This is a genomic window from Stieleria sedimenti, assembly GCF_025060895.1.
GTDB classification, from domain to species: domain Bacteria; phylum Planctomycetota; class Planctomycetia; order Pirellulales; family Pirellulaceae; genus Stieleria; species Stieleria sedimenti.
The window spans coordinates 1-44,614 of record NZ_JANZKV010000098.1 but is presented as its reverse complement, the minus strand read 5'-3'; the positions used below and the strand labels follow the sequence as shown (position 1 = coordinate 44,614).

Below are 44,614 nucleotides of genomic sequence, written 5' to 3'. Positions count from 1 at the left end.
GCAGCAAAAGAATCGACGTCCCGAGCCGCGCGGACATGGCGTCGCGAGACGGAGCCTCGCAACGAGGGCGAACGGAAGAGACGTTCGATGCCCGGCCGCTTTCGCGCCGCGGCTCAGTTTATCGACTGGTCGTTTCTTGAATCTCTGTCGCTTGATCGCCGGTGTTTGCAGATGTATTTTGCGAAGGAACCGAGGCCGGCGAATTTGTAGGTCGGGTCGACGTAGTGCTGGATCACGTAGAACGCGAAGTAGTAGGCTCGGCAGAACGCCCAGATGCAAATGCACAGCAGCGTGATCTCGGTCAGCCCCGGCATTCGGGAGACCAAAATCGTGGCGGAGAGCATGCCCAACGCAAGGAAGAGCGTGCCCTTGGCCCAAATCAGTTTGGGGTTTTGAATGTCGCCGAGGAGCGAGGGGGCGTTCGGCGTTTGGATCGGAGGGTTGTGATCGGAAATTGACATAGCGACTTGCTACGCAGCCGGTCGCCGTTAGGGTCGCGCCAGACTCGCCATCGCCGGATCGCTTTGCCACAGGTACAGAAACGTCGGCATGGTGCTGCGGTCGAGCCCGGGGACGCGGAGCGGGATCAGCGAACTGAAGACGGGTTGGTTGGGCGAGACGTCGAGCGGCGTGTAGGCGGGATCGTTTTCGCGTCGATACATCACCACGCGGTCGTCGGGTTTCAGTCCGGCTTGCTGTTTGGCCAACTCGATCGCGGTGTCGATGTAGCCGACTCCATCGACCAACCCCATCGACTGGGCTTCGTTTCCCGTCATCACACTGCCGTCGGACCATTGGTCCTCTGACTCGGCCAGCTTGGGCCGTTTCGATTTGACTTGATCGATCAATCGCTGGTGGAACCCATCGGCGATCCGTTGCAACATCGCCAGCTCATCGGCTTCGATCGGACGTTCGGGTGTTCCGGCATCGATTTTTTCGCCACTCTTGATCGGAGACGCAAGGACGTTGAACTGGCCCATCGTGTCTTGCAGATTGTAGACGTTCAAGATCACACCGATGCCACCGACGATGCTGGTCGGGTGCGCGATGATGGCGTCGCAGTGATTGGCCAGATAGTAAGCTCCGCCGGTTCCGACGGTCATGATGTTGGCGATGATCGGCAGGTCGCGGTCTTGTTTCAGCCGTGCCAATTCATGGCACATCATGTCTGACGCCGTGACGCCGCCGCCGGGGGAGTTGATCCGCAGGACGACTGCTTTGACGTTTTTGTCGTTGCGAATCGCGTCGATTTTTTCGTGGAACAACGCGACCGGGTTTTCGCCCATCGATCCGATCCCGCCGACGTTGCGATCGACCAGGAAATCGTCGACGTCCAAGACGGCGAGTTTTTCGGTCCGCTTCGGCTGGCCGGAGACGACGATGGGAGTCAGCGGCGTCGCGCGGCTGTTGGGACTCAAGCTGACCGTCGTTTTTAACTCGCCCATGTCCATCTTGCCGTCGACGGTCATGTCGCCGGTCATGTTGAACCCGCCGGCCATGTTGACCGCGCCGTTGTGCCGAAACACCTTGCTGCCGCAGCCGCCGCAGAAGAACAGGGCGAGGAGCAGGAAGAGCAGCGTGGGATCGCCCCGCCGTCGGGAACGCGGTGAAGCATTCGTTAGCGGCAGGGCGCGAGCCCTCCGGTGTGTCATGCTGAGACCGGACGGCTCGCGGGCTGTCGATTTAGTCGGGATCTGCTGAGTCGATGGTGAGCCGCTGGCCGTACGGCCTCGGGCAACGCCGCAGTGACCGGCCGCTAACGCGTCGCAGCTCACAAAAACGACAGACCGCGCGCGCCGTTCCGCAAACATCTTCAGACGCCAGGGAAGTGGCATCGGGCGCGAGCCCACCGGTCTTTCACGCCGAAACCGGACGGCTCGCGCCGTTCCGCTAACAGCTTCAGAGCCAAAGGATGTGGCGTTGGGATCGACACCCGTTACGTTGAGACACACTGGCTCAGCTCGCCCCGCTTCGGGGAAAGGGAACGGGGGCTTCGGTTTGCCCACATTTTTGCATCCCGGATGGGATGGCAGACAATCGCCGGCGGTCGAGCGAAGCGAACACCGCCGAAAGGGTAAAAAACAGTTTAAACGACCCCGGAGGACGTCGATTCTTTTACTGCAGGATTCATGGCTCCCTTCTCCCCCGCAAATCGTAACAAGCTTGCTTGTCGATTTGTGGGGGAGAAGGGCTGGGGATGAGGGGGCTGGTGATCGGTTTTGCAGCCCACATCGATCGTCGCGGAAGTCGCTAAGCCTTTGGCAGCGCCGGCCCTCTCTGGCGTTTGCTTGCTGCGCAAACGCCGTCTCTCCCAGGGGGAGAGAATCTAAATCGGATGCCAAATCCTGCAATAAGAGAATCGACGTCCCAAGGGGCCGCAGGAATTCCGGTGGTGCGCTAAGGCGACCACCAGCTACTTGCTGTAACCCCTCTCGGGGTAAGACCTGCTCCGCAGGCAGATTGAGTCCGCGAGATGTGGGTAAATCCAAGGCCGGGGTTGAGGGGAGTCCTGGTAAGTTGTGTCGACACCGACGTCTGCCAGGACCGCGGCTTTCAAACCTGCACGCCGCGGTCGTTGACAGCGAAGATCTGTTTGGCGTTTCCGCGTTGTCGATCGGGTGCGGGGTCATGGTTTGGGTGAATCGACAGGCTGGTTGAAATCGGTGAAACTAGTGCTGTGTCAGCGTTAAATGTTCGGGTTGCGTTTGTCGAGCGNNTTCGCATTTTTGGTACCTGACCCCTTTCCCGCGGCACCCTCAGTTTAAAAGTTGACGCAGCACTGGGCTCGGCCGGCCAAACTTTGCTTTTGCCGGTTGCGGGGCGTCCGCTGCAACACCAATCTCCCGATTTTGCCTGACACGATGCGATTTAGCGCGTTAATCCTGAAAAACCTGACTCGCCGCCCGCTGCGGGCCGCATTGACATTGATCGCGTTGACGATGGCGGTCGCGTCGGTCGTCTCGCTGCGGGGGATCGCCAAGGGATTCAGCGAGTCGTTTGCGGACATCTACGAATCTCATTCGATCGACATCGTGGTTTCCCGCCAGGGCACCGCGGACCGATTGAGCAGCAGTGTGAGCGAAGAGGCGGTCGGGCAGATCGAACGACTCGACGGCGTAGCACGGGCCGCCGGCGTGCTGCTGGACACGCTTTCGCTGGAAGACCAGCAGATCTTCGGCGTCCCCACGATGGGCATCGCGGCGGACAGTTGGCTGCGTGATGATTTCCGCTGGCGCGCGCGACGCTCCGAAGTGACAGCCGGCTCGGCGGACGCTGCCCCGCAGCAGCTTTCTTTGGGGATCCACTTGGCCGATCGCGCGGGGATTTCGGTCGGCCAGAACGTGATGATTTTCGAAGAGCCGTACGTCGTGGACGGGATTTTCGAAAGTTCGAGCGTTTGGGAAAACGGTTCGATGATCATGCCGCTGGATCAGCTGCAGTCGATTTCCGACCGCAACGGGCAAGTCACGTACATCAACGTGGTGCTGGATCGGGCGGTCGACCGTGGCGACGCGCGATCGATTGTCGACCAAATTCACGCGATCGACAGTCGGCTTCACGCGATGACGACGGATGAATTCGTGGGGACCGACACCCGGATGCAACTCGCGTCGGCGATGGCCTGGATGACGTCGATCATCGCCCTGGCGATCGGGGCGATCGGGACGCTCAACACGATGATGACCAGTGTCTTGGAGCGGACGCGTGAGATCGGCGTGCTCCGCGCCGTCGGCTGGCCGCGGCGGCGTGTGATCCGCATGATCGTCTCCGAATCGATCATGCTGGCGTTGCTGGCCAGTTTTTTTGGCGGCGGCCTCGCAATCCTTGCCACCGATGCAATGAGCAGACATCCTGCGGTTCGCGGGGTGCTGGTGCCCGCAATCGACGCAGCGACCTTGTTGGAAGGTACGGTTTTGGCGGTCTTTATCGGGCTGCTCGGGGCGCTGTTGCCGGCCAAACGAGCCGCTTCGGTAATGCCGACCGAAGCACTGCGAAACTCCTGACGGGCGTCACCGGCGAATCGGTGACCTCGATTTCAGCCGAGTGGAACGGCACTTGCGGTTGCACGGGGAAGGGGAAGACACACAGGGAAAAAATGCTTCACAGCGTTAGCACGCGGGTTCACGGACCATCGTGTCGTCTCACGCTTCCCGAACGCTTAAATTTTGTCAGTACGACTTAAGCGTTGCCTCCACGTTTGACGCAGGGGCTGATGCAGACCGCACGCGATGCCCCCTCGGATGAAGGTGTTTTGTGCTCCGGACGACATGCCAGCCACGATTTTGGCCCCTTACGATTTCCAGACTCCGCACCCTTGATCAAACCTGTGACGAAAGACTTTCGCCCTATCGCCATCATCGGAATGGGATGCCGATTCCCAGGTGGCTGCGACTCCCCCGAGAGCTATTGGCGGTTGCTCGAAATGGGACGCGATGCCATCACATTGACTCCACAAGACCGCTGGAGCCTGGAGAAGTTCTATGCTCCGGGGCACGCCCGACCGGGAAAAACGCAGAGTCGTTGGGGGGGCTATGTCGACGGGATCGACCAATTTGATCCGCAACTGTTCGGGATTTCGCCGCGCGAAGCGGCATCGATGGATCCGCAGCAGCGGATGTTGCTGGAGACGGCGTATCGGGCGACCGAGGACGCCGGGGTGCCGCTCGAATCGATGGCGGGCCGACCGATTTCCGTCCACGTCGGGATCTCCAGTTTCGATTACGCCGTCGGTGCGATCAGCTATCGTGACCGCGGTGTGATCGGCCCGTACAGCAACACCGGCGGCAGCAGCAGCATTGCGGCCAATCGCATCTCGTATTGTTTCGACTTGCGTGGCGAAAGCGTCGCGATCGACACGGCGTGTTCCTCGTCGCTGATCGCGGTGCACATGGCTTGCCAGAATTTGCAGTCCGGTGCCAACCACATGGCACTGGCCGGCGGCGTCAACGCGTTGATTTTGCCGGACTTTTTCGTCGCCTTCAGCCAGCTCGGTGTGCTATCACCGGACGGACGCTGCAAGACCTTTGACGCCTCGGCCAATGGCTACGTGCGCAGCGAAGGTGCCGGGATGGTGCTGCTGAAACGACTCGATGACGCGGTCGCCGATGGTGATTCGATCTACGCGGTGATCCAGGGATCGTCGACCAATCAAGACGGCCGCACCGACGGCATGACCGTGCCCAGCCAAACGGCCCAGCAAGCGTTGATCGAATCGGCCCTGCAATCGGCGGGCTTGGCCGGCCACGACGTCAGCTACGTCGAAGCTCACGGGACCGGCACGCCGATCGGCGATCCGATCGAAGCCCGCGCGATCTCGCATTGTTACGGCCGCACCGGCTCGGGCGTCTGTCGCGTCGGCAGCGTGAAAACCAATATCGGTCACCTCGAGGCGGGGGCCGGGATTGCCAGTGTGATCAAGGTCGCCTTGTCCCTGAAGCATCAAACCATCCCCGCGCATCTGAATTTCGAGACCCCCAACCCGGACATACCATTCGACGCCAACGGATTGCGGGTGGTCCGTTCAACCGAACCGTGGAATTGCGACGGGCCACGGTTGGCGGGAGTCAATGGTTTCGGCTACGGCGGTGCGAACGCCCACGTGATTTTGGGAGAGCCGCCGCCAGAGATCCCGAAATCCTCTCTCCCCTCGGTCGACAATCTGCCGATGCTGTTGCCGATTTCGGCGCACGACAAGACCGCGTTGGCCGCAACCGCGTCACGTCTGGCCGATTGGCTGGACGAAGCTGACGTTGCCTGTGCCGACGTTGCCGCAACCGCGGCGCGGCGACGCAGCCATCACGATTGGCGGAGCGTGGTGGTGGGACGCGATCGTCGCGATTGGGCCCGCCGGCTTCGCGACATCGCCGGCGATTGTGACACGCATGCCCAACGAGTGCGTTTGAATGCCCCTGGCCAAGGCGACGCTTCTTCTTCGCCTCCGATCGCATTCGTTTGCAGCGGCCAAGGTCCGCAGTGGTGGGCGATGGGACGCGGCTTGCTGGAATCCAATTCGATCTTTCGAGAAACCATAGAACGTTGCGACCGAGAGTTTTCCAAGCACGTCGCGTGGTCGTTGATCGACGAACTGCGTCATCGTGAAGACGCATCGCGAATGAATGAAACCGCGATCGCTCAACCGAGTCTGTTTGCCTTGCAAGTCGCGCTGGCGGCGGTTTGGCAATCCGAAGGCATCCGCCCGTCGATCATCGTCGGGCACAGTGTGGGCGAGATCGCTGCGGCACACGTCGCCGGCGCCCTCGATTTTGCCGACGCCTGTTTGGTCGCCATTCATCGCGGCCGTACGATGGACGCCGCGACCAGCAAGGGGGCGATGATCGCCGTGGGACTCTCGCCACAGGAGATCGAGGCCTGGATTGCCCCACTCGGTGATCGCGTTTCCATCGCCGCGATCAACGGCCCGGCGTCGCTGACCGTGTCGGGATGCGCCGTCGAGATCGAGGCGCTGTTTCACCGCTTGGACCAGGCAGGAATCTTCTGTCGGCGTCTGGAAGTCGAATACGCGTTCCATAGCGCCCAGATGGATCCCGTCCGCGACGAACTGTTGCGATCGTTGGCGACGATTCAGCCGAAGCCGACGCACACGCCGTTTGTGTCCACGGTGACCGGCGACGTGATGGCGGGCACGGAAGTCGATGGGGAATACTGGTGGCAGAACGTTCGCAAAAGTGTCCTGTTCTCCGACGCGATGGACGTCTTGGCAACTCAAGGCATCGAGTTGGCGATCGAAATCGGACCGCACCCGGTTTTGCGTTACGCGATCGCCGAGTGCTTTGCCAAACGTCAACAATCGATCTTGGCGGTCGCGTCGCTGAATCGAAAGAAAGATGATGCGACCGTGATGGCCGAATCGCTGGGCCAACTGTACGCCTGGGGTTATCCGATCGATTGGAACTTGAACGCACCGGCGGATGCCGGGTACGTCAAACTGCCGGCCATGGCGATGAACCGGCAATCGCTCTGGTTCGAATCTCACGAATCAAAACTCAGTCGCCAGGCGAACCCGGGTGAACCGATCTTGGGACAAAAGCTCGATGGCCCCGCCCCCGGTTGGCAGACACGCATCGATCTTCGCTTGCAGGAATCCTTGGCCGATCACCGCGTTCGCAACGCGTGCATGATGCCGGCCGCGGCGATGCTAGAATGGGCCATCGCGGCAGGCGCAATTGTCGGCGACGACGATGCCGTCTCGCTGAAACGATTTCGATTGCAAAACCCGTGCCTGCTGGGCGAAGACGCTCCGGTGCGCATTCAAATCGACTATGCACCACAGCGTCGACAGATTTCGCTCACTTGCAGCGGGATCGATCAATCAAATTGGCAACCGTTGGCCGTGGCCGACTTGAGCAGTATCGCCAGCGCACGCCTGTCAGATCGCTCGGCGCTGGACGCGGCCCGCCGACGAGCCACCGAATCGGTTTCCGCCGATCGGCTTTACCGCTATTGCGATCAGCTGGGTCTGAACTACGGGCCACGTTTCCGCGGCGTCACCGCAGGCTGGCGTGGACGGTACGAAGCCATCGTCGCGGTCGCATTCCCTGACGCAGAGGACTTTAGCGACGCCGCGGATCCCCTCGGGTTCGGTCCGGCGCTCTTGGACAGTTGCTTTCACGGCATGATCATTGCCAGTCCGAATTTTGACGACGTCATCGACGGCTTGTACCTGCCCCAACAGATCGCATCGTTTGACGTGTTCCGCAAAGCGTGTTCGCCGTTGACGGCGCATGTGCGACTGCTCTCGAAAGACGACTATCGGATGATCGCCGACATTGACATTTACGACGCCGATCAAAACCACTGCGTCGCGATCCGCGGATTCGAATCGGTTTCGGTCACGCGAATGAACCTGGAAGGTTCCGTGGACGAATTGTTGTACCGATACGTTTGGAAGCCTGCGGCCCCGGCGCAGCCGAACGACGCCGACAGTGAAAATCGGAAATGGCTGGTGTTTTGCGACCAGAGCGGAGTTGCCGATGAACTGCTGGAGCGATTGCCCGCCGGCGAGAAAATCGTCACCGTCCAGCACGGCGCCAACTTCAAACGGTTGCGTGGTAAATCGTTTATTATCGATCCTGAGAACCGGGACGAGTTCGATCGCTTGTTGACAGACATCGGGGATGGCGTGACCGACGCGGTCTATCTGTGGGGTCTCGATTCGCCCGACAACGTTGAACTCTCGGGCGACACGCTGAACAAGTCGACCGTCTTAACGACGTTGGCGCCGCTGCACCTGGTCGCCGCGTGGCAATCGGCCGCAGATTCGAATCGGCAATCCAAGATCGCTCGATTGTCGTTCGTGACCCGCGGCGCTCAGCCACCGGATGAAACGATGCTGCCGATTTCGGTCGCGGCCGGTCCGCTGATCGGTTTCGGACGAGTGATCGCGAGTGAATGCAGTCGTTTCAAAACCAAGCTGATCGACCTGGCTCCCACGGAGTCACCGAATGTCGCGTCACCGATTGCCGACGACTTGCTGGCAGAGCTGGTGGGACGAATCGACGACGAAGACGAAGTGATGATTCGCGATTCAATCCGTTGGGTCCGACGGTTTGTCCCGGTGGAAGAACAACCGCTTCATCCCGAGAGCCGGCGTCGTACCCCGAGTGCACTGCGGCTGGGCGATTCTTCGTCGATCGACCAACTGCGATATGAATCGATTCCTTCGGTCCGTCCCGCCGACGGACAGGTGGAGATCGAGGTATTGGCCACGGGATTGAACTTCAGCGACGTGATGAAGTCGCTGGATTTGTATCCGGGGTTGCCCGATGGTCCCGTCCTGCTGGGCGCCGAATGCAGCGGGCGAATCAGACGTGTCGGCCCCGATGTCACCGCGTTCAAGGTCGGCGACGAAGTGATCGCCGTCGCACCGGGCTCGTTCGCGACCCACGTGATCGTCAACCAACACTTGGTCGCGCCGAAACCCCGGACGCTGTCACATCCGCAAGCCGCAACCATCCCGATCGCTTTTTTGACCGCCGAGTATGCACTGGGCGAGTGCGCCCGCATTCGGTCCGGAGAACGCGTTTTGATTCATTCGGCCAGCGGCGGCGTGGGCATCGCGGCGATGCAACTGGCCAAACTGGCTGGTGCGGTGACATTGGCAACTGCCGGCACAGATGAAAAGCGAGAGTTTGTTCGCCAGTTGGGCGCCGAAGTGGTGATGAATTCACGCGATCTACAATTTGCACGCGAGACGCTGGAGCAGACCGACGGTGAAGGTGTCGATGCGATCCTGAATTCGCTGCCGGGCGAAGCGATCACGAAAGGATTGTCGATTCTAAAAACGGGTGGCCGGTTTTTGGAAATCGGCAAACGCGACATCTATTCGGACGCATCGTTGGGGTTGGAGATCTTTAAAAACAACCTCGCGCTGTTTGCAATCGACCTGGACCAACTGTTTCGCGAACAGCCCGAACGGATGGGGCAGATGCTTCGCCGTCTGGTGACGCGTTTCGATACCGGTGAACTGTCACCGCTGCCGGTCACGACGTTTGATGCCGATGAGACACGCGATGCATTTCGGTTCATGCAACAGGGAAAACACATCGGCAAGGTCGTCGTGGATTACCGCCAGGCCCCGTCGGACGTGTTTGCCGGACAGTACGAACCTGTGCGATTGTCCGCCGAGCGGACGTACTGGATCGCCGGCGGGTTGGGCGGTTTCGGATTGCGCGTGGCGCAGTGGCTGGTCGATTGTGGTGCCAAGCACCTGGTGCTGGGCGGACGCAGCGCGGTCGTTGCGGCGGATACGCAATCGGTATTGGACGAGTGGACCACGGCCGGGGTTGATGTACGGGTGATGCCGGTGGACCTGACGTCGACGGCTTCGGTGCAATCGGTGGTCGATCAAATCGATCGCGATTGTCCACCGCTTGCCGGAGTCTTTCACACGGCGATGATTCTCGACGACCGCTTGTTGGTCGACCTGGACCGTGCGACGCTGGAACGGGTGCTCGGCCCGAAGGTCTTGGGCGGTTGGAACCTGCACGCGGCGACCTGCGATCATGACCTGGATCACTTCGTTCTGTTCTCGTCGCTTTCGAGTGTCTTCGGGCACGCCGGACAGGCAAACTATGCTGCGGCGAACGCGTTCCTGGATTCGCTGGCGCATTACCGGCGATCCCTCGGCATGCCCGGCTTGGCCCTCAATTGGGGACATGTCGGTCAGGTCGGCTATCTGGCTCAGCGCAGTGAACTGAGCGAGCGGCTGGAGCGGCAGGGCGTGTTGACGTTCTCCGCCGACGAAGCGATGCGTTGTTTGGAGCAAGCGATGCAAACCGACGCCGTCCAGCAGAGTGTGTTGAGGATGGATTGGACGCGTTGGCGGGGGCTGGGCATCACCGGTGGCGTGTCACCGCGTTTTGCCCATTTGTTGCGTGGGATGGCGGAAGAAACGACCGACGACGACCGCTTGGCCACCGCCGCGGAAGTCCGCGAGGCGACGGCCGCCGCAAAGAACGCGATGGTTGCTAAAATCATCGGATCCAAGGCAGCCTCGTTGCTGGGGATCGCCCGTGAAAAAATGCCCTGGGACCGGCCCCTGTTGTCGATGGGTCTGGATTCCCTGATGGCCGTGGAGATGCGAAACTGGATCGAAAGTCGACTGGAGATTGATTTGCCGATTTCCGAATTGATGCGGAGCGAAAGCCTGCGAGAGGTCTGTCGCAACGTCACCACCATCATCGACGCGGGCATTTCGCAGCCGATTGAAGCGGCGACGACCGACGCGGAGGCCGGTGACATGGAGACCGGTGGCGCGGAGACCGGTGGCGCGGAGACCAGCGGCGCGACGGCGGCGGAATTGCTGGAGCAATTGCCGGCGATGTCCGACGCCAACGTCGACGCGTTGTTGGCACAACTGCTCGATGGCACGGTCCCCGGACAGCCCCGTGAATGATGCGTTGGACAGTCTGTCAGGCCAACAAAAGCGCGAGTTGCTGGCCCGCTTGTTGAAGGAGAAGGCGGCCGCGCAGGGCGAACGGCAGCAGCATTCGTCCGACGAGTTTCCGCTTTCGGCCGGGCAACAAGCGTTGTGGTACGCGTACCAGCGGGCGCCACAGGTCACTGCGTACAACGTCTCGCTGCCGTCCCGGTTTCGCTCGGCGATCGACCTGGACGCGATGCGACGATCCGTCGAAACGTTGGTCGATCGGCACAGTGCACTGCGGACGGTGTTCGCCGCATCAGATTCAACCCATCAGCCTGTCCAGCGGATTCAGGCGACGTTGACGCCAGAGTTTCGTGTGGTGGAGACGCCGTCGGCAAGCCAAGCCGAACTGGCCGCACGGGTGACCGCAGAGATCAACCGCCCGTTCGATTTGACGCGTGGCCCGCTGCTTCGTCTGGCAGCCTTTCGGATCGCCGCCGATGATGTCGTGATGGTTGCGACCACGCATCACATCGTGGTCGATTTTTGGTCCTTGGTCTTGATCATGGACGAAATCCGCCAGCTGTATCCGGCGCTGGCGAGCGGCCGGCAACCGAATCTGCCACCTGCGCCGGGCAACTACGAACGTTTCGTGAGTTCCCAGGCCGATCTGGTGGCCAGCGACCGGGGAAAAAAGATCGCGGCGTATTGGCAACGTCAATTGGCCGATGTGCCACCGGTGATCCAGTGGCCGACAGATTTTGTGCGCCCCGCATCGTTCACGCACCGTGCGTCGGTGGTCCCGCTGAAGTTTCCGCCCGGAATGGGCGCCAAGGTCACGGCGCTTTCGCGTCGATTGGGGGTGACCGGAAACGTCGTGGTGATGGCGTTGCTGCAGGTTCTGGTCGGACGGTTCGCCGGCCAGGATTCGTTTTCGATCGGGACCCCGTTTTCGGGACGCAGCCAACGGGAGTTCGAAAAGACGGTCGGTTTTTTCGTCAATCTGCTTCCGATCACCGTTGATTTGTCAAACAACCCGACGCTGGAAGAACTGATCGCAACGGTGGGACGAAACATGATCGACGCCTTGGCGGGCGAAGTGCTGCCGCTGGCTGAAATCGTTCGTGAAAGTGGCGTCGGGCGTGACCCGCGTCGCCATCCGTTGTTTCAAGTCTCCTGCACGTTCGAAAAATCACAGATCGCCAGCGAGCAGGGCCGAGCGGGATTTGTCATCGGCAACGAGCACGTCTTTGACGACTTCGCCGGCATGCGACAAGAGAGTTTTCCGGTCCAGCACACGAGCTGTCATTACGACGTCGAGTTCGTCTTTGAACTGCATGGCGATGAACTCCGCGGCATGATCTGTTATTGCCGCGATCTATTTGCCGCTGACACGATCGATTCGATGGCCCGGCAATTCATCGCATTGTCCGATCAGTTGGTCGCCGATCCGCAATGTCCGGTGAAACATGCCCGCTGGGCCGATTGTCAGCGATCCGCCCCAGACGATTCGAACGTTCCGCGTGAGACGTTGATCGACTTGCTCGGCGATTCGGATCACGAAATCGTCGCCGATGCACAACGCTTCGCGACCTGTCTGCAACAACGCGGTGTCAAACCCGGCGCGATGATTCCGGTCTGTATGAAGCGCGGTCGCGATGCCTGGGTGGGAATCCTGGGCGTGATGTACTGCGGCGCGACGCCGATCCCGATCGACGCCGATCAACCGGCGGTCTCGCCCGAGATGCTGCGACGCGATGCGGCGATTGAATTCGTCGTTGCCGCGCCGAACGAACCATGGGCAAACGTTCTCGGCGTGGCCGTCGTGTCGGTGGACGAAGTGGACCACCGGGCTACACCGACTTGTCATCATTGTTCGCCCGACGACCTGGCCTACGTGATCTACACCTCGGGTTCGACCGGACGTCCGAAAGGCGTCATGGTTTCTCACGCCGCGATCACAAACGCGATGCGTTGGCAACAGCGTGCGACGCCGTTCTTACCGTCCGACCGTGCGCTCGTTCTGCTATCCCATCAGTTCGATGCGACGTTGCCGCTGGTCGTGACAACCGCCCAACAGAACGCGTCGCTGGTGTGGCCCGATGATCCGGCACGCCTGGATCTGGACCAGTTGATCGAACAGATCATTCGCGATCGCGTCACGATTCTGCAAGCCGTCCCCGGTGTCTTGCGGGCGTTCGCGGCGCATCCCCGATTTGCCGAGTGCACGTCGGTGCGACAGATCTGGACCGGCGGCGAAACGATGCCGACAGAGTTGCCCGAATTCATTCATTCCCTAGTCGGTGGTGAGCTTTGGAATTTTTATGGTCCGACCGAGGCCGCTTGCCAAGTTACGGCGCATCGCGTAACGGAAGTCCCGTCGGGGAGTCGCATTCCGATCGGCCATGAGATTGATGGGGTGCACGTTCACGTGGTCGACACGCTACTGGCACCGGTCCCGGTGGGCGTTCCGGGACAGATCGTGATCAGCGGTCGCGGTTTGGCAGACGGCTATCTCAATCAACCTGAATTGACCGAGCAAGCCTTCGTCACCTCGCAACAGATCCGCGACGGCGACGGCAAGCCGAGCCGAGTCTATCTGACGGGTGATCTCGGTCGGCGGCGCGGCGATGGCACGATCGAGTTTCTCGGCCGCGTCGATCACCAAGTCAAGCTGCGGGGCTATCGCATCGAATTGGAGGAGATCGAGCGGACGATCGAGCGTTTTCCAGGCGTCGAGCGGGCGGCGGTCAAGGTGACCCAGGTTGGAACGCCAGGCGAACGTCTTGCCGCCTTCGTCGCGGGGGTCGACGCGTCACAACACGACGCATTGAACCGTCATCTCGCGGCCAGCCTGCCCCCGTACAAGCGTCCTGCGTCGATCCATCTGCTGGATCAACTTCCGCTCAATACGAGCGGCAAAATTGATCGCAAGCGGCTACCCGAACCGGTGTCCAAGGACGCATCGACCGACAATGTGTTGCCGCCGCGTAACGAACTGGAACAGTTCTTGGAGCATCGCTTCGCCGCAGCGTTGGAGCAGGATTCCATCGGAATCGATGTCAATTTTTTCGAAGCCGGGGGAACGTCGTTGCAGGCAGCGGTGCTGACGTCTGAGTTGTCCGATGAGCTTGGTTTCTCGATCCCCACCGCGTTGCTGTTTGATTTGGGCGACATCCGTTCGGTGGCCAGCCGTTTGGTGGATCTGCATGAACCGAGCCTTCGCGCCCGTTTCGGAGACGCGTCGATCCACGGTTGCCGGACTGCCGTTTCGGACGCGGAGACCGAATCGACGAAAGATGCCGAGGCGTTGCTGGTGGAACTGAAACGGTCTGGCGATGCGGCCCCCGTGTTCATGATCCATCCGCCGGGCGGCATCGTCGTCTGTTACCGCGAACTGGCGAGGAGGCTTCCCGACGATCAGCCGCTGGTCGCAATTCGTTCGCGGGGACTACACGGTGACGAACGTCTGCCGACCACGTTGAGTGAAATGGCCAGTGACTATGTCCGGTCGATCCGGCGTCGCCAGCGGTCGGGTCCCTATTTGATCGGCGGTTGGTCACTCGGCGGCGTCATCGCCTTCGAAGTCGCACGGCAGCTTGCCGCCGACGGCGCGGACGTGGCGGGATTGATTTTGTTAGATTCCACGGTACCCGAGCGGTGCGATCCGGAATCGGCATCGGCGGGACTGGAGTATGGTCTGGAACTGTCGCTGGACGAACTCAGTGAACTTTCCGCCGACGAGCAATTGCCGTTTTTGTATGAACACGCGCAGCGACTGGGCGTGCTTCAACAGGACACTCCGACGGCGGTCGTGCAGAAAGCCATCGCCGATCTACAGCGGTTGTTCGCACACCATGTGGAGCTTTGCCAAGGGTATGAGATTCAACCGATGGACGTCCCGGTGTTGCTGTTGCGTCCGCGTGATGTTCCAGGCAAGGCCGATGAGCGTCCCGATCGTGGTTGGGGGCGTTGGACCGGCGAGGTCACCGTTGGCATGGTCAGCGGGCATCATCACAGCATGGTGAAGTCACCCGGAGCCGGCGAGATCGCCGATCAGATCGCACGGTTTGTGGCGTCGGTGGGAGTAAAGGGAGGGATGGCAGAATGATTCGGGGCAGAATGATGGTGGCAAGACCCTCGTTCCAAGGCTGCGCCTTGGAACGCAATGAATGAGCATGGACCGGTTGGGCATCAAAAACACGATTGACATCAGCCGATTCGCGCAAGCGTTCGGGCCTCGACCTGGGGCATGGCACGGAAACCTGGAAAGACGAGAGATCAGACGTGCGGCCGGACCGGGCGATTAAAACCGCCACGGGGAAGGCCGGGTTTGGGTACTGAGTACTGATTACTGGGAACCCGTTGTTTTCACTCTAAACGAAAGGTCTCTTTGACTTCGGTGTATTCGCGGCGTCCGACGCGTGCGATCGTGTGCAGGGCTTTGTGGTCGACCAGGTTATCGTCGACGTGGAAGTAGACGACGTTTCCGATCACCAGATTCGCTCCGGCGGGACCGGTTCCCAGCGTGATCGCCGAATGAAGGGTGCACTCCATGGCGGCAACGGCGGATCGGACGCGTGGCGGTTTGACTTTGACCGATTCGATGGGCTCGACGCCGACGTGTTGAAATTCGTCGATTTCCGACCCCAGTTCGTCGCTGCTTCGGTGCATCGCTTGGGCGACCGACTCGGTCACGATGTTGACCACAAACTGCCCGGTGCGCCGCACGTTTTCCAGCGTGTCTTTGGGCAGTCCCTGGGCGTTGTTGGCCGGGGCGAAGCAGACCGTCGGCGGGTTCGCCCCGACGCCGCTGAAGAATGAAAACGGTGCGAGGTTGGGGACGCCGTCGACCGACAGCGTCGAAACCCACGCGATCGGTCGGGGCGTGATCAATTGCACCAAACGCAGGTAGGTTTCTTGCAGCGTCAGTTTTTCGACGTCAAATTCCATTTCGGTCTCCCGGGATTCAAAACCGATCAATTCGTGCCGAGCAGGCCGACCATGGTTTCGTGCATCGGTTTGGTCGCGGTGACACAGAATTTTGGCAACCAGTCGTCCAATTCGGATCCGTCATAGGCAGTCAGTTGCGCCCCGGCTTCGCGAGCGATGACGGTACCGGCGGCGGAGTCCCAGGGGCAGACGTTGGTCGCCCAATAGCCGTCCAGACGTCCGGCGGCGACGTAGCACATGTTGAGTGCACAGGAGCCGAGGCGGCGAAGTGAGCGGCAGCGTTCGAGGACTTTGACGAACCGGGCGACCTCCGGCGAATCCGCTTTGACGCCGGCGGGAAAACTGCACGCGACCAGCGCCTGGGAGAGGTCTTCGCAATCGCTGGCCCGGATCGGCCGCCCGTTGAGGTGTGCGCCGGCGCCATCGACGGCGGAGAACAGTTCGTTGGAGACGGGGTCGAGGATCACGCCCAAACGCATCTTGCCGGCGTGGTACAGACCGATCGAAACGGCGAAGGATTGCAGGCGGTGCACGTAGTTGACGGTTCCATCGAGCGGATCGACGACCCAGCACGGCGGCGCGTCGGCGGCGCCATCGCGAACCGCCGCGGGCGGATCATTTTCGCCCTCTTCTTCACCCACGAACGCATAGCCGCCGAAGGCGTCCATCAGGATCTTGCGAATCGCTTTCTGTGATGCCAGGTCGGCATCGGTGACGAGATCTTTGGGAGCCTTTTCGGAAACGGTTCGGTTTTCCCATCGGCTCAACAGTTCCACGGCGCCGGCTTTCGCGGCCTTGATCGCCAGGTCCAAGTGTTCTTGATTCACAATTCGATTTCGAGTCGTCGGAGTTCTTCCAGCCAAAGCCGGATATCATTGTTGTATTCGGTCGACATGTCACCGATGACCAATTGTCGATGAAATGCCGCCGCACCGGTGTCGACATGCTCGGCGGCTTCGGCATTGGGGAATCGTAAATTCGGGTCGGGTGAGATCAACCCGACCAGAAAGTTCATCAACAAATCGTTGCGACTGATGTCCGCCGGCAACACTTCTTCCAGTCGCGACGGCAAAGCGAGTTTGGCTTCCACCAGATCACGCAGGCTTTCTTTGCCCGCAAAAATGTTTCGTCCGCTGAGCAATTCGATCAACACGTAGCCGACACTTGCCAAGTCACTGCGTGGGGTCGCCAATTCGTTTTCCAAGATCTCCGGAGCCGCATACATCGGAGTGCATTCGCGTTCGCGGGGCGGATTCTTGTATTCGATCGCCGACCCCAAATCGATCAGTTTGGTGTGGCCGCTGCGTTTGAGCATGATGTTAGCGGGTTTGACGTCGCCATGCACGATGCCTTCGCGGTGCAGCGCCGCCAGTGCCGCCAAGCACTCGCGCATGATGGCCACGGCGATGCCGGCCTTGAAACGCGAATGGTCGGGTCCCTTGGTGATGATCACATCGTTGATGTATTTGAACCGACGGTTGTCCAAATGCTGGCCCAACAGTTTCAGGCAACTGGGTGCGAGCAGCTGGCGAAGGTCATAGCCGTCGACCCATTCCATCATCATGATGCGGATCCGGTGACGTTCGAAAAAGTTTTGCACCGCCAGCAGGTTGTCGTGCTGAATCAAGGCGACTTTGGATGCGATCGTCGCGATCCGCCGCATCGCCTCGTCGTAGGCGCGGGCGTTTTGGTAGTGCTCGGGGGAGAACACCTTCATCGCGACCGGGACCGTAAACCCGTCGGTCCCGCGATACTCCGTCAGATAGACCTCGCCCTGGCCACCACGGCCGAGCAGACGAAGCATGTGATGGTGCCCCGTCCAACTGACCTTCTGTCGCTCGATCAGGTGGTCATACCAATGAACGAGTTTCGCGTCACCGCTGGTGTTAACGGTGCCTCGAAAAGTAACCGTGGGATTGGGTTCGAAGCGTGTGGTGGATTCCATCGTCGCGACGGTCCGTCGTTTTACGAATAGCGAGAGGGCAAAATCAAACGCAGCGTTCTACAGGTCTCTCCGTCTTGACCGGCCGGCTACATTTGGACACTACAGTCTACACTGCCCGGCTAGATTCAAAAGGCGAGAGTTGGTCCCAAATCCCGCAGTTGCGGGTGAATGCAATTATGGCTCCCTGCGGTGACGGCTGCTGCGAGCGATGCGATGCAGATCCTCGCGGCGGGTCAAAAACCCCCAATTAAGTGCGCGATCTTGCTCGTACTGCTTCCCTAAGGTCAATGCGATCGACGCTTTGGCCATTTCGTAGCCTAGATAAAACGCGTGCCCGCGGTCCACATTGTCGGCAATCGGCTCGTTCAGCAGCCGCTCGAACAGCAAAAACGGGTCCTGGTCGCGAAGATACAGCTGCCGCGAGACCAAGTGGATCGCATCATCTTGGGCGAACAAACGGTAGTTGTTGTCCTTGATGGCCTGGGAAAGCCCCTCCAGAGTGTCCAACGGAAACGAACGAAGCCTTCGGTCGCGCAGCAACACCAATTCTTCGGACAAATTCTTGGGTGGAATGCCGTTTCGGACCGCCGCATGCACCAGACGTCGGGCATGGTCACACTCACGCACCGAAGAGCGCGCCCAATTGATCACCTGGGTGGTCAGGACACTTTGAATCCCCAGCTCCTGACAGATCCCCAACAGCACCGTGTTGATGCCGGCCGAATCGGCGTCGGTCAATTCCGTCACGTTGCCGATCCCCATCATCATCGGCAACTCGGGATAGCGCCGCCGCACCTCCGCATAACGCACGATGCTGGCCGCCAGCCCCGAACCAATCGGCTCCAAAATCGGATCCAATCGCATCGGGACGTTCCGCTGCGACAAATACTCGATCGTTTCATCCAGGCTGCTGAGATCGGACGGAGAATCAGGAATCACGACAACCTCCGTGCCCCACCGCGGCGCATGCTCACGATTCTGAGCATTCACGCTCAACACCAGCGACGCACCGGCACGACAAGCCGCTTCCGCTTCCCAAGGGTCAAACGTATCGACCGAAACGGGGATGCCTTGCGAGACCAGCGCGCCGATGTAGTCGGCAATCGATTCAAAGCGTGCGGTTGGATCACACCCGACATCAATTCGATCCGCACCGTCGCGAATCAGTTGTAATGCAGCGGTCAAAAATTCATCCCGGGTCAGCCTCGGGACATGATTGATCTCCGCAATGATCTCGATGTCAAAGCGACTGAGGTCGATCTCGGAACGCGATTCACCAAACAGTTCCGCCATGTCGCGACAATCATTCGGTCCGACAACGACTTCGGCCGCGACCTGGGAGCGCAACGTTTCGATTCCCGATTCACAGAACCCCGGCACGATCAAATGAGTCGCTTGCTTGGGCAAATCCAGCTTCCGCGCGACCCATTTCGGGGTCATCAACGCAGCCACGGTGATCGGCATGACACCGATCGAATAGTCAAACGCATGCCGCACGGCGAGCGCGTCGACGATCTCGCGGACCGCATGCTGGGCAAGCGTTCCGGTCACGAAGTGCAAGTGAGATGTTTCGGATAGATCGATAGCCGGTTGCATGTCGCGTTGGCTGATAGCAGGAAGTACTTGGGCGGTCGGTCACGTTCAAACAGAACCAGCGTCATAAAGGTTAACCGGTTGCGCGGCGCTCACGCGCGCGGCACACCGTGAAGTGATGTTGGAAGTCCAAAATTGTCGTTGAAATCAGCTCACAATCGTTTCTTTTTTTTTAATTCGAACGCACCAGTCGCTCTTGACTGATATGCGACAACGCGTACAACTTCAATGAGCGAGAGATTCGTGTACGAAGCGAAGTTGCGATTCCGATTGAAACTTCTCTTTGTCGTGGCCGGGATCTCTCGTTTTTTTATGCGCTGAGGTAGTTCGCGCTGAGCTAGTTCGCGCCGAGCTAGTTCGCGCTGAGGTGACTCGCGCGGAAAGGGTGGTGCATCCCGAAGCAGACATTGGCTCATTCAAGCGACTGATCAAAGCTACTTGATCGTCATACCTGTTGACGTCTCTTTCCCATGACGCACTGGATCACTGATGGCTGACTCGGACATTGAATTGCTCTGGCAAAGCGATCTGATGCTGGCGGTGAACAAGCCGGCCGGGCTGTCGACCCAAGCGCCCGCGGGAATCGATAGCCTGGAAAGCCGACTGCATCGTCAACTCGCACGCCCCGATAGCTACCTTTCCTTTCCACACCGATTGGATCGGTTCGTCAGTGGCGTGATCTTGGTCGCACTGACGAAAAAAGCCGCCCGACTGCTGTCGGCCCAATTCGCCAGTCGCAAGACTCGCAAGCAGTACCTCGCGGTGGTCGAAGGACAATGCAACGTGGGGCAAACGGGCCCTCAGCAATGGGACGATTTCATTCGCAAGGTAGACGACCAACCGCGGGCGGAGGTCTGTGACGAAGCTGCCCCCGGTGCCAAGCTGGCTAGCACAGTCCTTAAAACGCTCTCGCTGGACCTTGCCGCCGATCGCACCCTGTTGGAACTGAATCCGATCACCGGACGCATGCACCAGTTGCGTCTGCAAACGGCCTCACGCGGCCACCCGATCGTCGGTGATGAAACCTACGGTGCGACGAAGGGCGGAGCGACAAAACAGCACACCCGTCGCATCCTGCTGCACGCCCATCGCTTAGAATTTCACGACCCGTCCAACGGCCGCCTGATCCGAGTTGAATCGGCCAGTCCGTTTGATCTGTCGACGCCATGATCTTGGCGGGCGGACACTGGGAAAGACGTACCGAAGCCACAGCGGACCTTGGGCGATGCCCCCTGGGAGAGTCGACCTCCCCTCGCTGCGCTCGACCCTCCTGCCAGGAGGGTGACTTTCAAACTGCAGACCTCGGCGAAAGGCGGTGGATCGGCTAAGGTGTTGCGCTCGCGTCTTGGTTGCGGTTTTCCTACCGTTTCGCGTCGTCACCACTGCAATTCGGTCGGAATCATGACTCGCCTGGGCGCCGTTTCGTACTTGAACACCAAACCGTTGATCCACGGGCTCAAAGAAGCCCTGGGAGCGGGTGACTCGTTGACGTTGAACTTGCCCAGCCGATTGGCCAGTCAGCTGCGTAGCGGCGAATTAGACGTCGCGCTGATCCCCTCGGTCGAATACTTTCGCGGCGACGGTTATCAAATCGTCTCCGACGCCGCGATCGCCTGCCGTGGGCCGGTGTGGAGTGTGCGGTTGGTCAGCCGTGTGCCGGTCAAGCAGATCAAACGGCTGGCGTTGGACGAAGGCAGTCGCACCAGCGCGGCGATGGTGCGTGTGTTGTTGTGGCAAATGTACGGGCTGAAACCCGAGACGACGGTTTTGTCGATGGAACAGTCACCCGAGTCGGTGGACGCCGACGCCGTGCTGATCATCGGCGACCGCGCGATGCATCCCGAGCGGGGGGTCTACAATGAGATTTGGGACCTTGGGGACCGCTGGTGCCGCTACACCGAAACCCCCTTCGTTTTCGCCATGTGGGTGGCCAGACCCGGGATCGACACCGATGATCTGGTCGACATCCTGCAGCGTTGTCGCGACGCCGGTGTGGAAGCGATGGAATCGATCGCCCAAACTCATGCGGCGGCACACGGGCTGACGAACGAAGACCTGTATCGTTATTTTGCCGAGAACCTTCACTTTCAACTGGGCGATTCCGAACTCGATGGACTGCGGCGTTTCCGCGACGGTTGCGAAGAACTCGGATTACTCGACACGAAAACCACTGAATCGATTGAAGAATCATGATCACGGACATTCTGGACAAAGCGGTTGCCGGCGAGCGGCTTTCGGCATCGGAGGGTTTGGCTTTGTTGGAGAGCCATGACTTGGCGGCCATCGGCGCGGCCGCCGACAAGGTCTCGCGGCGGATGCATCCCGAACCGTATCGAACGTACAACGTCGATCGGAACATCAACTACACGAATATCTGTACCGCCGTCTGCCACTTCTGCGCGTTTTATCGCGGCCCCAAGAGCGACGAAGGCTATGTGCTGCCGCGAGAAGAACTGCTTCGCAAAGTCGAAGAGACGGTGGCTGTCGGCGGCAATCAAATCCTAATGCAGGGCGGTTTGCACCCGAAGTTCAAACTCGATTGGTACGAAGAGTTGCTCTCGGACATCAAATCGGCGTTCCCGTCGGTGAATATTCACGGGTTCAGCCCGCCCGAGTTGTACCACTTCACCAAGGTGAACAACCTGCCGATCGAAGAGGTTCTGTCGCGACTGAAGGCGGCCGGCTTGGGAAGCATTCCCGGCGGAGGCGCTGAAATCTTGGTCGACCGCGTCCGCAACGAACTGACTCGGGGCAAAGTCGACTCGGACAATTGGCTCAACGTGATGCGGGTCTGGCACAAGCTGGGCGGGATCAGCACCGCCACGATGATGTTCGGCCACGTCGAAACCTTGGCCGAACGGATCGAGCACCTCACGCGGATCCGCGACCTGCAGGATGAAACCGGTGGATTCACGGCGTTCATCTGCTGGACGTTCCAACCGGATAACACCGACATGAGCCACATCCCGGCGTCAGGATCGTTCGAATACCTCAAGACCCAAGCCGTTTCCCGCTTGTTTCTGGACAACATCGCCAACATCCAAAGCAGCTGGGTGACGCAGGGATTGAAGATGGGGCAATTGGCGATGCTGTTCGGCGCCAACGACATGGGCAGCCTGATGATTGAAGAAAACGTCGTCGCCGAAGCCGGAACTGTCCACTTCATGTCGTTGAATCAAATTCGTCAGGCGATCGAAGAACTGGGATTCCAACCGCGTCAACGAGACGTGTTTTACAACCTGGTCGACGACGAACTGGAGCAGAAGGCGATCCAGGCGGACGGCCACACCGGGCCGAAGGATTTGGTCCAACTGGCGGTTTAGGCTAGACTGAGTCCATGCCATTCCGCGTCGAACTCGCTATCTACAACGGTCCCATCGACTTGCTCCTCTACCTGGCGCGACGCCAGGAGGTGAGTTTGATGGAGGTCTCGCTTTCCAAGGTGATCGATCAATACAGCGACTACCTGGAACTGCTTCAGGAATTGGACCTGGCCGACATCGGCGACTTTCTGGAACTGGCCAGCATCCTGGTCGAACTCAAAAGCCAGGCGGTGCTTCCCCAAACGGTTGACGCCGAAGAGGAAGACGAGCAGATCGAAGATCCGCAATCGGAGCTGGTCGAACGGCTGCTGCAGTACAAGGAGATCCGAGACGCGGCGGCGGTGCTGGATGAAATGGCGGGCCGTTGGCAACAACGTTACCAGCGGATGAGTGATGATCTGCCACGACGTCGAATCGACCCGGGCGATCAACCGATCGCGGATCTGGAGATCTGGGACCTGGTCAGCGCCTTCGGACGGATCATGCGCGAATCCGCCGGCCCCCCGCAAACCGAAGTCATCTACGACGACACCCCGATCCATGTTTACATGCAAAAGATCCACACGCACCTCGCGTTGCGGCCGCGCGTGCCGTTGATGGATCTGGTCGAAGGCGGCATCCACAAGTCCGCGTTGATCGGCTGGTTCCTGGCAACGTTGGAACTGACGCGGCACCACGGGGCGGCAGTGGAAGAAGACGAAGCCGGCGACATCGTGATCGTCAAGACCCAAGACTACAGCGAGGACCTGACGGTCAACGAAGTCGACAACTACGGCAACGACGGCATCATCGCCACCAACCTGCCCAGCCAGCCGAGGTAGGGCATGCTGTGCATGCCGGGTGTCACTCTGCAGCTTGCGGTGGGGCACGCTTCCAGCTTGCCGCTTCGCAAGCTTTAGCTTGGCGTGGGGTAGGGGGGCAAGCTTTCGCTTGGGCCACTTTGCAGCTTGAAGTGGGGCACGCTTCCAGCTTGCCGCTTCGCAAGCTTTAGCTTGGCGTGGGGTAGGGGGCAAGCTGAAGCTTGCCGGGACGCAAGCTGGAAGCTTACGCCACTTTCATGCAAGCTGGAAGCTTAGGCCACTTTTAGCGAGGTAGCCATCCGTCACGCACAGCGTGACCTACAAGCTGGAGGCTTGGGCCTCGGGGTTACTTGCGGGCCGTTGGGATGAACGGGTCCAGGTTGGCGAGTCCCTGTCCGTCGCACTCGGCGGCAAACCGGTAGCCGAGCGCTGCGATCTGATCGGCCGCGGCGGTCAATTCGGCTTCATTGTTCAGCTTGAGTTTGACGCCCGCAACGACCTTCAGGATTTGATCCAAGGTTGGTTCCTGAACTTTGGCCGTGACGCTTTGCAGTCGCTTCGAGGCACGGCTGGCACGCTGTGCGACGGTCATGGCGAAGGTCGCTTTCCGGGTCGCAACAGCGGTCGCCCGCAGCGACGACTCGAGTTCGGCGATCATGCCGGCAACAAACATCACACGTAACTGCTCGGGTGTTCTGGTCGCGTTGTGCTTGCCGTCACTGTGAACAAAGTTGTGGCGGATCGTTCCTTGGCTCCACGAGACGAATTCAAAGTCCAGTGACCCGGCGGAGTGACCGCCGACGTTGACCAATGCTTCGTCTGGGGTGGTGTGGCATCGCAGACAGCTTTGGGCGACCAGGTAGACATTGGCGGGATTGCGCATCCCCGCTCGAACACTTTGTGCGATCCGTTCGGCGCGGTGCTCGGCGGACTCCGTCAAACGCGTGACGGTTTCGCCGCCGTAGTCGTGGTGCAGTTCCAGCCAGTCTTTGGCGGCGCCGTGACACGATTCACACGAGACGCCGGCAACGACGTGATGCGCCGCATCGGAACCGGGCTGGCCGGAGGCGTCCGATTGCCGGGTGTAGTGACACGCGACACAGCGACCGGAGTGCTTGATCGAACGGAGCCCTAACTTCGACGCGATTTGCTTGGCTTCGGGTTTGCGATGCAATTGGTCAAACGTCATTGCGTGCGGCGTCGTCTGCCAAACCTTGACTTCCGGGGCGTGGCATTTCACGCAAGCATCATGCCCGACGACACGATCGGGGTCGGCGGGCTTGGCGATCCCCAAGTGATGGGCGGCGGACAAAGCGTCGCTTCGTTCGGCCGAGACCCAACTGGTCTGTGCGTCCGCTGAAATCGTTGTGATGACAGTCAGTGAAAAGAAAACCGAAAGGATGGATCGTCGGCGAATCGTCATGGTGTGTTGCGGAATGTCGGGTGGCGATCGGATCGTCAGGACTGGAATATTCGGCAAAGCCGTCGACCGCATCGATCGGCGGTTGCCCGGAACCCAAGCCTACGTCACGCAACGTCACGCTGTCGCACCATCCATTTTGTGTCGTCAGAGGTTATGCTATGGATTCTGTCCTTTGCGTCCCAGCTGTCGACGAACTGCACGATGCCCCGAAGCCGCCTCGGCCCGCTCGCGATCGAAACGAAACTTGGCGACCATCCGTCGACAAGCTCGGTGTGGCGTGCGATCCATGTGCAGCTAAAAAAGTCGATCGCCGTCAAGATTTTTTCGGCGCCCTTTGGCGGCACGCCGGAAGCGCGTCGATCCTTGGCCGACGAATGGGAGCACTTAAAGACGCTTTCGCATCCCGGCATCGCGAAATGTTTTGGCGGCGGGTTTGAGGAAACCGACGCCTACCTGGCGTATGAATTGATCGACGGTGAAACGCTGTCCAGCCAGATCGAGCGGGCGGGACGATTGTCGTGGGAAAACGTCTTGGAAATCGCCCAGGGCATCGCCGACGCGTTGGAATACCTGCACGGCCAGGGCGTAGTCCACGGGGCGATCTGTCCGGACAAAATCATCGTTGCCGGCTTCGCGCCGGTGTTGCTGGATCTCCGCACCGATCGGTTCGGATCGCCGTTTCGCACGCCTCGTCCGCCTTCGATTGATCAAGTGGCCCGACAGCCACCCGAAGTCGTCTCGGTCGCCGTCGGCAACTCGCTGCCGCCCCCACAACCTTCCGCCGACCTGTACGCCTTGGGCGTGTTGCTGTACCAGGCGATCACGGGGCGTTTGCCGATCAGCGGCGAGACGATGCAAGAGGTCCGCGAGAACGTGCAACACGAGCAACCGCCGACGCCGGCATCGATCGTGTTGCAGTGTCCGATTTGGTTTGACAAGCTGATCATGCGATTGCTGGAAAAAGATCCGGCCAATCGACCGCCCAGCGCGACGGCCGTCAAAATGGCGTTGGTCGAAGTCCGCAAACGCTCCCTCTCGCGCACCAGTGTCGCCGAACACACCAGCAGCGGGTTCAGCCCGTTGCAAGTCACCAATCAAAGAGACAAAGACGAAGCCCGCACGCTGCTGGGACGTGGCGTCATCGATCTGAATGCCATCGAGGAAGAAGACGAAGTCCCCGACAACACGGTTTGGCACGACCAGCCCTGGTTCCTGCTGGGCGGACTGGTTTTGTTGTTGATGCTGTTGGCCTACGTCGCTTGGCCCGCCAGCGAACAGTCGCTTCGGGATCGTGCCGAACGGCTGATCGCGATCGACACGCGCAAGGCGTTGGCCGAAGCCGAAGATGAACCGCTGCGTGAATTGTTGGTGCGTTTTCCCGACGGCCCGAACGCCGAATGGGCTCAGCAACAAATCGACGTGATCAACGTCAAACAGTTCTTGCACCAGCTGTCGGTCAAGATCAAGAACAACCTGCCGATGAGAAATCAAGGCGAACTGCTGCACAAGCAGGCGCAAGAGTATTCTGCCAACGGCGATTTCGCCAAAGCAATCGACATGTACCACAGCATGGTGACGGTGTTGGGAGACGATCCGGAGTACGAAACCGCGGTCAATGCGGCGCGGTTCCAAATCGCGGACCTGGAAACGAAATCGGCCGAAGAAAGCGATGCGGCGAAAATCGTCCAGGCGCGTCTGGACGAGGCCGATCAATTGCTCAGTGAAAACCAGGTGGTCGAAGCGCGCAAGATCTGGTACAGCCTGGTCGAACTGTACGGCGACAACTCCGACCTGAAGCCACTGATCGACATCGCCCAACAACGCCTCACGGAAAATAAATGAGTTCTTACCGAAAGCTGCGTTTGGGATTAACGAGATAGAAACACTCTTCTGATACGCTCTGCCCCTGTCTAAGGAATCGGTTGTTCATCGACTCCGCAAGGAGCAGAGGCGTTATCGGCATGAGTGGGACCTCACCGCTTTCAGTACGGACATTGCTTGTCAGTGATGTTCACTTGGGATGCAAACACGCACGCACGGAAGAATGCCTGGCGTTTCTCCAGCGTTATCGCCCGGAAAAATTATTTCTGGTCGGCGACTTCTTTGACGCTTGGAAAATCAATTCGGGTTGGCACTGGACCGAACCCTGCGACGCCATCATCCGCCATTTGGTGGATCTGGTTCAGCAAGGGACGCAGCTGCACTACACCCCCGGCAACCACGATTCGTTCCTGCGTGAAGCGTCCTTTCGCAGCGTCATGCCGGCCGGATTTCCCGATGTCCGCATCGCCGACGAATTCATTTTGGAAACGCTTCATGGATGGCGGTTTCTGGTCACACACGGCGACCTGTTTGATTTTTTCGAAACCCGGGCACAGTGGATTTCCAAAGGAAGCTCCAGCTTTTACGACACCTGCCTCAGCTTCAACCGCTGGGTCAAGAATCGGTTTCTGCACCACGACCGCAACCCGTACGGTGCGTGCGCGGTGATCAAGGGCCGCGTCAAACGCGGGGTGAAATTCATCAGCCGATCTTTCGCCGTCCTTGCTGGACGTCGCACGCGACCGGTTGAGCGACGCAGGCATCACCAATGCCCAGGTTGCACTGGCCGATGTGACGCGTTGGGATCAAGCCGACGAAAGCGCCGACATCGTGACCTTTTCCTATTCCCTGACCATGGTCCCCGACTGGTTCGAAGCGATTGAACGGGCGTATCGGATCTTGAAACCGGGCGGGGTGATCGGTGTCGTGGATTTTTATGTGTCGCGAAAGTACGCCGCCCACGGGCATCGGCAACATCACTGGCTTCGCCGATCGTTTTGGCCCCATTGGTTCGGTGCGGACAATGTTTTTCTAAGCCCCGATCACACCGCCATGCTGCACCGCAAGTTTGAGGTCACGCGTTTCAGCGAGCGACTGGGAAAAGTTCCCTATCTGCCGTTGATCCGAGCGCCCTACTATTTGTTTGTCGGGACGAAGCGAGGCACCGATGTCCGTTGAGACCCTTGTCCCGGCGGCAACGAGACCGCATGGCATCTCTCACGATCGGGCCGGATTGTCGCGTCTGCAACCTTCCCGCGGCGGCCCTTCGGATCGATCGACGGTCGCGGCGGATTGGACGCGACTGTGCCGTGGGTTTCTCCGCTGCCATCGGCGTCCGATCAATGTGGCGTTGCACCTCTTCACCACGCCCTTGGGTCTGTTCGGTGTCTACGCGCTTGTCGCAGGGCTCAGCCCGATCGCGGTGGCCCCGATCGCGGTGGCCCCGATCGCGGTGGCTCTGGTTGCGACGGTCCAAATCGCGGTCGTTGTCGCGTTGGTACCTGCGGGGATCGCGGGCATCCACGCCGCCGCCGTTTCGATGATCGCCGCGTCGGCCGTTTTGATCGCGCCGCCTCTCGGATGGGCGTTGGGACATGTCGACGGCCCCTGGGCGATCTTTCCGGGAGCACGCTTGTACCGATGCATGTTGTCACTGAACCAAAACCTAGAAGTGACAACCCACTTTCCGATGTCGAATCCAGACTACGGTGAACCGGAAAGCCATCGGCTGCAACACGGTGACGCGGTCGCATTCGACTTCAATCGCGAATTGCACTACATCACGCGTCGGGTGGATGCGCGCCAAACCGAGCCCCGTGTCAACCTGAAATTGCACTTCGTCGCCTACCCTCGCGGCATGCGCTGGTACGGGAATCTGTTGGGGCGATTGACAACCTGGTACGACATCCGTGCCCGCAATCTGTTCGTCATGACGATCAATCCCGATGGAACGTTGCTGGCAATCAAAGCCCGCTGGGTGCTCGGCTGGACACGCCTGTTCGAACTGGCGGTACGGTTTTGTGGCTGGACCAATCTGGCTTATGTCGCGACGGCGATGCTGTTGAGCATCGTGTTTGGGAACGTCACGATCTTGATTGCGGCAACCAGTTTTGTTCACTACGCGATCTACGTCGGCACGTTGCAGGAACAAACACCGGTTTCATTCGGCACGTTTCGGCGCGACGCGATGCTTTTCAAAACGCTGGCGATGACGCAGCTCTTGGGGCTCTACGCTTGGAACTTTGACCACCACTACGGATCGCTCGCGTTGGTGCTGGCAGGATTCGCACTGGCCGGTTACGCCGCTCGCGTGCTGGGGATGCGGCGGACCTTGTTTTCGGCGGAACTCGGATTCGACGCGCCACAGCGGGTGGCCCGATTTCCGTATGGCACCATCGGCCACCCAATGATCCTTGGGGCGATGATCGGTATCGGCGGCATGGCGTTGGCAGAAGGCTTTCGCAACGACTACGGCTGGCTGATCGCCGGTCACATCGCCTGCTACGCCCTGGTCCTGGTGCACGAAGTGAAGATGAGGAACCGGAGGGCTTGCGCCCTGCCGCTATAACCTCGCAGTACACAGGAGATAAATCGTTCACGGCGTAGGGCTCCGCCTGTGAACAGGATGTCATGGAGGATCCCGCCTGCTGGCTGTCATCGGCGTGTGGCGAGTGGCCGCACCGGCCTTGCGTTCCATGGCAAAACCCTGCAAGCGAGTTGAATAAAACCCACGGATGGCAGCGCGAACCCACGGATCCCAGGCTGCTCTCCATCCGTGGGTCCGCGCTGCCATCCGTGGGTTCATCTCAGCTTGACTTCAGGGCCTACGGGTTGCGCCGACATCCCGGCAACGATTCGCTTGGTTCCGTCGGCGCCGGTGTGCACCGATCCGAACAGGCGATCGCCGTCGAGCACGACGCTTGCTCGCCGGCAAACGGGGGATCGAAATCTCCGTCCGATTTTCAAAAAAATCACGTCTTGGGGCCGGGAAAAGCGGGGTGTTGACGTGACGGTTGTCCGTCGACCCTTTCGAAATCCCCACAAACGCGGTACCTTTTGCGGCTGGCCGAAACGAAATTTCCTTCCTCTCTCGACGAAATAGACCACGCAAAATGAGTGTTGCATCGACTGATCTCGAGACCCTAGCGGTCGACACCATTCGCTCCCTTAGCATGGATGCGGTCCAGACTGCCAACAGCGGTCACCCGGGAACACCGATGGCGCTCGCACCAATCGCCTATCAGTTGTTCAATCACACGATGCAATATGATCCATCGCATCCGAATTGGCCCAACCGTGACCGGTTCGTGCTGTCCTGCGGTCACGCGTCGATGCTGCTCTACAGCACCCTGCACCTGGCCGGCGTCAAAGCGACCGACAAAGACGGCAACGTGCTGGACGAACTGTCGATCAAGCTGGACGACATCAAGAACTTTCGTCAGATCGGAAGCGTTTGTGCCGGGCACCCGGAATACGCCGAAGCGGCGGGAATCGAAACCACGACCGGACCACTCGGTGCGGGCGTCAGCAACAGCGTCGGGATGGCGATGAGCCAAAAGTGGCTGGCCGAAAACTACAACACCGATCAACACAAGCTGTTCGACTACAACGTCTTTGCCCTCTGCAGCGACGGCGATTTGATGGAAGGCGTCGCCTGCGAAGCCGCTTCGGTCGCCGGCCATCTGAAACTGGACAACCTGTGTTGGCTGTACGACGACAACAGCATCACGATCGAAGGCGACACCAGTTTGTCGTTCTCTGAAGACGTCGGCAAACGATTCGAAGGCCTCGGCTGGAACGTCGTTCACGTTTCCGATGTCAACGAACTGTCCAACCTGTCTAAGGCGATCGAGAGTTTTCGCAACTGCACCGACAAGCCGACCATCATCATCTGCAAGACGATCATCGGCTGGGGTGCCCCGAATAAGCAAAACACACACGGAGCACACGGGGCGCCGCTGGGCTGGGACGAAGTCGAGCTGGCCAAGAAAGCCTACGGGTTTCCGCCCGAAGAGAAATTCCACATCCCCGACGGCGTCATCGAGCACTTCGCCAACAACCTCGGACAGCGTGGCGCCGCCGATTACCAGAAATGGAACGAAACCTGGGCGGCGTACCAGTCGGCCAACCCAGAAAAAGCGGCCGAGCTGCAGGCGATCTTTGATCGTAAGTTGCCCGCGGGCTGGGACAAAGACATCCCGGAATTCGAAGCCAGCGAAAAAGGCGACGCGACGCGAAACAGCAGCGGCAAAGTGCTCAACGCGATCGCCAAGAACGTTCCTTTCATGATCGGCGGATCGGCCGACTTGGCGCCGAGCAACAAGAGCGATCTGACGTTCGAAGGCGCCGGAGACTTTTTGCCGAATCAATACGCCGGTCGCAACCTGCACTTCGGCATCCGCGAACACGCCATGGCGGGCATCGTCAACGGCATCTGTCTGACCGGGCTGCGCGGTTATGCGGCGACGTTCTTCGTGTTTACCGACTACATGCGTGGTGCGATGCGTCTGTCATCGATCATGCACCAGCCGATTCTGTACATCCTGACGCACGATTCGATCGGCGTCGGCGAAGACGGCCCGACCCACCAACCGGTCGAACACCTGTCGGCCTGCCGGGCGATTCCAGGGTTGAACGTGTTCCGCCCCGGCGACGCCAACGAAGTCGCCGAATGTTACCGAGCCGCGATGGAGATCAGCGATCATCCCGCCGCGATGGTGCTGTCCCGTCAAAACATGGCCACGCTGTGCCGGACCAAGTACGCCGCCGCATCGGGATGTGCCAAAGGCGGTTATGTGCTTTCGGACTGTGAAGGCACCCCGGATGTGATCTTGATGGGCAGCGGCAGCGAACTCGGATTGTGTGTCACGGCCGCCGAAAAACTGACCGCGGCGGGCAAGAAAGTTCGCGTCGTCAGCATGCCTTGCATGGACATTTTTGCCGAGCAAAGCCAAGCCTACCAAGATCAAGTGTTGCCGCCCGAAGTCACCAACCGCGTGGCCGTCGAAGCGGGCCTGAGAATGTCCTGGGACCGCTGGATCGGGCTGCAAGGCAAGTTTGTCGGCATGTCCGGCTACGGCGCCAGCGGACCGTATTCAGAAGTCTACGAGCACTTCGGCATCAACGAAGACGCCGTGATCGCAGCCGCCGGCGGCTGAGCCGATGAAGATCCCCAATCAGCAGAACCGACCGTTCACCGGTGCCAACATGACGCCGATGATCGACGTCGTGTTTCTGCTGATCATCTTCTTCCTGGTGTCCAGCCACCTGGCGCGGCAGGAGTCGCGTTTGCCCGTCGAGCTGCCCGTTGCGTCGACGCACAATCCGCTCAGCGTCGATCCGGTCTCGGTGACCATCACCGTCAACCGCGACCGTCAACGACTCGTCGGCGGCAAAATTGTCGACGACGCCGGGATCGATGCGATCCTGAAAGACGTGGTGCGCCGCGACGGAGAATCAGCATCGCTGCGAATCCGCACCGACGGTGAGGTCCCGTATGGAATCATCGAGCCGATTTTGAAAGCATCGGCCGAACTCGGGTTGTTGGATATCAAATTAGCGGTCAAGGAACAGGGCTAGTGCGATGCGATTACCCAGCCATGGTCGAACGGGTGCCCTGGAAGTCAAAATGACGCCGATGATCGACGTCGTTTTTTTGCTGCTGATCTTCTTCGTTTGGACCAGCAGTTTCGAGACCCCCGAGTACGACTTACCGAGTGCCTTGGCCGAAGTCCCCGCCGGCGGCAGCGAAGCCAACATCGACCAGCCGCCTCCGGTGGAAGCGTTTGACGAGATCGTGGTCAAGCTGTTGGTGCGGAACGGATTGCCCCTCATCGAGTTCGGCGGCCAGCGGATCGAATCGGTCGAGGTCTTGCAATCCCGGTTGGCAGAAGTGATCGCGTTGGGCGTGCAGCCACCGGTGATCATCGACCCGGAGAGCGAAGTGACGATGGAACGCACGGTCGCCGCCTACGACGCGGCCCGCGCCGCCGGCGCCGACCGCGTCCTCTACGCCACCGCAGCCGACTGACCGTGGCGTAAGCTTCCAGCTTGCGAATCCGAGATTCGCCTGAAGGCTGGACACCAACGGCGCTGGTGTCCAGGCTTGAGCCGCCCGTTTGTTGCAGACGCGTCACGGGGGCTGTATGTTGGCGTTCTTGCAATGACAGCTTCGAGACGACGACAACACAACATTAGTGCACGGGCACGGTGCACATACAGCACGAGGCGGGACACCGATGCGATTGACCAGCTTGATTCTTCTCCTAGGCGCCGCGTTACTGACCGGGAATTGCTCGACGAACGCGCAGACACTCCAGTTCAGAGAGGTACTCCATTCTGACACTCAGGTCCCTGGGTTTGGCCCCAACATCAGCGCAAGCTTTGTGCGATCCGATGGAGACGATGACGTCTTTATCGCATCGGGATTCAATCCGTCGACGAATCAAAGTGAATTCGGGATCATTCGGCGCAGCTCCGACGGGAGCTTTTCGACACTGCTGGATCACAACACCATCGTTTCGCACCCGGTCTTTTCAGGGACGACGACCTTCAGTTTCATTGATGCCATCGACGTCTTTGAAAACGATGTGTTCTTCAGCGGTCGGGTGAGCACGGATAACTATCTTTATCGTCTCGGTTCAAGCGGAACCCCTCAACTGATCGAGCAAACGGGAACATCGCCGCGAACGTTTCGAAACCTTCGGGTGCTGGCCAATGGAGATGTGGTGATGCACGGCTCGGGGACATCCTCGGTGTTCAATAATCCGGGCTTCTACAAGAACTCTGGCGGAACCAACACAACGATCGCCAACCGCAACACGGCGGTTCCCTCGGGCACCGGAAACTTCGACATCGACAGCTTTCAATCCTCGCGAGGCGACATCGGAAAAAATGGTTCCATTCTTTTCCATGGCAACAACGGCGCCGGCTTGTCCGGCGTCTATTCCGACCGATCCGGAACCCTGGAAAAGATCTTCGACACCAACGATGTCATGCCCGGTACCGGTGAGCAATTTCTGGGTTTTGCCGACACCGAAATCGACAACAACGTCGCCTACTTCGCAGCCGCAACGGTCAACCCGTCCAACAATCGAATCGGTTTTTATTCCGTCGACGAAGCCGGCAATTTTGACACCCTGGTCAACAACGAGACTCCCTACGGAGACGATCAGTTTCTGAATTTCGATACGTTTTCGTTAGCTGTCAATGGTGACGCGGCCGTGTTCCGTGCCGTGACGAACAACGACCCGGAATTGGTCACGTACTATAAAGTGGGTTCGACCTTTGGCGAATTGGCCCGCGTCGGTGATGTGATTGACGGTCGTCAGATCTCGTTTCTCGCTGGAGCATCAGCGGCCGAGGAAGGTGAGTTTTACATTTCCCTTCGTTTCACCGACAACACCTTGGGGACCTACCGCGTGGCCGTTTCCGCGGTGCCGGAACCCGCCAGTTTTGCCCTGATTCTGCTGGCAACCGGTTGCGTTCTCACCCAGCGCCGACACCGGAAACGCCAGCGGTAAAGCCGTTCAGAGGTATTACTCGTAGGATTCCTTGCCGTTTCGTTTTCCGCGTGTGTTCGGGCAAGGAGTTCCCTGCCAACGGCCGATAAGCCGATTCAGCGTCCGGCAATTGGTGGAACGACTGTGAACATCCACTCACGCGGGTTCTCTGGAAACGGTGTTTGACGAAACAGTTTCAAAAAGTGTCTTGAGGCAACTCCCTCATCAAGATCTCCGCGAATGGCTCAAGCGGAATGATGAATCGCGCGCAGATTGAAACCGGACGAGCCGCCAGACTGCGACGCAAGGCCGAACGCCTCACCACCGGCAAACTCACCGTCAAGGATTCGGATTTCTCTGCCAGATCCAATTCAATCGACTTGGCCGGATTCCGATATTGACCAAGTGAGCACGTTTCGCAGCGTGCGGACCAAGGAGGCGACACCAAGTTATCGATTCTCATTGATTGTCAACCAGGATAGTATCGTGAAGGAACATGGATGTCTCAAGCTTCAAACGAGTTCGTCGTGGATCGGCTGCCTCATCATCAACCTGATCTGCATCGCAGCGACGTTGTCTGCGGCCGATTCGTTAGGCGTTGTCTCTTATGATGGCGATGTTTACCGGCCCTATGTGGCGGCAGGGGTTCGCCCGAGTGACGAAGACGTGCGGTTGCACACCGACATGTTCCTGCCGTTGTTTTGGAATGACTCCAGCCTACTGTTCGCCGACGTGCGGGGACAGTTTGCTGATGTGGGTGGCGGAGAAGGAAATTGGGGGCTGGCGATTCGACATTTGATGGACTGTGAGTGCATTCTGGGCGCCTACGGCTTTTATGACTTGAAACAATCCGCCAATGGCAATTGGTTTCATCAGGGAACGATCGGTGCGGAACTGTTGACGCGGCGATTTGATTTGCGATTCAATGGTTACCTGCCCGAAGGCGGCTCCCAAACGGCGGTCGCGCCGACGGCCGTGATTTCCAACGGCAATCTGGTGGTTCAGAACAACGAAGAGCGGGCGTATCACGGGTTCGACGGCGAAGTCGGGGCGTTGCTGTGGCAAAAACCTCAATGGTTCGAGAGCGAAATCCGAGGGTTTGCCGGCTTTTTCCATTTTGAAACCGATTCGGCCAACGCTCGATCGGTGGCCGGACCGCGTCTGCGTGCCGAATGGCGCTGCTACGATCTACCGTGGCTGGGGCTCGATTCTCGCTTGACGCTGGGCGCCCAATACCAACATGACGACGTCCGCGGCGATCAGTCCGCCGCTGTGATTGCTGTCCGGTTGCCGCTGGGGACCGATCGCGGACGATCTCGACGGATGTGCGTCATGCAACGTCGGATGACAGATGTCATCGTTCGCGACATTGACGTGGTCACCCGAGCGACACCGACGCCCGGCGGGCAAGAAGCGGCATTGCACGCCGAGCATGACTTTGCCATCGGCTCGGTCACGGTGCTGGATGCCGACACCGACGATGTTCCCGATGCCGTCGCGACGTCGACGACCGACACGGTCATTCTGGATGGTTCCGCCGGTGAACTGGAACTGAGCCACTCGATCGTCGTGCAAGACGGACAGAATTTGCTGGGAGGTGGGTTTACGGTCAAGGGTGCTGACACGGGCGCCGTGGCACGTTTCGGAACCCCGATCCATCTTCGCGGCAGCGACGACACGCAGTCGGTGATCGTCATGGCAAACAACGCCCGGGTCGGCCATTTCAGCATCGCGGGCGGACTGCACGGCATTTCCAGCGACAACGGCACGGATTACGACGATCTGGCCAACGTTCATCTGTTTGGCAACGAAGTCACTGACGCGGCCGAAAATGGGTTCCGTTTTGCGGCGATTGACGCGGACAGTTCCTTGTCGGGAAACCGCGCGTTCGACAACGCCGAAGCCGGCTTTTGGATCGACGACAACAGCGGAACGCTTGATCGCAACACGTCTCAAGACAATCAAACCGCCGGGTTCGTGATCGCGTCCAACAGCGGATCGGTCACGGCCAATCGCGCCATGGAAAACGGCGAAGAGGGCTTTCTGCTGGTCTACAACGACGGCTTGATCTTCCAAAATGAAGCGATCGAGAACACCATGTCCGGGTTCGTGGTGTCGTTCAACGAGGGTGACATTAGCGAGAACGAGTCGACCGACAACGCTTCCTCAGGGTTCGAAGTGGAAACCAACAACGGCGTCGTGAGCAACAACGTTGCCTTCGACAATTTCCTGGACGGTTTCTGGTTCGAAGACAACTACGATACGATCCAAGACAATCTGTCCGTTTTCAACTTTGGAAACGGATTCACGCTGAACGATACCGCGGGCACGGTCAGCGGAAACTATGCCGCATCGAATTCGTTCAACGGTTTCGAGTTTCGCAATAACTTCGGCGATTTCGAAGACAATACGTCCGAACAGAATGGATCCAATGGCTTTGATTTCAAGCACAACGCGGGGACGATTGCGAGAAACCAGGCGATCGGCAACGACGACGACGGATACGATTTTTCCTACAATTTAGATACGTTCAGCGACAACGAAGCGATCAGCAACTGGAACGACGGCTTCCAGTTTTACAGCAACGATCATCTGATGACGGGAAACCAGGCGATTGGCAATGCCGAGGACGGTTTCTACTTCAACCAAAACAACGGCTTGTTTGACGGCAATTACGCCGAAGGCAACTTTGACGACGGAGTCGATCTGGTCGAGAACTTCGGTACGCTTTCTAACAACGAGTCCAATGACAACGCCGACCAGGGCTACACGGGACTCAACAGCGGCACGTCAACGGACAACGTGGGAAGCGGCAACGCGGGCGGCGATGATTTCTGATCGCCGCGGGGCGGAAGTCGCCAAGGTATTCGGCAGGATGCAGGAATGACAGTATGATTTGAAATGGCAGAATCATACGGGGCAGAATGCTGTTCAGTACGTCAATTCCGCACCGGTGTAGAATCCGATACCGGGTCGAAACACCCCCAATCCCGACCGATAGTCGAGGTGTTCGCGGTAGAATTTGTCGGTCACATTTTCGATCCCGCCGGTGATCAGCAGCGCTCCGAAACGTCGATAGGTGCGGATGTTGTAGACGGTGAATCCCGGTGTCGCGACTTCTTCGAGCGTCGCCGCAACGCGGTCTTGGTTGTCGACGACGCGGGCGAACAGTTCGACCCCCCAACGTCGCTGGGGTGTTGGGTCTTGGATCAACAATCCCAAGCGGCCTTCCAAGGGAGCGATCCCGGGCAACGGTTCGGCATCGACGGTATCGTTGGCGCTACGCGAATCGAATGCGGACAGCCGGGCGGGGTCGAGCCGACTGCGGTCGCGTCCCTCCAGATAGGTGACGATCCCGAAGACGGAAAACATCGAGGTCAGGTCGGTTTGACCATAGGCCTCCATGCCCCACAGCGTCGCCAAATCGGTGTTGACGAATCGGGCTCCGGTCTGGAACCCGTCGGTGGTTCCGGCCGGGTCGAGCAAGTCGTAGGTGATGTAGTCTTCGATGTACGCATGATGGACATGCGCACCGAGTTGAACCGATTCTTGCCGGTACTGAATGCCCAGATCGTATTGGTACAGCCGCTCGGGGTCCAAGTCGGGGTCACCGTCCAGGAACGTCAGTCCGCGTTGTAGCGAACCGATGTACGTGTATTCGGAGTACATCTCGGTCAGCGTCGGCTGCCGCATGGCGAACCCGACTCCCGCGTTGGCACTCCATCCGTTTCCGAGATTCCGTGTGGCGGTCAAAAACGCCGAGCCGAGCAAGAAGTCCTTGTCGAGCGTCGTGTCTTCGAGTTCACTCAGGGGATCTTCGACGCCGATCACCGTATCGCGTGAATCGGTGAAGACGCCATCGACGCGGACGCCGCCGGTCACCAGGACGTCGTCGGTGACTTGCGAGATATTTTCCAAATACAGCCCGATGTCTAGCGAATCACTGCGCGGGATCGGATAGTTATTGTCGTTGGTGTCCGGATCGAAGACGTCAAACTCGTTGAGTTCTTGGTTCAAATAGATCAGGTCCGTTCCCCAAGAGATCTGCCCGGAATTCGTGTAGCACGTGGACTGCAGCCGGTAGCCGCCCGACAGTGCATCACCGTCGGTCACCGTGAGTCCGTCGTCGGCGCCGAAAGACGACGGATAAAACGTCTGTCGCAGCAGCGGGATCTGGCGATGTTTTGCGGGACGGGTCGTGTCGCCTTCGAACCGTGTGCGGTTGTACCAAACCTCGGCGGTGAAGCGATCGGCAAACAGGGGCATGTCGTTGGTGTACGTGACCTCGTAGCCGTCGGTGACCAGAAAGTTCAAATCGGTGACCAATCCAGGGAATTCGACATCGGTTTGATCGAGTCGCAGCAGGTTCAGTTCAATTTTCTGATGGTCGGACAAATCGAAGCCGAACGCCACGAATAGGTCACGCGACTTGTAGCTGGCGGGGATGAAAAAGTCGTCTTGGCCGGTTTCGTAGTCGTTGCCCGTCCGATGTCCGTAACTGATATGAAACCCGTAGTCTTCGTTTCCGCCCCAGTACGACTGTCGACCATAAAGTTGTTCGCCGTTGGTGTTGTACGTCGCGCTGGTTGATCCGTGTCCCTCGTAACCCTGTTCGAAACGGGGTGACTGAAGAAACTCCAAGTCGACGAAACGAAACCCCGGCCCGTAGCGACTGGCGTAGGGCCCTTTGATCAAAACGACGTCTTGAACCAGACGCGAGTCGATCTTGCTCATCATGGTATCCAAGTCCATCCGAGCGGGCGCCCAATAGGACCCCGACGCGAGCACTTGTCCGACGCGTTGACCGCGAACCCTGGTGTCGGTGATGATCGGTGTTCGGTTCTGCACGGAGATCCCGTGCGCGGATTTGGAGCGTCGCAGCAAGTCACCCAAGTCGGTCGTGCGACGGCCCAACGCTTCGGCACGCAAGACGGCATCGGAAGCGGGCGAGTTGGCCAACACCTCGCGCGACGGCGGTAGATCGTCGACTTGACTGACCGCGCCGAACAGTTTGCCGAGTCTCGCATCGGCCGCCAGATCCGTCGTATTACCGCGTTTCTTCGCATCGGCGTTCTCGGAACCTCGTCCCGGCGCGATCGGCCGTTGAAGCGAATCCTGTAACCCATCCACTTGGCCCGACTGCGAGACGTATTGTTCCGAGGCGTCGGGTTTCGAAACGCTTTGTTCCGGTGCATCCTGAGCCGCAAGCGGGCCGATGAGCGCCGCCATCAGGAACAACGCCGATGACATCGCCAGCGGTCGTGCCGTGATCGGTTCCCGTCGGTCGAAGCGAGAGACAGTTCGTGGTTTTCGACGCATCCGTGATCTCAGCATCCTTGCCGGCGGTTCTCATCGTCCCTGTTGCGTACACAATCCTATGGAGGTGTCGAAAAGGCGACAGGGTCGGGTTGATGAAAGTTGTTTCGAACCGGAAGATTTGACGCAAACGGACTCACGCAACGGAGAGGGTTTGCGGACAGGCCCAGTGGGTAGGGTTGGGGCGAGTTGGAAGTGGGGCACGACAGCGTTGCTGTCGGGATCGCAAGCTGGAAGCTTACGCCACTTCGAGGATCGCGAGCTGGAAGCTTAGGCCACTAGGAGTGTTGCTGCAGATCCGGCAGGCCGAGCAGGGTGTCGACGACGTCCGCTGCCCACTGGACGCCTCGTCCTTCGCGAAAGATCTTCACGACGTTTTCGAGCTTCATACCGGGTCGGTAGGGTCGATCGCTGGACATCGCGTCGAAGGCGTCGGCGACGGCAACGATTTGGGCATCGCGTGGAATGTCGTTTCCGGCGAGTCCATCGGGATAGCCCGATCCGTCCCAAGACTCATGATGGTGCCGGACCGCCGGCAAGATCGGACGGAATTGTTCGATCCCTTTCAAAATGTCGTAGCCCAACACGGGATGCCGTTTGATCTGTTCGAACTCTTCGTCCGTCAGCTTCGTGGGCTTGCGCAAAACCGAATCGTCGACTCCGATTTTACCGATGTCGTGAAGGATGCCGCCCATCCGGATGTTTGCCAAAGCGTGGTCGTCGTAACCGAGGCGTGTGGCGAGTTGGAACGAGAGTTCCGCGACGCGATTGCTATGGCCACAGGTGTACGCGTCTTTGGCATCCAATGCCGAAGCGAGGGATTGAATCATGCTTTCGAACATGCCCTGCATCTGCTGATACTGCTGTTGGTTCAGCAGATGGACGGCGAGCATCGTGGACGTCGACGACATCATGTCGGCTTCGATCGTTCCGAATTCGGGCTGATCCACGGTTCGAACCGCGACCATTTGCCCCAAGGAGGTGCTGCCGCGATGAATCGGAACCACGACGGCACGCAAACGGATTCCATTGCCCAGTTGCAGATCGTTGACCAGCGCGACGCCACCGGAATCACCGGTTCGCTCTTCGGATTTTGCGCGGGTGGCCTGCACGATGGCGACCAGTTCGCTGTCGGAGACCGGGTGGCCGACGATTTCGAAGATCTCATCGGAATGTCTCAGCGGCAGCATCACCGACCGCCGCGACGTTGTCTCCTCCCGGCCGGCTCCTGGAAACAGATGAATCGCCAGGATTGAGGAGGCGATACACGGGGCCAGTTCATCCAGCAACGAACGTGCGACTTGGTGCGATTGCTCAGTCAGCGTCAAGCTGTTGGCCAGACGCTGAGTGAGACCATGGATCAGAGTCAACTCTTCGAACCGGGCCGCCAACGCATCGGCCAGTTGATCGACCTCCGACGCGAGTTCTTCGGGGCTGGCATCCGGGACGGTTTGAACCGCTGAGGGATCACCGCAAAACGTGATCGACGGCGTCGGGTCGGTCGATGGCGATGGTTGCGAAAACATAGCGACACCGCGAACGGAGCTCGGGGGCAGAGGAGTCGACGCAGCCGGCGGGACGAAGATGCCCGATCGTCTGGATGACATGACTCTGAACGCTATGAGCGCATCGGCCGGTCGGTCACCGTTCCGGCGATGCGTAATGGGAATCCCCCTGCCAGGTCGTCTGGTTGTGCGACCTGGACGCATTGGAGTGACGACTAATTCCCAAAGGGATCACCGCCGAAGGGATCATTCCCGGCATCGGCGGGTGCACCAAAGGGGTCGGCCATTTCAGCACCACCGGCACCGAACGGGTCCGCCGCGCCGGCTCCGAAGGGGTCCCCGCCGGCACCGAAAGGATCGGTTGCCGGAACGGTCGGCGCCGCCGCTTCGGGTGCGTCGGCTTCCTCCGCAACGTCCTCCGGATCTCCGGTGTCGGTGGCTCGTCGGATCGTCGGGTTGTCCGCGCCGATCGCTCGCAGGCACTGGACCGTTCCGATCGAATTGACCAGGTACAGCCGATCAGTGGTACGGTTGACGAGCAACTTGATCGGCTTGAGCGAGTTGTCGATATCGACGACTTTGCCGGCTTCCAAATCAATGGCGGCAAAGCTTTGGCTGAGCAGTCGGACGAAGAGCAGATTGTCGAACCCGCCGATGATTTCGTCGACATTCGGGATCGCTTGGTCCCAAACGCCCAAGCCGGTCGTTTCGTCGATGGCGAAAAGGTTTCCATAAACAGACGGCAACAGCACAAGGCCATTGACCAGGAATGGAGCCTTGTAGAACGGTTCACCGTAAGGATGACTCCACAACACTCGCCCGGTTCGCGTCGCGCGCAAGCCATAGACTTGCCCCGATTCGCTGCCGAAGAAAAATCGATCGCCGTCGGCCGAGGCGATCCGTCCGCTGACGATTCCATCGGTGTTCAAACGGAACAGGACCGAGGGTTCGCCGGAAAGTTCCATCACGTAGACATAACCACGATCGGTCGCCCACGCGATTTTCGAGGAGGTCGGCGATTTGGTCGGCGGCTCGAGCGCCAAACCGGAAACGATTTCCATGAACGGATCTCGGCTGATGTCCCCGAGCGGATAGCCCTCGACGCCGTTGCGGATGGTCGGCACCAAAGAAAAATCGCCGGCGTGGATCGCGCCGTAAAGCGGCATGCTGGTCGTTCGCACCGTGTTGATCGGTTCGCCGTTGGTCGCGTCGATCTTGATCAGATTGCCGCCGTTGGTAATCGTGACGAATTCATCGTCGATTCCCATGCGTCCAAAGTTCAGCTGCCCGTCGCCGACCTGCGTCATCCAGATCGGGGTCCCGGTTTCGGCATTGCGGCATTCCAGCGTCCCGTTGTTGGCCGCGGTGTAGAGCTTGATGCGTGGCACCGTTTTGGACGTAATTGACAGATCCGGGTTTCGCCGCGACATCATTGTCACTTCGCGTCGGGCCAGTCGTTCGGCCTCCTCTTTGCCGATCGGCAGTCCATCGGAGCCGATTTGATCGGTCGGAATTCGAAACAGAACCGTCGACTCTTGGCCCTCGGGCGCCTTGGTCACCACCTCGACAAATTCCTGTGGGTCGGCCTCGTGGACGATGATCTGCTGATCGACGATTGATCCGGCACCGGCAGGGATTCGCATTTGCCGCCGCCACACCTCTTCCAATCCCAATCGAACCGCGGTCCGGGGCGACATCAATTCCTCGGCGTTGCAATCGACCGGCACGCCGATCTGCGGCGCAAAGGCGAACAAGACCATTACTGAAAGAATGGTGTTTCGTTTCATCATTAGCAGTGGAAGAAGAGGATAGATAGGCTTTCAAAGCGGCGGCGATACCCGCCGAGATGGCTCCGCAGAGGGGTCACTCAACGATGGTCGTGGCGCTCCCGTCCTCCAATTCTAGTCGATTCGTAACGCTTGGCCATCGAAAGCTTGCCTTTTGTACCGCGTTCTCCCGCCGTCAGAGCGATTCTGATGCCCGGCGGGGCTTTTTATCGCGGCTGCGACACGCCTTCGTTCCAACAGGGAAACCCGAGCCGCTCCTGTTCGATCAACGCCGCCTTCAGTTTTTGAAACGTCCCCGAAGCGAGAACGATGCCGGTATCGCCCGAGAGATACTCCGCGGCGCATCCCCGCTGGGTGATCGAGAGGCGATAGACGCTAGTGCTCAGCGACATCCAGTTGAGAAGCTCGGCCGCCAACGCCTCGCTCGGGCAGCCGCGTTGGGCCGCCAACTCCGCCAGCGTCTGACGCAACTCCGCTCCCGCTGCCGACGCCGTCCGACACAGCAATCCTCCGAATCGCGGAGCCTGCGGTGCATAGCGGGCAGCCATCAAACGGACCAACAGCCGCGTGGCGCGTTTCCGCAACGACGCCGAGGTGACCGCCGATGCGACGCGATCGTAGCGGGCCTGATCGTGGGGCAAGTCCAATCGCTGGAGCACCACGCAACGCTCTTCGGCGTCGAACCCCGCTCGTTCGATCGCGGCATCAATTCGCCGCAACTGGAACTCTCGTTCTTCCTGCTCCTCAAGCCAACCATCATTGCCCGGCCCGGAAACACCTTCGCCCTGACCGACCGAGGGTTCCAGCCAATCGTGGCAGACGTCCAGTGACACCTCACGGCGACCGCAGCGGATCGCCTCGGCGATCCGTCGCATCGAATCGCGACTGAATCTGGCACGATGATGTGCCAGAAAGTCAATCACGGCGGCATCCGATTCTTCGGCCGACAATTGCCGCCCCGACTGCATCGCCGCCCGCTGCAGCAGCCATTGCATCTGCGGCACCAAGCGGCCGGCAGACAAAGGCAGACCGAGCTGCCGGGCATAGATTTCGCCACGAAGATTTTTGACCGATTCGCGCAGTGACTTTTCCAAGTAGGTCACCCACTTGGTTCCCCGCGATGCGTCAAACAACAGCAGCGAACGCCCCAGGACCGGATCAAGCCGGTCGGCGTCGATGCCTGACGATTCGGCGACCGATTGCAACATCGGTTGAAAATCGGAATAAAGTTTCCAAAACGATTCGACCGCCCGTTCCTTGATCGATTCGTACGCCCGACGCCGTTTCTTGCCCAGCGACGCCACCCTGGTTTCGAGAAACGGAAACACCTCGGGCAGATAATGAAACCGCTGCGACCGCGCTTCGCCGTCGTCATCGTGAACCAGTCGGGATGCGGTCCGCAGATCGATTCCGAAGGAGTTCCGCAAACCGATCTTCAACACCTCCAGCCGATCAAGATGTTGCTCGAGCGGTGATCGGGATTCCTCGCCGGCCGGTTGGGCATCGGATTGGTTGTGCATCGCAAGCCTCCAGAGCATTCAGTCTAGACGACGCGCGGAACCGGTGGCAACCAACGGCATGCGATGTTGCAGGCATACGTGTTGGTGTGCAGGCTGAAGCCCAATACCGCTAAGTTAAGCGTCGTTTCTTCAGATGAGGGCCCGTAGGCTCGCGCCAAACGGCTGATATTCGTTTGACATCAGCCGGTTCGCGCCAGCGTCCGGGCCCCCTCATTCATGTTAACTTAGCGGTATTGGGCTG

The 44,614-nt window shown here is 59.5% G+C and carries 26 protein-coding genes and 2 pseudogenes; 17 read left to right on the top strand and 11 right to left on the bottom strand.

Annotation, left to right across the window (positions count from 1 at the left end):
• Positions 1–113 precede the first annotated feature (113 nt).
• On the bottom strand, positions 114–461 hold the full coding sequence (locus tag NZK35_RS13935; RefSeq protein ID WP_259633144.1) for a prolipoprotein diacylglyceryl transferase: 348 nt from the start codon (positions 459–461) through the stop codon (positions 114–116).
• A gap of 27 nt (positions 462–488) precedes the next feature.
• Entirely contained in the window at positions 489–1,652 is a 1,164-nt protein-coding gene (locus NZK35_RS13930) for a S49 family peptidase (RefSeq protein ID WP_259633143.1), read from the bottom strand.
• Positions 1,653–2,861: 1,209 nt separating this feature from the next.
• Here NZK35_RS13930 and NZK35_RS13925 point away from each other — a divergent pair.
• The 3 genes from NZK35_RS13925 (at position 2,862) to NZK35_RS13915 (ending at position 14,996) form a co-directional block, all read left to right on the top strand.
• Positions 2,862–4,004: an ABC transporter permease gene (locus NZK35_RS13925; RefSeq protein WP_259633142.1), complete on the top strand. Its 1,143-nt coding sequence runs from the start codon at positions 2,862–2,864 to the stop codon at positions 4,002–4,004.
• Between the two features lie 209 nt (positions 4,005–4,213).
• Entirely contained in the window at positions 4,214–10,915 is a 6,702-nt protein-coding gene (locus NZK35_RS13920; protein ID WP_259633141.1) for a type I polyketide synthase, read from the top strand.
• On the top strand, positions 10,908–14,996 hold the full coding sequence (locus NZK35_RS13915) for a non-ribosomal peptide synthetase (protein WP_259633140.1): 4,089 nt from the start codon (positions 10,908–10,910) through the stop codon (positions 14,994–14,996). The genes NZK35_RS13920 and NZK35_RS13915 overlap by 8 nt, the downstream gene beginning before the upstream one ends.
• 260 nt (positions 14,997–15,256) lie before the next feature.
• On the opposite strand, the gene NZK35_RS13910 is transcribed toward NZK35_RS13915, so the two are convergent.
• The 4 genes from NZK35_RS13910 to NZK35_RS13895 form a co-directional block, all read right to left on the bottom strand.
• The gene (locus NZK35_RS13910; protein ID WP_259633139.1) at positions 15,257–15,838 is read right to left on the bottom strand and encodes a flavin reductase family protein; all 582 of its coding nucleotides are present in this window, start codon (positions 15,836–15,838) and stop codon (positions 15,257–15,259) included.
• 26 nt (positions 15,839–15,864) lie between these two features.
• Positions 15,865–16,665: an inositol monophosphatase family protein gene (locus NZK35_RS13905; protein WP_259633138.1), complete on the bottom strand. Its 801-nt coding sequence runs from the start codon at positions 16,663–16,665 to the stop codon at positions 15,865–15,867.
• Positions 16,662–17,783, bottom strand: a complete 1,122-nt coding sequence (locus NZK35_RS13900; RefSeq protein WP_259633137.1) for a serine/threonine protein kinase — start codon at positions 17,781–17,783, stop codon at positions 16,662–16,664. Before NZK35_RS13900 ends, NZK35_RS13905 begins: the two co-directional genes overlap by 4 nt.
• Positions 17,784–17,957: 174 nt before the next feature.
• Positions 17,958–19,379: a DUF6513 domain-containing protein gene (locus NZK35_RS13895; protein ID WP_259633136.1), complete on the bottom strand. Its 1,422-nt coding sequence runs from the start codon at positions 19,377–19,379 to the stop codon at positions 17,958–17,960.
• 486 nt (positions 19,380–19,865) lie between these two features.
• Between NZK35_RS13895 and NZK35_RS13890 the strand changes: the two genes are divergently transcribed.
• The 4 genes from NZK35_RS13890 to NZK35_RS13875 all read left to right on the top strand — a co-directional run bounded on the left by NZK35_RS13890 (position 19,866) and on the right by NZK35_RS13875 (position 23,520).
• Entirely contained in the window at positions 19,866–20,546 is a 681-nt protein-coding gene (locus tag NZK35_RS13890; RefSeq protein WP_259633135.1) for an RluA family pseudouridine synthase, read from the top strand.
• A 231-nt stretch (positions 20,547–20,777) separates the two neighbouring features.
• Positions 20,778–21,569: a menaquinone biosynthetic enzyme MqnA/MqnD family protein gene (locus tag NZK35_RS13885; RefSeq protein ID WP_259633134.1), complete on the top strand. Its 792-nt coding sequence runs from the start codon at positions 20,778–20,780 to the stop codon at positions 21,567–21,569.
• Complete coding sequence (mqnC, locus tag NZK35_RS13880; protein ID WP_259633133.1) at positions 21,566–22,699, top strand: cyclic dehypoxanthinyl futalosine synthase; 1,134 nt, start codon at positions 21,566–21,568, stop codon at positions 22,697–22,699. The genes NZK35_RS13885 and mqnC overlap by 4 nt, the downstream gene beginning before the upstream one ends.
• A gap of 14 nt (positions 22,700–22,713) precedes the next feature.
• The gene (locus NZK35_RS13875; protein WP_259633132.1) at positions 22,714–23,520 is read left to right on the top strand and encodes a segregation and condensation protein A; all 807 of its coding nucleotides are present in this window, start codon (positions 22,714–22,716) and stop codon (positions 23,518–23,520) included.
• A gap of 325 nt (positions 23,521–23,845) precedes the next feature.
• Here NZK35_RS13875 and NZK35_RS13870 read toward each other — a convergent pair whose 3' ends face one another.
• The gene (locus NZK35_RS13870; protein WP_259633131.1) at positions 23,846–24,922 is read right to left on the bottom strand and encodes a cytochrome c family protein; all 1,077 of its coding nucleotides are present in this window, start codon (positions 24,920–24,922) and stop codon (positions 23,846–23,848) included.
• A gap of 201 nt (positions 24,923–25,123) precedes the next feature.
• Between NZK35_RS13870 and NZK35_RS13865 the strand changes: the two genes are divergently transcribed.
• The 10 genes and pseudogenes from NZK35_RS13865 to NZK35_RS34695 all read left to right on the top strand — a co-directional run bounded on the left by NZK35_RS13865 (position 25,124) and on the right by NZK35_RS34695 (position 37,083).
• Entirely contained in the window at positions 25,124–26,764 is a 1,641-nt protein-coding gene (locus tag NZK35_RS13865) for a serine/threonine protein kinase (protein ID WP_259633130.1), read from the top strand.
• A 119-nt stretch (positions 26,765–26,883) separates the two neighbouring features.
• Positions 26,884–27,321, top strand: a pseudogene (locus tag NZK35_RS13860) (UDP-2,3-diacylglucosamine diphosphatase); the annotation flags it as partial.
• Positions 27,322–27,463: 142 nt separating this feature from the next.
• A pseudogene (locus NZK35_RS13855) lies at positions 27,464–27,922 on the top strand (class I SAM-dependent methyltransferase); the annotation flags it as partial.
• Positions 27,912–29,312 (top strand): phosphatidylethanolamine N-methyltransferase family protein, encoded by a 1,401-nt coding sequence (locus tag NZK35_RS13850; protein ID WP_259633129.1) that lies wholly within the window; start codon positions 27,912–27,914, stop codon positions 29,310–29,312. The pseudogene NZK35_RS13855 and the gene NZK35_RS13850, both read left to right, overlap by 11 nt.
• Positions 29,313–29,856: 544 nt before the next feature.
• Positions 29,857–31,902 (top strand): transketolase, encoded by a 2,046-nt coding sequence (tkt, locus tag NZK35_RS13845; RefSeq protein ID WP_259633128.1) that lies wholly within the window; start codon positions 29,857–29,859, stop codon positions 31,900–31,902.
• 4 nt (positions 31,903–31,906) lie between these two features.
• The gene (locus NZK35_RS13840) at positions 31,907–32,323 is read left to right on the top strand and encodes an ExbD/TolR family protein (RefSeq protein WP_259633127.1); all 417 of its coding nucleotides are present in this window, start codon (positions 31,907–31,909) and stop codon (positions 32,321–32,323) included.
• 4 nt (positions 32,324–32,327) lie between these two features.
• Positions 32,328–32,774: an ExbD/TolR family protein gene (locus tag NZK35_RS13835; protein ID WP_259633126.1), complete on the top strand. Its 447-nt coding sequence runs from the start codon at positions 32,328–32,330 to the stop codon at positions 32,772–32,774.
• Between the two features lie 355 nt (positions 32,775–33,129).
• Complete coding sequence (locus NZK35_RS13830) at positions 33,130–34,266, top strand: DUF7453 family protein (protein ID WP_259633125.1); 1,137 nt, start codon at positions 33,130–33,132, stop codon at positions 34,264–34,266.
• Positions 34,267–34,499: 233 nt separating this feature from the next.
• Positions 34,500–34,646, top strand: a complete 147-nt coding sequence (locus NZK35_RS13825) for a hypothetical protein (RefSeq protein ID WP_259633124.1) — start codon at positions 34,500–34,502, stop codon at positions 34,644–34,646.
• A gap of 4 nt (positions 34,647–34,650) precedes the next feature.
• Positions 34,651–37,083, top strand: coding sequence for a right-handed parallel beta-helix repeat-containing protein (locus tag NZK35_RS34695; RefSeq protein ID WP_259633123.1), 2,433 nt, complete (start codon positions 34,651–34,653; stop codon positions 37,081–37,083).
• Between the two features lie 93 nt (positions 37,084–37,176).
• Here NZK35_RS34695 and NZK35_RS13815 read toward each other — a convergent pair whose 3' ends face one another.
• The 4 genes from NZK35_RS13815 to NZK35_RS13800 all read right to left on the bottom strand — a co-directional run bounded on the left by NZK35_RS13815 (position 37,177) and on the right by NZK35_RS13800 (position 44,373).
• Positions 37,177–39,564 carry a TonB-dependent receptor gene (locus tag NZK35_RS13815; protein ID WP_259633122.1) on the bottom strand — a complete coding sequence of 796 codons (2,388 nt, stop codon included), beginning with the start codon at positions 39,562–39,564 and terminating at the stop codon, positions 37,177–37,179.
• Positions 39,565–39,839: 275 nt separating this feature from the next.
• Positions 39,840–41,087, bottom strand: a complete 1,248-nt coding sequence (locus tag NZK35_RS13810) for an HD-GYP domain-containing protein (protein WP_259633121.1) — start codon at positions 41,085–41,087, stop codon at positions 39,840–39,842.
• A 194-nt stretch (positions 41,088–41,281) separates the two neighbouring features.
• Complete coding sequence (locus NZK35_RS13805; protein WP_259633120.1) at positions 41,282–42,853, bottom strand: PQQ-like beta-propeller repeat protein; 1,572 nt, start codon at positions 42,851–42,853, stop codon at positions 41,282–41,284.
• Between the two features lie 206 nt (positions 42,854–43,059).
• On the bottom strand, positions 43,060–44,373 hold the full coding sequence (locus NZK35_RS13800; protein WP_259633119.1) for a hypothetical protein: 1,314 nt from the start codon (positions 44,371–44,373) through the stop codon (positions 43,060–43,062).
• Positions 44,374–44,614: the final 241 nt, after the last annotated feature.

What these genes read in the sequence shown, in the direction of transcription:
- NZK35_RS13805 (WP_259633120.1), bottom strand. Translation starts at nt 42,853, where the DNA reads ATGAAACGAAACACCATTCTTTCAGTAATGGTCTTGTTCGCCTTTGCG.
- NZK35_RS13840 (WP_259633127.1), top strand. Translation starts at nt 31,907, where the DNA reads ATGAAGATCCCCAATCAGCAGAACCGACCGTTCACCGGTGCCAACATG.
- NZK35_RS13825 (WP_259633124.1), top strand. Translation starts at nt 34,500, where the DNA reads ATGATGAATCGCGCGCAGATTGAAACCGGACGAGCCGCCAGACTGCGA.
- mqnC (WP_259633133.1), top strand. Translation starts at nt 21,566, where the DNA reads ATGATCACGGACATTCTGGACAAAGCGGTTGCCGGCGAGCGGCTTTCG.
- NZK35_RS13900 (WP_259633137.1), bottom strand. Translation starts at nt 17,783, where the DNA reads ATGGAATCCACCACACGCTTCGAACCCAATCCCACGGTTACTTTTCGA.
- NZK35_RS13815 (WP_259633122.1), bottom strand. Translation starts at nt 39,564, where the DNA reads ATGCGTCGAAAACCACGAACTGTCTCTCGCTTCGACCGACGGGAACCG.
- NZK35_RS13920 (WP_259633141.1), top strand. Translation starts at nt 4,214, where the DNA reads ATGCAGACCGCACGCGATGCCCCCTCGGATGAAGGTGTTTTGTGCTCC.
- NZK35_RS13890 (WP_259633135.1), top strand. Translation starts at nt 19,866, where the DNA reads ATGGCTGACTCGGACATTGAATTGCTCTGGCAAAGCGATCTGATGCTG.
- NZK35_RS13870 (WP_259633131.1), bottom strand. Translation starts at nt 24,922, where the DNA reads ATGACGATTCGCCGACGATCCATCCTTTCGGTTTTCTTTTCACTGACT.
- tkt (WP_259633128.1), top strand. Translation starts at nt 29,857, where the DNA reads ATGAGTGTTGCATCGACTGATCTCGAGACCCTAGCGGTCGACACCATT.
- NZK35_RS13875 (WP_259633132.1), top strand. Translation starts at nt 22,714, where the DNA reads ATGCCATTCCGCGTCGAACTCGCTATCTACAACGGTCCCATCGACTTG.
- NZK35_RS13850 (WP_259633129.1), top strand. Translation starts at nt 27,912, where the DNA reads ATGTCCGTTGAGACCCTTGTCCCGGCGGCAACGAGACCGCATGGCATC.
- NZK35_RS13810 (WP_259633121.1), bottom strand. Translation starts at nt 41,087, where the DNA reads ATGTTTTCGCAACCATCGCCATCGACCGACCCGACGCCGTCGATCACG.
- NZK35_RS13865 (WP_259633130.1), top strand. Translation starts at nt 25,124, where the DNA reads ATGCCCCGAAGCCGCCTCGGCCCGCTCGCGATCGAAACGAAACTTGGC.
- NZK35_RS13935 (WP_259633144.1), bottom strand. Translation starts at nt 461, where the DNA reads ATGTCAATTTCCGATCACAACCCTCCGATCCAAACGCCGAACGCCCCC.
- NZK35_RS13885 (WP_259633134.1), top strand. Translation starts at nt 20,778, where the DNA reads ATGACTCGCCTGGGCGCCGTTTCGTACTTGAACACCAAACCGTTGATC.
- NZK35_RS13925 (WP_259633142.1), top strand. Translation starts at nt 2,862, where the DNA reads ATGCGATTTAGCGCGTTAATCCTGAAAAACCTGACTCGCCGCCCGCTG.
- NZK35_RS13895 (WP_259633136.1), bottom strand. Translation starts at nt 19,379, where the DNA reads ATGCAACCGGCTATCGATCTATCCGAAACATCTCACTTGCACTTCGTG.
- NZK35_RS13835 (WP_259633126.1), top strand. Translation starts at nt 32,328, where the DNA reads ATGCGATTACCCAGCCATGGTCGAACGGGTGCCCTGGAAGTCAAAATG.
- NZK35_RS13910 (WP_259633139.1), bottom strand. Translation starts at nt 15,838, where the DNA reads ATGGAATTTGACGTCGAAAAACTGACGCTGCAAGAAACCTACCTGCGT.
- NZK35_RS13800 (WP_259633119.1), bottom strand. Translation starts at nt 44,373, where the DNA reads ATGCACAACCAATCCGATGCCCAACCGGCCGGCGAGGAATCCCGATCA.
- NZK35_RS13930 (WP_259633143.1), bottom strand. Translation starts at nt 1,652, where the DNA reads ATGACACACCGGAGGGCTCGCGCCCTGCCGCTAACGAATGCTTCACCG.